Origin of the sequence: Yoonia maritima, from assembly GCF_003003285.1 — a bacterium.
GTDB lineage: Bacteria > Pseudomonadota > Alphaproteobacteria > Rhodobacterales > Rhodobacteraceae > Yoonia > Yoonia maritima.
The window spans coordinates 229,768-285,441 of sequence record NZ_PVTP01000001.1; the positions used below are offsets into that span (position 1 = coordinate 229,768).

The following is a 55,674-nucleotide window of genomic DNA, read 5'->3' on the forward strand; positions in this document are numbered from 1 at the left end:
CCTGTTCCGCCAAGCTTCCCTGCCATCATAATAAGGGCAAGGTTTGCTTTGACGCCGGGTGTTTCACCTTCGTAGTTTGCTAAAATGCGTTGGACGGCTTTCGTGGTTTTCATGACGTGGCATCCCTTTAATGCTGTTCGCTCATAGGGGCTTTAGCAGCCAGAAAATGCAGTACAATAACGGTTGCGCTAACACTTTGAATGTTTGCGTTAACACTATGGAAACGGGCGGAATTTAGCCGAATTTCAGCGCGGAAATCCAATCTAACACAACGCGCACACGTGGTGAAAGGTGACGGTCTTTCGGGTATAATGCCGCAAGTGGAGAGGGCGTTGGTTTGTTGTCGGGAAGCAACTCTAACATGCGTCCGCTATCCAGATCATCGGCCAACCGGTACCGTGGAATTTGGGCAATACCCAAGCCCGTTCGCGCCGCAGAGATCAGGGTTTCAGTACCCGTCACCGTTAAAGCGGTCGATAGCTTGCGGGTGACGACCTTGCCGTCACAGATGAAGTCGAGCGAAAGGACATCTTGTGTTCGGCTTGAGAAAAAGCCGATCATCTGATGCTGGTCTAAATCATCAATATCCCGAGGGACGCCATGCGCCGCAACATATGATGGCGCTGCAACCGTGACTTCCTTGAGCGCCCCTAAAGGACGACGGATCAGATCACTGTCATTCAGTGGGCCGGTACGCAAGGCAACGTCAACGCCTTCGCGGATCAGATCAACCAGCCGTTCTCCTTCGGACAAAACGAGCTCGAGTCTAGGGTAGCGAGCCAAGAATGCGGGTAGGGTTGGCAGCAACACCTCACGTGCAAGCGAACCAACCGCATCAAGTCGGACGCGCCCGGCGGGTTCCATCCCTTTGAATGCGGCTTCTGCATCTTCAACAGTTGCGGTGATGTCGCGGCAGCGATCATACCATGCTGTCCCATCGGGCGTTGGCGACACCACGCGTGTGGTTCGGTCCAAAAGTCGGGTCGTCAATCGGGCCTCTGTCCGTTTCACCGCATCAGTAACCGTCGATGGTGGTAATCCTAATGCGGCAGCCGCGCCGCGAAAGCTGCGTGCATCAACGACATGCATGAAAATGCGCATTTCATCGATCCGATCCATGTTAGCCCTTTTGTGCGAAAAATTCAAATAGTGAAATCGATATTGGAGATATTATCCGTGAATGACAAATCAACTATCTCAGTCCTATCAGAAACAGGAGACTGAAAATGCCAAATGATACGCAAAAATCGGCCATCGTTACTGGGGCATCGCGCGGTATCGGTGCCGCAATTGCACTGCGGCTTGCCACCGACGGATATGCTGTCGTCGTTAATTACGCCGGACGCAAAGAAAGCGCCGATGCAGTCGTCGGTCAAATAAAGCAGGCTGGTGGTACGGCAATCGCGATGCAGGCCGATGTCAGTGACCCCGCACAAGTCAAAATGCTCTTTGATACTACCGCACAGCGCTTTGGCGCACCGCATGTCCTGGTGAACAATGCTGGCGTTATGATGCTTGCTCCGCTGGTTGATACGACTGACGCTAACTTCGATGCAATGGTCGCAATTAATCTTAAGGGCGTGTTTAACTGTTTGCGTGAGGCCGGAAATCAGATGCCTGAAGGGGGGCGGATCGTTAATATTTCGACGTCGGCTCTGGCTGTTAACTTTCCCGGCTATGCGGGGTACTGCGCAGCAAAGGCGGGCGTTGAGGCAATGACACCAATCTTTGCCAAAGAACTGGGCGGGCGTAACATCACTGTAAACGCAATCGCACCGGGCCCCGTCGGCACAGAGCTATATCTAACCGGAAAAACCCAAGAGCAGATCGATTTTGTTGCCGGGTTGAATCCAATGGGGAGGATTGGTGAACCCAACGATATCGCGAATGCGGTCTCGGCAATGGTGAATGACGATACAAAGTGGACCAACGGCCAAACCATCCGCGTTAATGGTGGTATGGCCTAGGTCATTCGTTAGGGGGCGATGGTGGAGCAGGCGCGGTGGGAATCTTACGGTTCAGCCAGTTTTCAACGTACCTGCTTCGCCACATTCCGCCATTTTGTTGCACGATATTTTTAAACCGACGGGGCCTACCTGCCATCGCGGAGGCGATCAATGGGGTCAAAGAATCTTGTTGTTTTAGCCGCGCCGCTAAGGCGTGACCGTAGCCCCGTAGAATGAAATGTCTGTAGCCTTGTACCTCGGGGAACCGAAGTGCGTGAACTAATTCACCCCGAGACGAGCCATGGACTATATAAGTTTGTTGCTGCGTGTTTGGTAAAAGCTCCACGCTTTTATATTTGTATTCAGTGATATTTTTCCTGAAATTACTCCAGCGCGCTTCAGCGGGAACGACATCCGGGTGCACAGAATACTGAGGAGTAAGGGCAATAGTTGTGTTCGTCGGTAGCTGTGGGCTAAGAAGCAACGCCATAGTGGCACCCATTGAGTTTCCCAATAGGACTAAGTTATTGATAGAATGTTCCTCCATCAATAACTTGATAAGTCCTATGATTTCGGCATCGATCCCTGGGGAGTTGAGCCAGCTTCGGCTTTCGTCACTGATGAATAATACGTGGTTGCAGTTGTTTGTAGTGGCGGCTCCAAAGAACTCGATCTTCGGGGGCTTTCGGCGAGAGTGCCCCACGCCGCTAAAAACCACCATAAGCTGATCATTTACCCCCTCTACGTACTTTACTATCAGAGGGTATGAACTGGCGATGTCAATGAGTTCGACCAACGCTAAGCACCTTTCTCGTCTTGTAACGGATGGTAAGAGGCTAAGTCTTATCCTAATGCTGCAACGCCGGGCAGTTCCTTACCTTCCATCCATTCGAGGAATGCACCGCCAGCAGTCGAGATGTAGGTGAATTCATCGCCGTGGCCCGATGCGTTGATCGCTGCGACCGTGTCGCCGCCACCGCCGACCGATACCAACTTGCCGACTTTGGTTTGGCCTGCGATTTTGTTCAAGATTGCAAACGTACCAGCGTGGAATGGTTCAAGTTCAAACACGCCTAGCGGGCCGTTCATGATCAGTGTTTTGGCACCATCGACAACGCCGTTGATATAGGCAACGGTTTCGGGGCCAGCGTCAAAGATCATCGCGTCGTCAGGGCATTCGGTCGCGGGAACTGTTTCGTTTGCAGCATTGGCTTTAAATTCGCGTGCGATAACGATGTCACGTGGCAGAATGATTTCGCATCCGGCAGATTCGGCCTTTGACAAAATTTCGCGCGCGGTGTCGGCCAAATCATGTTCACACAGTGATTTGCCTACGTTGATGCCTTGCGCAGCGAGGAATGTGTTCGCCATGCCGCCGCCGATTACGAGGTGATCAACTTTACCAACCAGATTGCCTAGCAGGTCGAGCTTGGTTGAAACTTTTGCGCCGCCAACAACAGCAACAACCGGGCGTTCTGGGGAACCAAGTGCCTTTTCCAGCGCGCCTAATTCTTCGGCCATCAAACGACCGGCACAAGCGGGCAGGAGGCGCGCAATTGCTTCAGTACTGGCATGTGCGCGGTGCGCTGCAGAAAACGCGTCGTTCACGTAGATGTCAGCAAGGCTAGCAAGACGTTTTGCAAAACCTTCATCGTTCTTTTCTTCGCCCGGATTGAAACGTAGGTTTTCAAGCAACAACACGTCGCCTTCTTCCATCTCTGCGACGGCATCCGCATAGTCGCCGTTCACGAATGTCACGGGCAGGCCCAAAACATCTGAAACGGCAGGGGCAATGATCTCAAGCGACATTTCAGGGACGACTTGGCCCTTTGGGCGCCCAAAATGGGCCATTAGGATGACTTTGCCGCCTTTGGCTTGAATGTCATCGACCGTGGCGGCGATGCGTTCGATCCGGCTTGTATCCGTGACCACGCCGTTTTCGACAGGCACGTTGATATCCACACGCACCAATGCGCGCTTACCGGCAAAATCCATATCGTCCAGAGTTTTCCAAGTCATTTGCTGTTCCTTTAGGGCGGGGTTCAGCGCTTTGTTGCGGCAATCATGCGCCCGCGTCAACTAGACGTGCTTGGCATTTTGCGCTTAGGCACATATGTCTTTGGGCAATACAGAAAAGAGGAGCCCAAAATGGCCGATATTAAAGATCCAGAAAACACTATCATCATGACCCTTAAAAGTGGTGACGTTGTTATCGAATTGCTGCCTGATGTGGCTCCGGCCCATACAGCACGTATGAAAGAGCTGGCGCGCGCGGGCAAATACGACAACGTTGCATTCCACCGTGTGATTGACGGTTTCATGGCGCAGACAGGCGACGTGGCGAACGGCAACATGGAAGATAACTTTAACATTGGCCGTGCTGGTACAGGCGGTTCTGATTTGCCTGATTTGCCTGCTGAGTTCTCAAAAATCCCGCACGCACGTGGTTCTTTGGGCGCGGCACGTTCGCAAAACCCGAACTCTGCGAACAGCCAGTTCTTTATTAACTTTAAAGACAACGACTTCCTGAACGGTCAGTACACTGTTTACGGTCAGGTGACTTCTGGCATGGAACACGTTGATGCGATCGTGAAAGGCGAGCCGCCAATGAACCCAGATCGCATGATCAGCGTAAAAGTTGCTGCCGATGTATAAGGTAGCAGCCCTATTAGCCGTGATGGCCACGCCAGCGTTCAGCGCGGGTCTGGAGATTGATGTCGAAGGCGAAGCTAACGGTACAATCGTCATCGATCTATTCGAAGACATTGCGCCACTGCACACGGCCCAAATCACTGCGATTGCCGAAGCGGGTAGCTATGATGGTGTGGTTTTTCACCGCGTAATCGACGGTTTCATGGCGCAAACCGGCGACGTACAAAACGGTGTGCTGGGTGGTGATCTGTCGATGGCCGGTACCGGCGGTTCTGAATTCGCTGACATTCCTGCCGAATTCTCGGACCGTCCGTTTGAACGTGGTATCGTGGGTATGGCTCGCGCGCAGAACCCGAACTCTGCGAACAGCCAGTTCTTTATCATGTTCGAGCCAGGTTACTTCCTGAACGGTCAATATACCGTTGTTGGTGAAGTCACCGAAGGCATGGATATCGTCGACACGATCAAACGCGGGGCTGGGCAAAACGGGTCTGTTATCGGTAAACCTGATGTCATGACTGCGGTACGCGTGACCGAATAATCCATTAAAGTGCCCCCTTTAGATAAGGGGCACTTTAACCTTTCCGGAATATGGTCCATTTGCCGAGGCATATTATGCAAGTTTACGGGTAACTTGTCTGTTTTATTGTCAGATGTCTGATCCCAGCTAAGGCCTTGACTTAGCAGGGCTATCGGAATCAGTTGCATCTATGGAACGCAAATCACAAATCGATACGTTTGGCGCAGTTGCGTTGACAGGCTTTGCCCTTTTTTTGGCTTTCAATCAGGTGGTGATTAAGGTCACTAACGGTGGGTTGCAGCCCGTGTTTTTTGCCGGATTACGTTCGGCAGGCGCGGTCGTTTGCATTTGGATGTATCTGCGTTGGCGCGGCATCCCATTGCGATTTGAACCGGGAACGCGTTTGGCTGGGTTTGTCGCGGGCGTATTCTTCGGTTTCCAGTTTTTATGCCTATTCGTGGCGCTTGATCTCACAACAGTTGGGCGTTCAGCAGTCATCTTTTATTCGATGCCGGTGTGGCTTGCGATTATTGCACATTGGGTCATGCCAAATGACAAAATCACGCCCGTCAAAGCGGTCGGGCTCGCCTTTGCAATGTCAGGGGTTGCTTGGGCGATGCTCAGCAGGAATTCAGGCGCAGGAAGCATCTGGGGTGATCTGGCGGCCCTTGGTGGCGCTTTAGGCTGGGCAATTTGCGCCATGCTTGCAAAGGCGTCACCGCTGTCACGGGTTCGCCCCGAAATACAGTTGTTTTGGCAAGTAGCGGTGTCAGCCCCAATCCTTCTGATTGCGGCGTTCTTCTTTGGGCCGTTTGTCCGGGAATTGGGGCCCATTCATATTGCAGGGTTGGCTTTCCAGATTGTCGTCGTGGTCAGCGCCGGATTTATCCTTTGGCTCTGGCTTTTGTCGATTTATCCTGCCTCTGGTGTGGCATCGTTTAGCTTTCTTTCGCCAGTACTGAGCGTTGGACTGGGGTGGTTGCTGTTGGGTGAAACCGTGGGGCCAAACCTGATCGGCGCTTTGGTTTTGGTCGCAATCGGAATTGTCCTGATCAACCGACCCACTAGGTCCCGCAAAACGTCCGCGTCACCCGTTCATTCCGCGTAGGCGCGCGTGCGAATTTTTCGGTCGTATCAGTCAGCGCGGCGTAGGGCTGTGTCACTGCGGCCAACATCTCGTGAAACGGTGCAAAGTTACCCTCGCGTCCGGCTTGGATCACGGCCTCGACTTGATGGTTGCGCGGGATGATTTGCGGGTTCGCGGCCGCCATGATCTGAGCAGCGTTGGGCGATTTGCGGGCCTCCCAGCGTGTTTTCCATGCGTCAAAGGCATCTCTGTCTAAAAACTGATCGCGTGCGGTTTGCTCAGCTAAGTTAGCAAAGACATTGGTGAAATCAGCGCCATCAGTTGCCATCATGTTTAACAGGTCTTTGATAAGCACGGTGTCGTCTTCGTGCAGTTCATCAATGCCCAGCTTTGCTGCAAACACGCCCTTCCAAGCCTTGATATATATATCGGGAAAGCGGTTCACTGCTTCGCTGAATTGTTCAATCGCCTCGTCTTGATCTGGCATCAGCGGGATCAGTGCAGTAGCAAATTGCGCCATATTCCACGCGCCAATACCCGGCTGGTTTGAATAGGCATAGCGGCCCTGTTGGTCGATTGCGCTGAACACCTGATCAGGATGAAATCCGTCGATAAAGGCGCAAGGGCCATAATCAATCGTCTCACCCGCGATGGACACGTTGTCTGTGTTCATCACGCCGTGGATGAACCCCAGCCCCATCCATTTTGCAATCAGGTGCGCGTAGCGTTCGATGACCTGATCCAGCAGTTCAGCAGGTCCAGTCGCCGTAGGGTAATGGCCAGCGATAACGTGGTCTGTCAGAGCTTGCAGCGCTTGCATATCCTGACGTGCGGCAAAGTATTGAAACGTGCCGACGCGAATATGGCTTTGGGCGACACGTGTTAATACCGCGCCGGGAAGGACTTCTTCGCGGATTACGTCTTCGCCTGTCGTCACGGCGGCCAGCGCACGGGTCGTCGGAACACCCATCGCATGCATTGCCTCAGATACCAGGTACTCGCGCAAAACTGGCCCAAGCCAAGCACGCCCATCACCACGCCGCGAGAACGGCGTTTGGCCTGATCCCTTTAGCTGGATGTCGCGGCGTATGCCATCTTTGCCCACGACCTCACCCAATAGGACAGCGCGGCCATCGCCCAGCTGGGGGTTCCAGTTGCCAAACTGATGGCCCGAATAGGCCTGCGCGATAGGGGATGCGCCTTCGGGTATTTCATTGCCGGCAAAGACAGCGACGTCAGGATCCCCCGACAATCCCAACAGCTCGGCCAGAGGCTGGTTAAATGAGATCAATGTGGGGGATTGCACAGGCGTTGGACGCTGCGCCGCGTACATCTGCGCAGGTAGCTTTACATAACTATTGTCGAACGGGATTTTCACAGCCGCGCCAATCTGTCAGCCAGTAGGGTGTAGAACCTATCACTGTCCAAATCGCCGATGAACAGCGCATTTGGTTCGCGATCTGTCACGCCCCACCAATCGGCGACGGTCATGCCAAGTGTAAGTTCGGATTCTGTTTCGATTTCGACGTTGATTTTGCGGCCCGTAAAGAGTGTCGGATCAATAAGATAGGCGATCGTGCAGGGATCATGCAGGGGGGCGCCTTCGGAGCCGTATTTTTCCATATCAAACCGTTCAAAGAAATCAGTCCAAGCGGCAACCATATCGCCCACCTTTGTGCCCATCGTACGGAAAGCTTCGATATGAGCCTTTGTCGTGAGCGCCTTATGGGTCACATCTAGGGGCATCACGACCAATGGCACACCAGAATCAAAGACGATTTTGGCGGCTTCTGGATCGACGTAGATGTTGAATTCGGCCGCTGGGGTAATATTGCCCACTTCGAAATAAGCACCACCCATCAAGACGATCTCTTGAATCCGTGGAATGATGTCCGGCGCTTTTTCAAAGGCCGTCGCGATATTGGTAAGCGGACCAATCGGGCACAGTGTAACGGTGCCTTCGGGTTCAGCGCGCAGCGTTTCAATAATGAAGTCAACGCCATGCTGTGCTTGGAGCTGCATTTTGGGGTCGTCCAGCTGTGGACCATCCAGCCCGGTTTTGCCGTGGACATGTTCAGCAGTTACCAGTTTGCGGTGCATCGGTGCTGTGCAGCCAGCGAAAACCAACGTGTCAGGCTTGCCAGCCAGTTCACACACGATCCGTGTGTTCTTTTCAGTCAGTGGGAGAGGTACATTGCCTGCCACCGCGGTGATCCCCAAAACGTCTATTTCTTCAGGAGACGCGAGCGCCAAAAGGATCGCAACCGCGTCGTCTTGGCCGGGGTCAGTGTCGATGATGATTTTGCGCGGTGCCATGTCGGTTTTCCTGTCGTGTTTCCGCCCCAGAGTGTCCCTTGCACGGGGCAGGGGCAAGGGGGTAAACGTCAACTTTCTCAAGTGGTTTTTCGATCACAATCGCGGCATTGGGGTGGGTCGGCCAAGCATTGCCATCTATATCTGAATTAAGAGTGCTTTTCGGCTAAATTGTGCCTAATGTGGAAACATAAGCGCATTATTGCATTCTTTGTTTCCCGTTCTGGCGGGGCTTCGCCGTTTTCGCTTTGCTTTGCTAACGGGCATGGTAAGCGATGCAAAGGACGACCATGTGTTATGGCGAAGGCAACAAGACCTTCGTAATGTCCTTAATGGAGAACGAAAATGACCCATGTTAAAACACTTCTGGCACCAGCTGCTATCGTGATGACGCTTGCTGTTCCTGCATTCGCGCAGGACGCAGCAATCGATATCAATGGTGACGGAATGTACAGCTACCCAGAGCTGACAGCTGTTCTGCCCGACCTGACAGAAGCTGACTTTGAAGCAATGGATGTTTCTGCTGACGGCCTGCTGGACGCTGACGAAATTGCCACAGGGCAAGAAGCTGGCCTTCTGCCAAGCTAAAAGAAATTGCGCCGGATCAGGGGGCTGATCCGGCGCGTTCTATTTATACTGCCCCACGCGAAAGCGCGGCGACACCTGTCCGGGCGATTTCCTGCAAGCCCAAAGGCTGCATCAATTCCGCAAACGCATCGATCTTTTCGGGCGTGCCAGTGATTTCAAAGATAAATGATTCCAGCGTGCTATCGACCACGTTCGCGCGAAAGATGTCCGCAAGGCGAACGGCCTCGATCCGGTTTTCGCCTTTACCTGATACCTTGAATAGCGCCAACTCGCGTTCCACAGATGGGCCTTCGACGGTCAGGTCATTCACTTTGTGAACATCAACGATGCGACCCAACTGGGCTTTGATCTGTTCGATGATCTGTGGGGTGCCTGATGTAACAATCGTAATGCGTGACCGGTGACCCAAATGATCGACCTCGGCCACGGTCAAGCTGTCAATGTTGTAACCCCGTCCCGAAAACAACCCGATTACCCGTGCGAGAACACCGGGTTCGTTCTCAACGAGAACAGCCAACGTGTGTTGTTCAATCGTGTCAGAATAGTTGGGGCGTAGGTTATAAGCAGAGTGGCTTGTAGCGCCTTTTTTGATTTTTAGTGCGGACATGTGATGTGCCTTGTTTTGATCTTTGACGGTCAGGGTAAAGTGCAGCCCCTGACCCTGGGTGGGGGTGAAGCCCCCTCCCGCGGGGAGGGTCGGGGGCTGCCCGGCCTATTGGCCGGGCCAAAGAGTTTTAGACCAAAGCCTCGCCAGCGCCTTGAATGGCGCCCTCGGTCGAGTCATCCCCCAACAGCATTTCGTTATGTGCCTTGCCCGACGGGATCATCGGGAAGCAGTTTTCGTGTTTTTCGACCAGACAATCGAATAGGACAGGGCCGTCATACGTGATCATTTCCATGATCGCGTCATCCAACGCATCTGGATCGTGGCATTGAATGCCTTTCGCGCCAAATGCTTCGGCCAGTTTCACGAAATCGGGCAGGGACTCTGACCAGCTGGATGAATAGCGTTCACCATGCAGCAGCTCTTGCCATTGACGCACCATGCCCAGACGTTCGTTGTTCAAGATGAACTGTTTGACGGGCAGCTTGTATTGCATCGCGGTACCCAGTTCTTGCATGTTCATCAGCCATGATGCCTCACCCGCGACGTTGATGACCAAGGCATCTGGGTGCGCCATTTGCACGCCGATAGAGGCGGGGAAGCCGTAACCCATTGTGCCCAGACCACCCGAAGTCATCCAACGGTTGGGGTCCTCAAAGCGAAGGTATTGTGCGGCCCACATTTGGTGTTGACCCACTTCTGTCGTGATGTAGCGATCGTGCTTTTTGGTCAATTCTTCAAGGCGTTGCAGGGCGTACTGCGGCTTGATGATCTTGCCGTCTTGCTTGAAGTCCAAGCATTTCACGTTGCGCCATTCGTTGATCTGATTCCACCACTTGGACAGGCCTTCTTTGTTGGTTTTGCGACCGCGGGCTTTCCAGACGTTCAGCAGATCCTCAAGCACATGGGCAACGTCGCCCAGAATTGGGATATCAACGTGAATGACCTTGTTGATCGAAGACGCATCAATATCGATATGTGCCTTTTTTGAGTTGGGGCTGAATGCATCCAGACGCCCGGTAATCCGGTCATCAAAACGCGCGCCGATGTTAATCATCAGATCGCAATCATGCATGGCCATGTTGGCTTCGTACAGACCGTGCATGCCCAGCATACCGATCCAGCTGTCGCCGGATGCAGGATATGCCCCCAAACCCATCAGCGTGGATGTGATTGGGAAACCAGTCGCAGCAACCAGTTCACGCAGCAGCTGCGATGCAGCCGGACCAGAGTTGATAACGCCGCCACCTGTATAGAACACGGGACGTTTCGCTGTTTCCATGGCTTTCGCCAGTTCAGTAATCGCATCCAGATCGCCCTTAACCTGCGGGTTATAGTGGGTCTCGACCTGTTTGGCCTGCGTATAGGTGCCTGTTGCGAACTGAACATCCTTGGGAATGTCGATCAGAACCGGGCCGGGACGACCAGATGTGGCAACATGGAACGCCTCGTGCAGGGTCGCGGCCAGCTTGTCGGTCTCTTTTACCAGCCAGTTATGTTTGGTGCAGGGGCGGGTGATGCCAACGGTGTCGGCCTCTTGGAATGCATCGGACCCGATCATGAATGTCGGAACCTGACCCGTCAGAACGATCAATGGAATACTGTCCAGCAGCGCATCAGTCAGACCGGTCACCGCGTTCGTGGCGCCGGGACCAGATGTCACCAGTGCAACGCCGGGTTTGCCCGTCGAGCGTGCGTAACCTTCGGCTGCGTGAACCGCGCCTTGTTCGTGACGTACCAAAACATGCGTAATGCTGTTTTGCTGAAAAATCTCGTCATAGATCGGTAGGACGGCGCCACCGGGATATCCAAAGACGACTTCCACACCCTGATCGATCAGAGCCTGTACTACCATTTTTGCGCCCGTCATGGCTTTTGTCATTGTTCTCGCGTCCTATCCGCTATTTTATCATTGGTCACAAAAAAACCCCCGAGTTTGTCGGGGGCGCATGGGATCGTTATGGTCTTACCGTTACCGGCCCATGCGCGTGTATCTTAGAATGAGTACGACGTTGTTCATCGGGGTTCCTCTCGTGTGGGATGACAATAGTGTTGGCTCATCCAAGGGTCAACAGCCTGTTTGGAGAAAATGTCGTTTGCGCGGGTGTTTTTGGAATTTTCTTTCATATCGTATATTTTGCGCCCCAACTTAAGCGTGCGTTAGGTGAATCAAATCATACCTAAGACGTAGCAGTTGGGTTTTTGGTTGGTATGCAAAATTTTGTCGCATGGGTTGTTCCACGCCGTTGGTGGCATTGGGTATTTTCGATTTTTATGTGGGGTGCCGTCGTCGGGATTTTGGGTTTTTTGTCGGAACTCATTGTGCAAGACCACACAAATTACCATGCAGCTAGGCATTTTGGGATGGCCATCTTCACGTCTGCGCCGTTGGTTGTTTTTGCAATTGTGTTACTGCGATATTCAAACCGCTTGACGCAGGATGCGATTAAGATGGCGTCAAAGGACCCGTTGACAGGCTTACTGAATAGGCGGGCATTTCTTGATGCGCTTTCTAGGTAGCCGGCGGGGGTTTTGTTCATGCTGGACTTGGATCATTTTAAGGTCGTCAACGATAGTTACGGTCATCCGACTGGAGATCAGGTATTGTGTGAAATGGGCCACGCGATGACGGGTTTGGTGCGCAAAACCGATCTTGTTGGCCGATTGGGCGGCGAAGAATTTGCCGTGTTTGTTCCCGCCTTGACACAGAGTGAAGCACAAAGTCTTGGCGAACGAATGTCTCTAGGGGCGGTATATGTGGATCCGTTTACGCAAAAGCATATTTCAGTGACGGCTTCTGTTGGGGTAGTTGAAACTGGGTGCTGTGACAGTGTCGATAATATGCTGCGTCTCGCTGATAAGGCGCTGTATCACGCCAAAGCTGCGGGTAGGGCGCAGTTGGTATGGATCGACTGCGCTGGTAATGCACCCAGCGCAGTCGCCTGACGTTGGATGCATCCTCAACAAGGTTAGGTCTATTACCCGATTTTATCTTGCGTTTTTGTATCGAAATCGCTGGCATCATGACGTTCGTGCAGTTGACCTTCGGGCGCGCCGGATGTGCGATTGACCATGGCGCCACGGATAAATGCGGGACGTGACATGACCTCGTCTGCCCACCGGATCACGTTTTTGTAAATTCCTACATCGAGGAATTCGCCGGCATCATACCCTTCGCCTTTGACCAGACGGCCGTACCAAGGCGCAGTTGCCATATCGGCGATCGTATAATCTTTGCCAGATAGGTAGCGGTTGTCGGCAAGTTGACGATCAAGAACATCAAGTTGGCGCTTGGCCTCCATTGCAAAGCGATTAATCGGATATTCGAATTTTTCGGGTGCATAGGCGTAGAAGTGACCAAAGCCGCCGCCCAGATAAGGCGCAGACCCTTGTAGCCAGAACAGCCAATTCATCGCCTCAGTGCGTGCCGCTTGATCCGTTGGTAAAAACGCGCCAAACTTTTCAGCAAGATACAGCAGTATCGCACCGCTTTCGAAAACACGGCTTCCCGTCCCATGATCCATCAGGGCAGGGATTTTTGAGTTCGGGTTCACATCAACAAAACCGCTGCCAAACTGATCGCCATCGCCGATTTTGATGAGCCAAGCATCATATTCTGCACCATGCCCCGCCGCGAGCAGTTCTTCGAGCATGACAGTAACTTTTACGCCGTTTGGGGTCGCAAGAGAGTAAAGCTGTAGCGGATGCTTTCCAACTGGTAGATCTTTGTCGTGGGTAGGGCCCGCAATGGGGCGATTGATGCTGGCGAACTCGCCACCGTTCTTAGCGTCCCATGTCCAGACTTTTGGTGGGACATACTTTGATGTTTCGGTCATCTTTCGCTCCGATTTGTGATCCGTTTTCTGTGTGCAAATAGGCATTGCATGATGCCTAAGCGCAAGGCGGTTCTATAAATAATTGGTGCTGTTTTCGCGGTAATATCAAGTGTTTCTGGGTTATTGTCGATGTGGTTGCATTATTTTCAAGACATTTTGAATTTCTGTGAAATAGTAAACACACGATAAATGATAAGCGAAAGGGATGATGAATGTCGAATGTTAGAACCCAAGCCGGTAAAATAGTCCTGCCAAGAGTAACTTTGTTTTCTTCATCCGGTTTTGCCGCATTATGCGCCATGAGTTTTGGTATTGTTGCGGCGTCTGCCGGGCAAGTTCAGGCGCAAGAGCAGTGTACAAGCTATACGATTGTTCGTGGTGATACCCTTAGCCAGGTTGCAAAACGGGCAGAGGTCCCGGGCGGTTATCAGGTATTATTCAATGCAAATACCGATGTTTTAGAGAGTCCAAATTTGCTTGAGGTTGGACAAGTTTTAAAGATCCCTTGTGCAGATGGTGCGCTTCCCGTGACTGAAGCGACGGCACCAGTTCCGGCTGAAACGCCGACGTTACAGCCGGAAAGTCTTGATCGTCCGCTCAGATTTGTGACTTCAAGTGGCTATGCGCCATTCACAGAAGAAAGCCTGCCCGGTGGTGGACTGTTCACGCAGATGGTGCGTCGTTCGATGGAGCTTGGTAATGAAGACCAAGAATTCAACATCATGTTCGTCAATGACTGGAATTCGCATTTGCAAGATTTGCTGCCGTCGGGCGCGATCGATATGGCTTTTCCATGGTTCAAACCGGATTGCACAAAAGTTGATAATCTTTCTGCCCCGAACGCCTATCGATGCACCGATTTCAATCATTCAGAGCCGTTTTACGATGCGCTGGTTGGGTATTACACGCTTGCTGGCAGCGCCTATGCCTCTGCGGATAGCTACTCTGACCTGTTCGGCGCACGACTGTGTCGCCCAGATGCGTGGTTCACGTTTGATCTAGAGGGCGAGGCGCTTGTTTCCCCAAATATCGAACTTGTTCAACCGCCGACCCAAGCTACCTGTTGGGATTTACTGCGCGATGGCGAAGTGGATGTCGTGACCTATGACGCACTACCGGCTGAGGAAGATGCGACAAATGCCGGTATGAAAGACGTCGTTGTCGATCTGCCTACACTGACATCTAAGCAGACGCTTCATGTGTTCGTCTCCAAAAGCAACCCTAATGGCGAAGCCTATATGGAGATCATTAATGCAGGTTTGGAAGAACTCCGCCTGTCTGGGGAGTGGTTCGAGATTGTGCGCGAAGGTATCAAAACCACGGTCGAAAACTAAAGTCTTGCGCCGTGCCTAACTGTGTTGGGTACGGTTTCTTTAGATTCCAGTACCTTGAAGCACACCATGTTCCATTGCATATCGGGTTAGCCCAGCAGTAGAACTGATCCCAAGCTTGCCCTTGATATTATTGCGATGTGTTTCAACTGTACGAACAGAGATATTCAGCGTGTTTGCGACTTCTTTGTTGGATTTGCCTTGGGCCAGTTCAAGCAGGATCGTTTGTTCGCGGCTGGTCAGAGTTTCGCGCCCGTCGCTGATTTTGGGGCGTAATGACCCTTTGGCGCCAGTGCATAGATATTGTTCGCCAGCCATTACCGCATCAATTGCATGTCGGATCGATTCTGTTGGCACATCTTTCAAAATATATCCCCGCGCGCCGTGGCTGAGTGCGGTCGAGATATAGGCCGGACTATCATGCATCGAAAGGATCACGATCCGGGTATCTGGTCGTCTTTCCAAAATGATCTCGGTCGCATTTAACCCCGAAAGACCGGGCATGTTGAGATCAAGCAGTATCACATCGGGCGCAAGAGCAATCACCTGATCCACGGCGTCTTGGCCGTTATTAAGCGCGCCGACAACTTCGATGTCGTCATAGCTTTCTAAAATGGCTTGTATGCCTTCGGTGACCATGGGGTGATCGTCCACGATCAGAATGCGGATCGTCATGCGTTTTCCTTTGGCGTCTTTTGTGGACTTAACAGGTGGGTTAACGGGACCTGTGCTTCGATAATGGTTCCGGTGGGGGCGTTGTTGCGTGATGTTTCAATGCGCAAGGTCCCTCCGATTTGTTCGATACGTTCTTGCATATTTCGCAACCCGAGGCCATGCGTTCCGCGTCGTTCTGGTTGGGGCCAGACCATGCCCACGCCGTTGTCTGAGACGCGCAACATTGCACCAGATCGATGCCCCTTTAACGTCATGTGAACATGTGTCGCGCTCGCGTGGCGTTCAATATTCGTCAGCGCCTCTTGGGCGATGCGATAGAGCGCGATCCTTGCATCTTGGTCTAGGCGATTGCGAAAGACGACCGTCTCAAATTCGGTATGGATCCCGGTGCGTGTCCGAAACTCATCGGTCAATGCTTGCAGGGCAGGGCCTAACCCAAGATCGTCAAGCGCGCCGGGACGCAGGTCTCGGCTAATGCGCCTGACTTCTTGGATGGTTTGACCTAACCCGTCTATCCCTTTGTTCAGGCTATCGATGCTATTATCACCGAGCTTGCGCCGGGTCAGTTCAAGTGCATAGCGTACGCCTACTAGCATCTGGCTAATGCCATCGTGTAATTCCCGCGCCACGCGACCGCGTTCTTCCTCTTGGGTGTCGATGATGCGCTGGGTAAGTTCTTTTAGTTTTACGTCGGCTAGCCGCCGTTCGCGCAAGTTTAAAAACATACCAGTCATAAATACGCCAATCAGAGCAATGATCGCGATCACGACAATATAGAAGGAAGTCCGCGTAATGCGTGCTTGGACCTCGGCGCGCGACGCGGCCACGTTATCAAGCACGTCATCGATAAATATCCCGGTGCCAATGACCCAGCGCCAATCCTGAAAGCCGTTCACATAGGCGATCATACGCGCTTGTTCGCCTGTTGATGGTTTTGTCCAGATAAAGCTGTGATAACCGCCCCCCGTACGTGCGATCCGGATTAGTTCATTGGTGATCTGGGTTCCGTTCGGGTCAGTAAGCCCCAGCCAGTTTCGCCCGATGAGGTCGGTTTGGCGTGGTGCGACAAGGTTGTTTCCGTCGTAGTCAAACACAAAGAAATAGCCATCTTGCCCATAAAGCATCGAAGACAATTCTTGGGTGACTGCCAATTTTGCGATGTCGTCATCCGGGGCCGCACGGCCATAGGTATTCACCACAGCGGTGCGCGCAATGGATAAATAATTCTGAAGCTCTGCGCGTTTAGTCGCGATGAGCTGGGCCTCGAGAGCTTGGATTTCACGTTCAGCGAGCTGACGCGATTGCGTTGCGACGACCAGTGAAATCAGAAATACAGCTAACACAAGCGGCACCGTGGCCAAAAGAAAGACCTTTTGCCCGTAATCGATATTCAACATGTCGCAAAGCCGCGAAATTCGCCCATTCATGGTGTGATCGTTAGCGGGGAATCGTGACGAATCAAACCCATGCTGTCGGCTTCGTTGTTTGCGCACGGATGTGTTCGCTTAATAATAGTGCGATATTGGTCGGAAAATGTAACAAAAATGCGCTTTCTACGTAAAACTACGTATTTTAGCTTCGCTAATCACGCGATAACCTGCCTGGACGAAAAACGATCTGCTTTTGCCTGTGTTTGGGGTGGAAGAATAATATCTGGGAGGAAATTTCATGGATCGCCGTTCATTTCTAAAGAACTCTGCACTTGGCGGTACGGCCGCCGCTGCGACAGCGCTTGCTGCACCAGCATACGCGCAGGGCAACCGCACGCTGACGCTTGTGACGACGTGGGGACGTGGTCTGGCGGGTGTGCACGATGCTGCACAACGTGCTGCTGATACGATCACTGCGATGTCTGGCGGTTCGCTGACAATCGACCTTAAAGCCGCTGGCGAACTCGTTGGTGCGTTTGAAGTATTTGATGCTGTGACTTCTGGTCAGGCAGACATGTACCACGGTGCTGACTACTACTTTGTGAACCAACACCCTAGTTATGCATATTTCACATCCGTACCATTTGGCATGACCGCGCAGGAAATTTCTAACTGGTACTACCAAGGCGAAGGCCAAGGTTTCCACGACGAATTGGGTCAGATCTTTGGTCTGAAATCCTTCCTTGCAGGTAACACTGGTCCACAAGCAGGCGGATGGTTCTCAAAGGAGATCACTGGTCCAGAAGACTTCCAAGGTCTGAAGTTCCGCATGCCAGGTCTGGGTGGTCAGGCGCTGGGTAAAATGGGTGCATCTGTACAAAACCTGCCGGGCGCAGAAGTTTACCAAGCATTGGCGTCTGGTGCGATTGATGGTACCGAGTGGATCGGCCCATGGGCCGATGAAAAAGCTGGTTTCCAAGAAATCACTAAATTCTACTATACGGCTGGTATGCACGAGCCGGGCGCTGCCCTGTCACTTGCGACAAATCTAGATGTGTTCGAAAGCCTAAGCCCAGAGCACCAGAAAATCATCGAAATAGCATCTGCCGAAGCGCATCAGTGGAACCTTGCACAGTTCATGAACAACAACGGTGCAGCACTTCAGCGTCTACAAGCTGGCGGTGTTAAGGTTCTGGAATTCCCTGATACCGTTTGGGATGCAATGGGTGTTGCTGCGAAAGAAACACTGGACCAGTATGCTGGCGACGACATCTATGACCGTCTGCGTGCAAGCTACAACGCATCGATGGCTGCGTCTTCTGGCTGGATCCAGAAATCTGAAGGTGCTTACCGCGCCCAGCGTGACCGTGTAATGGGCTAAGGCCCATTCACTTAACGTGACTATCTAACGTGAGGGCCCGATGCGTATTGCATAGGGGCCCTCATGCATAAGGGTGCAAGGGAAGCACCTATCAAAAAATTATCGCGACAGGGGGATTGGGACATGGGCCTGGTCGAAGCATGGGGGGGTAACCCCATTGGTTGGTTCTTTGCCAACCTAATCGAAGCATTTTACAATTTTGGCTACGCAGTGACGCATCCCGGCCAGTGGTTGTCGTGGATTCCCTTTACCAATGCAGCAATGGACGACCTAGAGGTCAAACAAGCGCTCATGCGCTTTATCTACTACGGCGCCTCGGTCGAATTGTTCTTTGTGGTATTTGTCATTTTCATGATCGTCAGCATCGTTGGCTTTGTGAACAACCAGTTCATGTGGGGCTGCGTGCGTGTGCTTGAAGGCATCGCAAACAAGGTCGGTCGCTTTTTCGCTTGGGCAGGGCTGCTGATGGTCCTGCAGCAGATCGTGATCATCTTTATGCAGCGCATCTTTGCGGTGTCTGAAATCGGCATCGGCTTTGGCGTGAACTTTGCCAAAGACGTCAGCTGGTGGTCAGAAGAGCTCAAGCTATATAACGCGATGATCGTCTGCATGTGCGCGAGCTATACATTCGTCCAAGGCGGCCACGTCCGCGTTGATCTGGTCTATTCCGCCGTAAGCCACCGTACAAAGCGGATCATCGATATGGTCGGTTCGCTGTTGCTGATGGTGCCTGCCGCTATTCTAACATGGCTTTACGGCTGGTTCTTCTTGTGGCGCAACCTTGTGGTGCCGAACCCCTCGGCGTCAGATAGTCTTGACCGTCTGGTGAACAAGGCCCGTGCGCTGCGTTGGAACGTCGAAACTATCGGCTTTTCACCAAATGGGTTTAACGCCTACTTCCTGTTCAAAATCCTACTGGTGACCTTCACCATCATGGTGATGATGCAGGCTGTTGCGTTCTTTTATCGCTCGTACCTTGAGCTAAAAGAAGGCCCGGACAGTGATGGCAAGAACCTCGACCGTGATGTGATCGGCGATGCGACCGCTGAACTTGTCGCAGAAATTCACTAAGGTAGGGCGCGAGATATGCTTTTAGGTTTAGATGGCGTAGAAATCGGCATCATCATCGTCTTTTTGACGTTGTTTGCTGGGATTTTGTCGGGCTTTCCTGTCGCTTTTGCGATTAGTGGTTCTGCCGTTATTTCATTCGGAATTATCGCCGCTCTCGACAGCTCTGGTCTGTTGATCCATGCCGCGATTGATACAAACTCTGCGGAATACGCCGCTCTGATCGCCGAAGGTGTGCGGCCGGACGCGGTATCAGTGTTCCGATACCCCGAATTGCCGCGATATGAACATGTGTTGTTCCCCAACGGTTGGGAACAAGCGCTTGATCGTAACGTTGGTTTCCTTGTGAACCGTATGAACGAACGTGTTCTTGCTGGTCAGTCGATCGAAACACTGCTTGCTGTTGTGATGTTCGTCATGATGGGGATCGTGCTAGAGCGGTCGCGCATCGCAGACGAGCTGCTGACAACAATGGCCAAAGTATTCGGTCCATTGCCCGGCGGTTTGGCTGTATCCATCGTGATCGTTGGCGCATTCCTTGCTGCTTCCACCGGTATTGTGGGCGCAACAGTTGTAACCATGGGTTTGCTAGCGCTGCCGACGATGTTGAAGAACGGGTATTCGCCCGAACTATCGACAGGTGTGATTGCGGCGTCTGGTACGTTGGGGCAGATCATTCCACCGTCCATTGTTATCGTTCTGTTGGGCACGCTTGCTGGTGACCTTTATTCAGCCGCCCAAGAAGAACGCGCGCAGCTTGCGGGTTGTTCTGATGCTCTGACATATCTGGGCGAACCCGCTGTTGTGTCCGTCGGCACGTTGTTCCAAGCGGCGATGCTTCCGGGGATCATGCTGGCGGTGCTTTATGCAGGTTACGCATTTGTGTTTGCGTTGCTGAACCCATCCAAAGCGCCTGCTGTACAATTCGAAACTGGCGGCACAGGTGAAACTGTCACCCGTAATGAGGCCTTTACTTGGTTCCTCGCTGTGCCTGTCGGGATCATTGGTTTGACCATCGGGCTTGGCCAGACTGGTCTGCTGGGCAATCAGACGATCATCGTTGATAGCTTTACCGATGCAGGGCAAACAGCATCCTTGCGTACAAATGTCAGCGATGACTGTGCAGCAGCGATGCTTGATCTGCACGGTGCAGAGGCATGGGAAACTGCGCTATCTGAGCAAGCTGCAATTGACGAAGCTGGTGGCGTCGCCGAGGCGCGCGCACTGAGCGACGAAGAACGCGCAACGATTACAGCAGAGCGCGTTGCAAATGCTGCACCAATTGGCACAGGTATTGGGATCACCGCGATGTTCCTTGCGCTGACACTCGCCATTGCGCGTGGTGTCGCGCCAAGCAAGGACGCACGTCCATTGCTGATTGGCGTGGCAGGGGTCGTGCTGTTATTGCTTGCTGACCTTGCGTTCATTTCGCCGCTGACCTCACCTGGCGTCACGACGATGATTATCGCATTGCCGCTCTTGGTCGCCTTCTTTGGGATGCGTGTCGCGATCAAGTATCTATCGGCGAATGAAATCCTGCGCGTGGTCTTCCCGCCGCTGGTTCTGATCATTGCGGTGCTTGGCTCGATCCTTGGCGGGATTACAAACCCGACACCGGCTGCGGCCTTGGGGGCGGGCGGTGCGCTGTTGCTTGCTGCTTATCGCAAGCGTCAAGATCAGGGGCTGTCCGGTCGGATCGTTCTGCAGACCACGGCTGCAATTGTTGTGATGCTGCTGGTCGGTGTGAACTTTGACATGCGTATGGGGCAAGAGGTCGTGCTTTTCGAAAATCGCATTGCCTATCTCGTCGCGTTCGTTTCGTTCCTATACGCGATGTTTGGTCTGGGCTGGTCTTGCTGGGTTCTGCTTTCGGGCGGCGTTCTGTCACCCGTTGTCCGCGAAACTGCCAAAGTGACATCGATGGTGTTTACGATCTTGATCGGGTCGCAACTGTTGAACCTCGTACTGATCTCATTCGGTGGCGAACACTATATTCAGCAGTTCTTGCGGTCGTTTGACAACGAATGGCAGGTGTTCCTGCTGGTCATGTTCGTTCTGTTCATCTTGGGGTTCGTCTTGGACTTCCTCGAAATCATCTACATCGTGATCCCAATTGTTGGGCCAGTCATCTATGGCGGTACATTTGATCCAAAATGGGTCACGATCATGATTGCGGTGAACCTGCAGACATCGTTCCTCACGCCACCATTCGGGTTTGCACTGTTCTATCTGCGCGGGGTTGCACCGAAGTCGATTACGACAGGCCAAATCTACCGCGGTGTGATGCCATTCATCGCCATTCAGGTGGGCGCGTTGCTGTTGCTAGCATTGGTGCCAAGCGTCGTAACAATCGTGCCGAACCTGTTGAAGTAAGCGCAAATAAACAAAAGAAAGGCGCGTGCAGGGAACTGCGCGCGCCTTTTTCGTTGTCCATGATTTTTTAGATGCGACCGTCAGGTAGCTTAATCTGTGCAACCTGTTCCGCAATCGGATCGTTCGACAGCGGGTGCACATCTGAACTGTACTGGGATGGATCACCCAATGGTGTCCATTGGCCACCTTTGTAAATTTCTAAGCCTTCGAACTTAGCCTTGTAATCCATCTTTCGGCTGCCGGGCACCCAATAGCCGAGATAGATATAAGGCAGCCCAAGCTCGCGCGCGATATTGATATGATCAAGAATGATATACGTCCCAAGAGACAGCTTTTCTAACGCCGGGTCGAAAAACGAATAGACCATCGAAAGCCCATCATCGAGAATATCAGTCAGACAAACAGCGTGAAGTTTTCTGTTGTGCGCGTATTCGATCAAACGTGACCTGATAGGTGTTTCTTCGACCATAGCGGCGAATTCAAACATATCCATATCAGCCATGCCACCGGTTGCATGGCGCCCATCTAAGTATTCGCGAAACAGATCGTATTGTTCTTCCGTTGCCCAAGGCGATGTGGCGCGCCGATCCAGATATGCACCACGCTTGCTAACGCGGCGTTGACTGCGTGTTGGGGTAAATTTTGAAACATCAATGCGCGCTGACATACATGCTGAACATTCCGCGCAAGATGGCCTGTAAAGCACATTCTGGGAACGACGAAACCCTTGTTTAGAAAGGGAATCGTTTAGCTTTGTCGCGGTGTCGCCTTGCAATGCAGTGAACAGCTTCCTTTCCATCCGGCCCTCAAGGTAGGGGCAGGGCTGCGGTGCAGTGACATAGAACTGCGGTGCAATAGGAAGCGTGTGGCGCATGGGGTCATCCGGGTAATGTGTCTAAAAACCTTAACAATCCATTTTCATCAGGCCAAGCCCTGTTTCCTATCTGGCAACAACGCTTTCGTATATGTGTTACATCCGATGGTTGAGTTTTCTCACGCATAGCGGTTCATGGCATAAGTCCCAAGAAGATAATCAGTAAGACCTTTGGATTCGCGCGACACCAGCATCAATATCACCGAGATAAGCTGCAAAGGTGTAACACAGACGCTTATTGTGTATCCCAGCGTGTGAGCAAGCGCAGTTCCCGATGATAGCGGGCGACCGTATAGGTCCCTGAGTATGATACCGAACATGCGCATGCCCCATGTCGCAGATCCATTTGCGATTGTGAACCAGCGGTAGAAAAAGCCAACAGTCAGCATCAGCGCCGGAAAAAAGAATATCCCGGTGAATGCTGTAAACGGCAATACGAGCGTGCATATGACGCCGATGATGATGATGTCAAAGATCCACGCGAGGCCACGTTTTAATGTGACGCCCGAAAATGCGTCGGCGGTCGGGTAATAAGGCGTGTCAGTCATTGGAATGCTCTGGTTTTAAAATGAAGGGGGCAGGCGGCCCAAGGTGTTTGGGTCGCCTGTTCGCCTGTTTAGTTGGCAGGTTCAGGGAGTGCATCGTCGCTTGTTGCGTTGGCACGTTCGTTCATAAACTGATCGAATTCGGCCTTATCTTTTGCATCGCGCAGACGTTTTAAGAAGGCTTCGAAATTGTCCTGCTCTTCTTCGAGACGGCGCAGGGTTTCGTGCTTATACGCGTCAAATGCGTTGTTTCCGCTAGATTGGCGCATGTGACGACGGTGGGATTTGTGACTGCAAGATTTGTTAAACATGCGTTTGCTCCAGATCATATAGGCAAGAAGGGCAAGGCCGATTGGCCAGACAAAGATGAAGCCCATAACCATTGCGGCGATCCAAGCACCTTTTCCGCGCTCGTCTAGCCAAGACTCGGCTCGGGCGAAAAACCCAAGAGGATGGGTGGGGGCCATCTGGGATTGGGTGGCGGTGTTCATGGTGGGCTCCTTTATGTGGTTTGTTGCTATGTGAATACCTTTCACATTAATAGATATCGGAACCCGGCCCATGACCTTCAAGAGGTTATGTGAATGTTTTTTACATTAATCTATATTATGCCGTAAAATCAGCGATATATGCGCCAGAAATTTTTCGCAAAATATCTGGCTCTATCGGGAAAATATGCCGAGGTGTCCCTGCAGCACCCCAAATTTCACCAAATTCAAACAAACGAGAATCCATAAATGTCTGGATCGGATTTAGATGCCCTACAGGTGCGACACCCCCGATTGCGAACCCCGTTTGCGCACGGATCATCCCAGCATCTGCCTTTCCAAGTGCCTCTCCTACGATGGCGCTGGCCTTGGCGATATCGACCGTGTTTCCACCGGCAGTGATAAATAGGATTGCTTTCCCAGATGTCTCGCCCGCAAAGATCACGGATTTCGCAATTTGATCTACGTGGCAGTTGGCAGCATCGGCGGCTTGTTGTGCCGTGCGTGTTTCAGTAGCCATTTCGAGTGGTGAAATATCCAATCCTGCATCATGTAGCGCGCGAACGACCCTTTTTAGGCTTTTACTCATGATCTTCATGTCCTTTTTGATCCACCTTATCGCGCGGGTTCGGATTGACCAGACCGCTGTGGAAGGTAACTGTGGCGCATGTCTTTTACCGATCGCCTCACCCGTTGCCCGCGCCCCTATGACTTAGACAGGGGACAAGATGCGTTATCGCATCTCCCTGATTTACCGGTGGCGTTGGTTTCGCTAATCGAGGGCGCAGCCGGGTGCAGCCCCTATCTCGCAACTTTATTACAAGTTGAAGCAGCATGGATTGTTTCAGCAATGGAAGCCCCAGAGCAGGCAGTTGACGAAATCTTGCGCGGATTGCCCGAAATCTCGCTAGACGCACTGACTGGGCATTTGCGCCAATGCAAACGGCGGATCGCGCTGATTACCGCGTTGGCAGATTTAGGTGGCGTGTGGCAGTTAGAGACCGTCACTCAAGTTCTAACCGACTTCGCTGATGCCGCTGTTCAAGCTGCTTTGGTGCGATTGGTCGAGGCAGAAGTAACGCGCGGTAAGCTCCCTAGTGACGGTGATCCGGCGCAAGCTGGTGGGATGTTCGCATTGGCCATGGGAAAAATGGGCGCGGGCGAATTGAACTATTCGTCCGATATCGATCTGATTTGCCTGTTCGATGAAACCCGATTTGATCCCGACGACTATCACGAAATCCGTGCAAGCTTTATCCGGGTGACACGACGAATGGCTGCGATGCTGTCGGATGTTCGTGGGGGCGGGTATGTGTTTCGGACCGATCTGCGCTTGCGGCCCGATGCGTCAGCGACCCCGGTTTGTTTGTCGATGGAAGCCGCCGAACGTTACTATGAAAGTGTGGGCCGGACATGGGAGCGTGCCGCCTATATCAAGGCGCGCGCTTGCGTGGGCGATGTCGACGCCGGTGGTAGATTCCTAGATGCGTTGCGCCCATTTGTATGGCGCAAGCATTTGGATTTCGCCGCGATCCAAGACGCCCATGACATGCGTCTAAAGATCCGTGACCACAAAGGGCTGCACGGAAAACTTGTGCTTGAAGGGCACAATATGAAGTTAGGGCGCGGCGGTATCCGCGAGATCGAGTTCTTTACGCAAACGCGCCAATTGATTGCAGGTGGGCGTGACCCGTCACTGCGCGTGCGCGGAACACGGGACGGGCTGAATAGGCTGTCGGCAGCTAATTGGTTGCCTGAGGATGACGCTGTAACACTATACGATCATTATAAATATCATCGCGAAGTCGAGCATAGATTGCAGATGATCAATGACGCGCAGACCCATCACTTGCCGAATGATGCTGAAGGTTTCGAACGCCTTGCAGCATTCATGGGAACGGAAGTGGATGCGCTACGGTCCGAAATTTCAGATCGTATCGAAGAGGTGCACGCATTAACTGAAGGCTTCTTTGCACCCGATGCAGCGCCAAGCGAAACCAGCGATTGGGGCGCGGAAATTGTTGCGCGGTGGGCCAATTATCCAGCCTTCCGGTCATCTCGCGCAATCGAGATATTTGAACGGCTTAAGCCTGAAATTTTGGCCCGACTGCAAGAGGCCGCAAAGCCGGACGAGGCTTTGATCCAGTTTGATGGTTTCCTGTCCGGCCTTCCTGCTGGCGTGCAATTGTTTTCCTTGTTCGAGGCCAACCCGCAGCTGACCCAATTGATCGTGGATATCGCTGCGACCGCGCCAGAACTGTCGCAATACCTATCGCGTAACTCTGGCGTATTTGATGCCGTGATCGGCGGCGCTTTCTTTGACCCTTGGCCGGGCAAGGATGGTTTGCAGGCTGACCTGACCGCCACTTTGGGTTCCCTCGACGATTACGAAACCCAACTTATCGCTGCGCGCCGTTGGGCAAAGGAATGGCATTTCCGCGTTGGTGTGCATTTGCTGCGCGGTTTGATCAGCGCAGAGGTGGCGGGTAGCCAATATGCTGATCTGGCTGGTGCGGTTGTTGCGGGGCTATGGCCAGTCATCGTTGACGAATTTACCAAAAAACACGGGGCGATGCCGGGACGCGGAGGCGTGGTTCTTGGCATGGGGTCGCTTGGGGCCGGGCGGTTGAACGCGGAATCGGATCTCGACTTGATTATGGTTTATGATGCCCAAGGGATTGAGGCATCGGATGGGCGTCGTCCGCTTGCGACCCGTCCATATTACGCCCGATTGACCCAAGCATTGGTAACCGCGCTTTCTGCGCCCATGTCAGAGGGGCGTTTGTACGAGGTGGATATGCGGTTGCGCCCGTCTGGCAGGCAGGGGCCGGTCGCAACCTCGTTTGAGGCGTTTACAGATTATCAGCGCAACCAAGCCTGGACGTGGGAACATCTGGCGCTGACGCGCGCGCGCGTGATGGCTGGTAATCCAGAGCTGGCGGACGAGATAGAAAACGTCCGCATTGCCGTCTTGGCCGAAAAGGGCAAAGGTGAAACCGTACTTACCGATGTCGCAGACATGCGCCGCCGGATTGCGGCTGCAAAACCTTCGCAAGGTGATTGGGATGCCAAGATTGGCCCCGGTCGCTTGCAAGATATCGAACTGTTCGCACAAACGGCATGTTTGCGCGCAGGATCGTCGGCACGTGAATTGGACGCGCAATTAGAGGCCGGTGTCGCAGACGGCTGGGTTAGTGCCGCTGACGCGCAGGCGGTGAATGACGCGGCGCGGCTTATGTGGCGCTTGCAAGCGGTTGCTCGTTTGTTAACGGGTGGGCCACTGCGCCCTGATGAAGTTGGTGAAGGGGCCAAGCGTTTGATTTTGCGTGAAACAGATTGCAGTGATCTGGCAGAGCTGTCTGACCAGCTGCACGCGCAGGCCGCAGCGGCGGATGCGGTGATTAGCCGGATGTTGGGGGCAGCAGATGACGCGTGATCCAATCGACCCGACTGGCCTGATCCGTGAATCTTTCCGGATTGATGGCATTACCACCGAAGAGTGCAGGACAATCTTTTTAGAATGGGCGATGGGGATTGCGGCCGATGTCGATGCAAAGGCGGCGATCAGAACGCATCTCGTGACTTATAGCGATATGCCGCAGGACCATCCGATGATCGTTACACTATCTGCAGCATTGGCTGATGTGCGCCCGCCCAAACGCCGTGGCGGTAGGCGAGCGCGTGTTCCTGAATAATCAGCTGGCTTGTAGCTGTGATGCCTCGTGCGCAAGCGCTGTGATGCCAGCCCAATCGCCCGCTTGGACCATATCTTTGGGTGCAACCCAAGATCCACCAACACAAAGAGTGTTGCTTAGGCTAAGGTAATCATTTGCATTTTTCAGACTTACGCCGCCTGTCGGGCAGAACTTGACCTGCGGGATCGGTGCGCCGATCGCCTTAAGCGCTGGCGCGCCGCCGTTTGCTTCCGCGGGAAAGAATTTTTGCACGCTATAGCCGCGTTCCAGTAGGCGCATCGCCTCGGACGCTGTGGCGATACCGGGCAACAACGGCAGGTCATTGGCTTCGCACGCGTCTAGCAGTCGGTCGGTTGCGCCGGGTGATACGCCGAATGTTGCACCTGCTTCTTTGGCAGCTTCGACGTCTTTTGGCGTCAGCAATGTGCCAGCGCCAACAACACCGCCGGGCACTGACGCCATCTCGCGGATCGCGTCCAAAGCGGCGGGCGTGCGAAGTGTGACTTCAAGGGCAGGTAGGCCGCCAGCGACAAGCGCCCGCGCCAAATCAGCTGCTGTGCTGGCGTCATCAATTACCAAAACAGGGACAACAGGGGCAAGCAGGCAGACTTTGGCGGCGGCGGCAGAGGCTTCTTGTGGGGTCATGTTCCAGACTTTCATCGGTTATTTGGTGCAGAGCGGCGTCGTTGACGCCGCGTCGGGATGCTTATGGGAAATATGTGTCAGCTAGACAACCACTGCGGCGCCTTCAGAGGACAGGCCCACGTTGCGGCGGAAGACTTCGAATAATTCACGTCCAACACCGTTGCCGTTGCCAGTCAGGTCAGCAATTGCGGGGCTGCGCGTGGTTAGATCCACGCCCAAGACATCAATGGTGCCTTTTGTGGCATCTAGGCGCACGATGTCCCCGTCTTGGATCAGGCTGATTGGGCCGTTATCGGCGGCCTCGGGCGATAGGTGGATTGCTGACGGCACCTTGCCGGATGCGCCAGACATACGACCGTCAGTTACCAGCGCCACCTTCAATCCGCGATCTTGCAATACGGCGAGCGTTGGTGTCAGGCCATGCAATTCGGGCATGCCGTTCGATTTTGGCCCTTGGAACCGAACCACGATGATTGTGTCTTCGGTAAACTCGCCAGCTTTGAACGCGTCTTTAACGGCTTCTTGGGTGTGGAACACGCGGGCAGGGGCTTCGACGATGTGGCGCTCTTTTGCGACGGCAGAGGCTTTGATCACGCCGCGGCCTAGGTTGCCGACGAGTTGCTTCAATCCTCCTTCGGGCTGGAACGGGTTGCTTGCAGGGCGCAGAATCTTTTCGTTCAGCGATTTGCCGGCACCAGCGGAATAGGTGATCCGACCATCTGTCAGTTTAGGTTCCTGCGTATACAAATGTAGCCCGTCACCCGCGACTGTTTTCACGTCATCGTGTAGCAGGCCAGCGTTCAGCAATTCACCAATCATAAACCCAAGACCGCCAGCAGCATGGAAGTGGTTCACATCTGCAAGACCGTTTGGATAAACCTTCGCCATGAGCGGAGTTACATCTGACAGGTCGCTAAAGTCTTGCAGATCAAGGATGATACCAGCTGCACGTGCCATCGCTGGCAGGTGCAGCACAAGGTTCGTTGAACCACCGGTGGCCATAAGGCCGACAAGGCCGTTCACAAATGCCTTTTCATCCAAGACATCGCAAACAGGCGTGTACTGGTTGCCCAATGCCGTGATTTCCAGCGCGCGTTCTGTGCCTGCAGTTGTCAGCGCGTCGCGCATTGGCGTGTTCGGGTTCACAAAGGATGCGCCGGGTAGGTGCAGGCCCATGAATTCCATCAGCATCTGGTTGGTGTTGGCTGTGCCGTAGAACGTGCATGTACCCGGTCCATGGTAAGACGCCATTTCAGAGGCCATCAATTCGTCACGCCCAATTTCGCCGACAGCGAATTTCTGGCGGACTTTGGCTTTTTCGTCGTTCGGCAAACCGGATGTCATCGGACCAGCGGGTAGGAACACACTGGGGATATAGCCAAACGTTGCCGCGGCCATGACAAGACCGGGAACGATTTTATCACAGACACCAAGATAGATCGCAGCGTCAAAGACGTTATGCGAAAGACCAACACCTGCAGCCAGCGCAATCACGTCACGCGAAAATAGGGATAGCTCCATCCCGGTCTGGCCCTGCGTCACGCCGTCACACATAGCGGGAACGCCGCCTGCAACCTGCGCCGTGCCGCCGGCCGCACGCGCAGCTGCGCGGATCAGATTCGGATACAGTTCAAAGGGTTGGTGCGCCGACAACATGTCATTGTAGGCGGTGATGATTCCGATGTTTGGTGCGCGACCCTCTGCCAATGTGGCCTTGTCTTCACCCATCGCGGCATAGGCGTGGGCAAGGTTGCCACAGGCCATATGGGCGCGACGTGGCCCTTCAGATGCGGCGCGTGCCATATTTTCGAGGTAGGCTTGGCGCGTATCTTCCGAACGTGCGCGGATGCGATCTGTGACCGCGGCGATTTTGGGATGAAGTGGCATTGGCTTCCTCATGGCATTTCTTTGACCAAATCTTACCACAAGCCGTTAGCGCTAACAAGTATCATGGCGAAAGGAATGTGACTAAAAGTTAGTTAGCACTACCTAAACGGTTACAAATTATGATTAAGCGTGCTAGCGGGTTGCGCGTTGAGCTTCAAAAAAGATCAGGAGTTGTTTATGTTCAAAAGCTTACTTAGCCTAATGGTGCTACTCATCGGGATGGCAGCATGTTCGTTGCCGACGTCACAGTCTGATGTGCGCCCTGTGATGGATCGGTCATATACTTTAACTGGTCTAAACTTTGCCGTGGCTGAAGGGTTAACCGTTTCTGAAGAAAATCGGTATTACCCAACCTCTGATATCGTCTGGCGTGGCGATGCGCCGGGTCCGCGTGGCGATCAAATCGGTGCGATGTTTAAAACTGCTGCTGATCGGAATAAATCTGTCATTCGCGGTGATGTTCCGATTGTCGTTGATGTACAGCTTTTGCGCTTCCACGGTGTTACCGAACGTACACGTGGTTCCATTGGTGGCGTTTACAACATTATTTTCATGCTGACTGTTCGTGATGCACGCACTGGCGAAGTTATTGAACCTGCGCGCCGGGTTGTTGCTAATCTTCCTGCGCCCGGCGGTAGTGAAGCGATGGCGTTAGAGCACCAAGGCCGCACCGAAAAAGTCGAAGTGACCAACTTTTTAACGGCTACCTTGCGAAATCAGCTTATCTAAAGACATCTTCCCAAGCGGGGGTAAATAGGGGTAGGAGAACAGTATGAATACAACTGACACCTCCCCCGAATTGCCCGTCGTCCGCTTGATCCCCAAGGCCGAAGCCCGTGCCATCCGTCACGGCTTCCCTTGGGTCTATGCCAATGAATTGGTAACAGACCGACGCACCCGTAACCTAACGCCCGGCACGATTGCGCGGCTCGAAGATGCCAACCGCACGCCCATGGGTATTGTCGCGGTGACGCCTGCGTCAAAAATCATTTGCCGCATGTTGGACCAAGATCCAGATGCAGTTATCGATCAGGCTTGGTTCGCAACCCGCCTGACACGCGCGCTTGCGCATCGCGAACGCTTGTATGATGCGCCGTTTTATCGACTTGTCCACGCAGAATCTGATGGCTTGCCAGGTGTCATCATCGACCGTTTCGGTGACGTCGCCGTTGTTCAGCCAAATGCGGCATGGGCTGATGTTCTGATAGCAACTCTTGTCGCTGCGTTGCAGGATGTTACCGGCGTAACCACCGTGATTATGAACGGTACAGGCCGCGCTCGCACGTTGGAAGGTCTCGAAGAAAAGACCGAAGTTCTGGTTGGTGATGCGCCAGCAGGGCCGATCCCCGTGCCGATGAATGGTGCAACCTATATGGCCGACGTTATGGGCGGGCAGAAAACGGGGTTGTTCTTTGACCAGCGTCCGAACCATGCCTTTGCAGCAGGTCTGGCCAAGGATGCGCGCGTGCTTGATGTCTTCTCGCATGTTGGTGGGTTCGGTTTGGCTGCTTTGGCTGGCGGTGCGAAATCAGCATTGTCTGTCGACGGTTCAGCCCCCGCACTTGAACTAGCAGAGCAGGGCGCTGCCGCTATGGGCGCATCTGATCGGTTTGAAACACGTAAGGGCGATGCCTTCGATGTGCTGACTGCCTTGGCCGAAGAAAGCGCAGAGTTCGACGTTGTCATCTGTGACCCGCCCGCATTTGCGCCAACCCGCAATGCCGCCGAAGCAGGGCTACGGGCCTATGAACGTGTCGCGCGTTTGGCCGCGCCATTGGTCGCGGACGGCGGATATCTGGTGCTGTGCTCGTGTTCACACGCGGCTGACATCACCAAATTCCGCAATTCATGTTCGCGCGGGATTGGCCGTGCTGGTCGGCGCGGGCAGATCATCTACACAGGCTTTGCTGGCCCAGATCACCCGCAATTGCCACATTTGGCCGAAAGCGGCTACCTAAAGGTGGTTGTCTACCGCCTATGAGGGTCATGATCGACGCCTGCGTTCTTTATCCAACAGTCATGCGCGAGGTCGTGCTTGGCTGTGCTGCGCAGGGCCTTTTCGAGCCGCGTTGGAGCCCGCGCATCCTAGAAGAATGGGCGCGGGCGACGATCAAACTGGGGCCGGAACAAGAAGTCTGGGCGCGCGGTGAAATTGCGACACTCAATGCGAAGTTCTCAAAGGCGAGTGTCAGCTATGACACCGCAATTGAGGCGCGGTTTTGGCTTCCAGACCCTGCCGATATTCACGTGCTTACAGCGGCAGTTGTTGGATCATGTGATGCGATTTTAACGATGAATGCCAAGGACTTCCCTGGTAATATCCTAGCAGAAGAAGACCTGACGCGTCGCGACCCAGATGGGTTCATGCGCCAGATGTTCGACATAGCCCCGGATAAGGTGCGTAACGTTGCCGATGGCGTTTTAGCCGAAGCAAACCGACTGTCAGATCGACCATGGGAGATGCGCGCGCTGATGAAAAAAGCGCGGCTTCCACGCTTTGGCAAGGCATTAGTGGCCTAGCGCCACTTTGCCTCGTTTGCTTCAATTGCGGCAATGCGAAGCGGCGTTTTTGGGTGGCTCATCAACCATGCAGGCGTTGCTGCTCCACGTGCGCCAGTCAGCCCTTCAAGTTTAGCAAAGAGTGATTTTTGCGGTGCCGTGCCGATGCCAGATTTTGTTAGCAGCGCCGATGCATAGGCGTCTGCCTCAAACTCATCTGAACGCGACATTCCCGCAGCGACCAGCCGCATCGCCATCGTCGCCAGCCATGGGCCGATACCCGGAATAAACCGACTAAGGACCATCGCAAGCGCCGTGCGCATCGCATTTTGACCGGTAAAGTCGATCATACGACGCTTGGCGTGCCCCAAGGCCACATGGCCCAATTCATGGGCAATAACGGACGCCATTTCTTCGGCGCTGACTTTACCTTCGCGGTATTTGTCAAAAAAACCACGCGTGATGAAAATCCGTCCATCTGCGACAGCCAAACCGTTCACGGGTTCTATCTCGTAGATGTGCACGCGGATGCGTTCGATATCCAAGGCTTTGGCCATGCGTGCGGTCAATTGGTTGAGAACCGGATCGTCCATTTCGATCGACTTTGCGTCCAGTTCACGCGCGGTGCGCCAGACGGAGAACCGATACATCGCGAGCCCGTAAAGGACCGCCAGCAGAATAGGGGTAAATCTGATCATATCTTAGATATTGGGGGCGGGTTGCAGAATAGCAATGGGGATCAGCGCCCCAATGACTTCATACCTGCTTCGATACCTGACAATGTCATCGGCACCATGCGGTCTGCGCCAAAGATATCTTGGATCATTTGAACGGATTGGGTGTAGCCCCAATAGCGTTCATCCAGCGGGTTGATCCAAAGATGGCTTGGCCATTGGTCGCGTGCGCGGGTCAGCCAAGTTTCCCCGGTTTCAGCGTTCCAATGTTCATTTGCGCCACCTTTGAATGCGATTTCATAGGGGGACATGCTCGCGTCGCCGACAAATATGCATTTGTAGTCAGGGCCATAGGTGCGTAGCACGTCCCACGTTGGGGTTTGTGCATCCCAGCGGCGGGCGTTGTCGCGCCACACACCTTCGTACAGGCAGTTGTGAAAGTAGAAGTGCTCGAAATGCTTGAATTCAGATTTGGCCGCGCTGAACAGTTCTTCGACCAGCTTAATATGTGGGTCCATTGAGCCGCCGATATCAAGGAACAGCAGGACTTTTACGGCATTCCGGCGTTCCGGTTGCGTCTGCACATCTAGATAGCCGTGTTCAGCAGTGGCGCGGATCGTCCCGTTAAGGTCCAGCTCATCATGTGCGCCATCACGCGCCCACCGACGCAGCCGTTTTAGCGCGACCTTGATATTGCGGGTGCCCAGTTCAACAGTGTCGTCCAAATTGCGAAATTCACGTTTATCCCAGACCTTAACGGCACGTTGATGGCGGCTCTCTTTTTGGCCGATACGCACGCCTTCGGGATTATAGCCATACGCACCAAACGGCGAGGTGCCGGCTGTGCCGACCCATTTGTTGCCGCCCTGATGACGTTCCTTTTGTTCCTCAAGCCGCTTTTTGAGCGTCTCCATCAGCTTGTCAAAGCCACCCATCGCGTCGATTTCAGCCTTCTCAGCCTCGGTCAGGTGCTTTTCGGCCAGTTTTTCCAGCCAATCGGCAGGAATGTCGACGGCGTTCATCACGGCCTCTGGTGGGATCGCGTCCAAGCCTTGAAAGGTCGCAGCAAAGGCGCGGTCGAATTTATCAAGGTTGCGTTCGTCTTTGACCATGATGGTCCGCGCGAGGAAATAGAACGCCTCGATATCGTAGGTCGCAAGGCCTGCTTTCATACCCTCAAGAAACGACAGGAATTCGCGCAAGGATACTGGGACCCCTTGATTGCGCAAATTGTCGAAGAAAGGCAAAAACATCGGTTAAACGTAGCTGCGTTCGATAAAGATCAGGATAAACAGCCCGATAAGACCAAAGATGATCGCAAAGACAATTGACCATTGCGCAATGTCTTTGCCAGCGCCGCCGCGCAACTTGGCACGTAAGGCCCCCAAAACAGCCCCGAATAGAATTCCGATCAGCGGGTAAATCATGGGTTAGCCCTTTGTTAGCTTGGTGGTTCTTGTGGTCGCAGTGATGCGATTTCGTTAAGCCGATCAATCACCTCGTCACGGCTTCCGAACCCGTAACGCCCCCATGCCAGACTGTCCAGCCGCAGGGCCATGCCTGCGTCAGTGTTACCCTGCATGTCGAGTGCTTCGGCCTTAAACATCATCAATAGCGCCATGAGTGCTGGATTTTCGTGGCGACGGGCGACGGGGATCGCCTGATCGGTGATGCGTATGGTGGTTTCGGCGTCGCCTGATATCAGCGTGAACGCGGCCATTTGGACAGCTACATGGGCCGCATGAATTTCGGTTGTTCGGCTTTGGGTGTAGGCGCGGTTTGCTGTGTTGAATGAATTCAGCGCTTGTGACGCGTCATTGCCGATTTGTAACCGTCCATAGGCGTAATAGGCAAACCCTTCACGCGGGCCACGCCAGCCTATCTGGTTGCCAATGTCGATCGCACGCGCAGCGGCTGCACGACGGTACGCTTCAGTGCCTTGTCCGCTAAGCGCAGTTTCCATTGCGTTGATCCATGATCGCGGCGTCAATTTCGCGATCTCGCCACCGCCGCGTTGTCCGCGCGGGTTTAGGCGGGCCAATATGCCGGGTACGCGGGCCGCGACAGCAGATCGTGACATGCCGCTGCGCAACTCGCGGTCATAAAATACACGCAAAATGAGCATGTCGAAGCCAGTCAGGACCGCATGGATATTATCGTCATTGTAAACGGAATCTGGCAGGCGATACAGATCATTAAGTGGCCCAAGCCCTTGGGCTAATTCTTCGTGCAGGCAATCGCGCGCTTCTTGCGGGGGGATGCCTGTCGGGATGAAGATTGCCGCATGTTCGCGTTTGGTCAGCGTTCCCCAATTTAGCGCGCCATTGCGACCAGAGCGTTGAAGCTCTGACCAGCTTTGTACGCGCGGAACCACAAAACATGCTGCGTTCGGTGCAGCGCGCTGCATTTGACGCTGTGATACCGTTTCGATGACAATGCTTGCGTTCGGATCGTCTGTGCGACGAATGTCGATCCGCGCCTCTAACCGTAGCCGTGCAAGCAATAGGTCCAAATCGCGTGACATCTGTGTGGGGAACTGCCCGACGGTTCGCACGGTTATAGGCTCTTCAAAGCGGGTGAGCGCAGGAAGCGGCTGACCGCTTTCCATCCGAAACGCCAGATCAAGGAAATCCTGTGCAATTTCTGAATTTGGACGTTGTGGTGGGGTGGGTGTGGCCGTGGCAAAGCTGCGCATCGCCGGAAACTCAAGCAGGGTCGGCGGCGGTCCCTCGGGGACTTGAGTACAAGCTGACACCAAGGCCAGTGCAAAAGCGGCAAAACGTTTCATGCAGGCCTTTGGTATTTGATGAAATTGGTGAGCGTTCCAACCCGGTCATAAAGCTGGCGACCCGTCTGATTGTCGTCTTGGGTCAGCCAATAGACATTCGGAGCACCAGCATCATCAGCGGCTGCATAGACAGCCTCGATCAATTTGCGCCCCACGCCGGTGCCACGCACAGATGGGGCCGCGAACAGATCCTGCAAATAGCATACGTTTTCGACGCGCCAGCAGTGGCGGTGAAACAGGTAATGCACCAATCCGACGGGTTCATTGTTTTGCTCGGCGATCAGGCAATTGAAATCATGGCTGTCGTTGCTCAACAGTCGCGCGAATGTCGTGTCATAAACATCTGTTGGTAAAGAGGTTTTGTAGAACGCTAGGTAGCTTTCCCATAGATTGTCCCAAGCGGGTCGATCCGTTGCGCGGAGCGGTCTGATTACCGTTTCTGTCATCTTTACCTGCTTATAACCTAAATGCGACCATAGCTGTGTTTATGGGCGGTACCAGTAAAATAGCCGTGCGCGACTAACGTCCAGAGCGGGCCATAAACGCAAGCCGTTCAAACAAATGCACGTCTTGTTCATTCTTCAAAAGCGCACCGTGCAGTTTAGGAAGTGCATTTGCACCGTCACGCTTTAGGTCATCAGATGTTAAATCTTCGGCCAATAACAGTTTGAGCCAATCCAGCACTTCTGACGTCGATGGCTTTTTCTTGAGGCCAGCTGTCTCGCGGATTTCGTAAAACTGAGTCAGCGCAGTTGTAAGAAGTGCCTCTTTGATGCCGGGGTGGTGGACCTCGACGATTTGGCGCAGCGTATTCATGTCTGGAAAACGGATGTAGTGGAAAAAGCAGCGGCGCAAAAACGCGTCCGGCAGTTCCTTTTCGTTGTTGGATGTAATGATGATAATCGGCCGGTGATTTGCCCGGATGGTTTCGCCGGTTTCGTAGACGTGGAATTCCATCCGATCGAGTTCCTGCAAAAGGTCGTTCGGGAATTCGATGTCGGCTTTGTCGATCTCATCAATCAGTAGAACGGTCCGTTCTGGGGCCGCGAGGGCCTGCCAAAGTTTTCCTTTTTTGATATAATTTGCGACATCATTCACACGCTCGTCGCCCAATTGGCTGTCACGCAAACGGCTGACGGCGTCATATTCGTACAGGCCTTGTTGCGCCTTAGTTGTGGACTTAATATTCCACTCAATCATAGGCATGTTTAGCGCAGCGCTGACTTGCCGGGCCAGTTCTGTTTTACCTGTGCCGGGTTCGCCCTTAACTAAAAGGGGTCTTTGCAATGTCATGGCAGCATTTACCGCCATATTTAGGTCATCTGTGGCAACGTAAGTGTCGGTACCGGTAAACTGCATCTTCGCGAACCCTTTGATTTGTGTAGTCAACCTAGCAGGTCGCCAGCGATCATCAACATCCCGCCAAAGGATAATTTCAGGGGGTGACAGTGGGCGTCCAAGAGAGTAAACCCCGCATAAAATAGGGCAGAGGGAATGCAATTACGGCCCCAATCCTCTGCCACGCCGGAGAATTGATAGGGTATGACGATGAAAGCCGAAACGTTTCTGCCAGAAGACTATATTCCAGCCGATAATGAACCGTTCATGAACGAACGCCAGACGGAATACTTCCGCCGCAAGCTACTAAACTGGAAAGCTGAACTTCTCGAAGACACCCGCGACACTGTCGCAGGGATGAAAGATCAGACACGCAATATTCCCGATGTTGCAGACCGCGCATCCGAAGAAACCGACCGTTCGCTAGAGCTACGCACACGCGACCGCCAGCGCAAACTGGTCACCAAGATTGACGCTGCGCTGCGCCGCATCGACGAAGGTGAATACGGTTACTGCGAAATGACAGGTGAGCCGATTTCGCTTAAGCGCTTGGATGCACGTCCAATCGCCACAATGAGCCTTGAAGCACAAGAACGTCACGAGCGCCGCGAGAAGGTGCACCGCGACGACTAAGGTGCAACATAACGCACAACGCAATGTCGCCATCATCGGTGGCGGCATCGGTGGCCTTACTGCAGCCTTGGCGTTTGCGCGGCAGGGCGCTACGGTCACCGTTTACGAACAAGCGCCCGAGCTAACCGAGGTTGGCGCAGGGCTGCAAATTACGCCAAATGGAATGCGGGCGCTTTATGCGCTTGGTCTTGAAGCCGCGCTTGATATGAGCGGGGTCAAAGCCAAGGCTGTGATTCCGACGGATGCTTTGTCAGGGCGTGAAATTGCGCGTTTTGATCTGACTTCTCAATCTCCTCCATATCGTTTCTTTCACCGCGCGGCGCTCATTGATCTACTTGCACGGGGGTGCGCCGCGAATGGCGTGACCGTGCAGCTTAACGCGCGGATCACGGACGTACGGCCCGATGGATCGTTTGAAGTCGATGGTATTCGCGTAACGCCAGACCTGACGATTGGTGCTGACGGTGTACGGTCGAACATACGCGGTTTGATCAACAAACCGACAGAGCCGTTCTTTACAGGGCAGGTGGCATGGCGCGCATTGGTCAAGGTCGAAGAGGCTGACCCGGTTGCTCGCATCTGGATGGCGCCGGGCCGGCATATGGTGACTTATCCGTTGTCTGGCGGGCGGCTGAACATCGTCGCAGTTCAGCAACGCAGCCAGTGGGCCGAAGAAGGCTGGCATCACCAAGATGACCCGGGCAATCTGCGCCAAGTTTTTGCAGACTGTCACTGGAGCCTGAAATCCATTCTGAGCGATGTTGAAAAGGTGAACCTGTGGGGGCTGTTCCGCCATCCGGTTGCCCAACGCTGGCATGCAAGTTCGGTGGCGATCCTAGGGGATGCGGCTCATCCGACACTGCCATTCCTTGCGCAGGGTGCGAACCTTGCGATTGAAGATGCATATGTTTTGGCCCGTTGCTGCGATGAAAACGCCGATCTGTCACAGGGGTTGCAAGCCTACCAAGCCACGCGGCGCAACCGTGTGGTAAAAGCCGTAAAAGGCGCGAACGCGAACGCGCGCAACTATCATCTAAGTGGGTTACAGCGTCGTGTTGCGCATTTAGGGCTGCGGACTATCGGAACCGTAGCGCCGGATGCATTCTTAAATCGCATGGGTTGGTTGTATGACCACGATGTGACCGCTGGGGATGTCTAACGGGCCGATGCATACGTACTGGGTTACGCGTTCGGGATCTGAACGAAGTACCGGTGCTGCCGAGGCTACGTTTCCGTATTGGAGCTTTACGAAAACAGTTCTGGCTATCGCGGCGTTGCAGTTGGTCGAGCGTGGGCAGCTTGATCTGGATGCAAACATTGACGGCCAATCATTTTCGTTGCGCCAACTGTTAATGCACACGGCGGGATTGCCAGATTACGGCAGTGTGCCAGCGTATCAGCAGGCCGTTGCAAAATCTGAGAAGCCTTGGCCGCGTGAAGTCATGCTTCGTCACGCGTTGAAAAATGGGGCGTTGTTTGCGCCGGGCGATGGCTGGTCCTATTCAAACATCGGCTACATGTACGTCCTTGAGGAAATGGAGAAGGCTGCGAATGCGCCAGTGGTCGAGGTGCTATCGACCCTCATTTTCGAACCGCTAGGTGCACAGAGTGTAAAGCTGGCGCAAGAGCAGTCAGAATTTGCGGAAACACATTGGGACGCGGCAAAGCGCTACCACCCGCGCTGGGTCTATCATGGTTGTTTGATCGGAACTGCATCCGATGCGGTTAAGATATTGCACGGGTTGTTCTGCGGGCAATTGCTTGGGACGCAAATTTTGGCTCAGATGCTGGTGACATACCCGCTTGGTGGCCCCATCCCCGGCAGGCCTTGGGCGACATGCGGATATGGTCTTGGCTTAATGAGCGGTGAAATCACGGGGCTTGGTCGCGTTTTTGGGCATTCGGGTGTCGGGCCGTTCTGCGTCAACACCGTGATGCATTTCTATGACCGGGATGATTCAATGACAGTTGCGGCCTTTACGGATGGAACTGATGAGGGCGTAACAGAATATGCGGCTGCAAAGATCGCCTTAGATCGCTGACGCTTAGCGCCAGTGATTGTTGGTCATGTATGTGACCCGCTCAAGCACTTCGTAACTGCCAAAATCAACGCGGAATACGTCCTTTTCGACACGTATATAGACCCAACCGTTACTGACTGGCGGCAGTCCGTAATAGCGTGCGTTCATTAGGACCGAATGTTCGCCACGTTCTAAGTAACTACCGACTTCAACCGGACTAGGGCGTGGCGCTGTGGACGCTGGAACTGCGACACAATTGGTCCCGGCGACAGCAATACGGCACTGTGCAATGGACATAGTTGGGATGAGGCAGGCCATGAACACGGCCGCAAACAAATATTTTCCGAGCATTTTCAACGCGCTCCTTACAGCTAACCAAATCTACTCGATTATTGTTTTTGTCTATTTAGTCGCTTAAGCGGCTAGGTCAACCCATACGGGTACGTGGTCTGATGGCTTTTCTTTGCCGCGCACCTCGGATTCGATCCAACAGTTGTTCAGTAAATCCGCACATTGTGGGGTCAGTAAAAAATGGTCGATGCGGATGCCGTTGTTCTTTTCCCAAGCGCCAGCTTGGTAATCCCAGAACGAATAATGGCCTGCACCAGATTCGCGGGCGCGGAAGGCTTCGGTAAAGCCAAGGTTCATGATTTTGCGAAATGCCGCGCGGCTTTCTGGGCGGAACAATGCGTCCTCACGCCACACATCTGGGCGCGCGGCGTCTTCGGCCTGAGGGATGATGTTGTAGTCGCCAGCCATAAGGGCAGGGGTTTCTGCTGCTATCAGCTCTTGGGCGCGATTGTATAGTCGGTCCATCCAGCGCAATTTGTAGTCGTATTTCGGGCCGGGGGCAGAGTTGCCGTTCGGTAGATAAAGCCCGCAAATGCGGATCGCGACATCGCCCACGACGGTTGCTTCGATATAGCGGGCTTCTTCGTCATCGACACCTTCACGTCCAGCGCCAGCGGCGCCCGGCAAGCCGCGTGTCACGTCTTCTAGCGGGATCTTGGACAGGATCGCGACGCCGTTAAATCCCTTTTGACCATGGGTTTCGACGTTGTACCCTTTGTCTTCTAGGATTTCGCGGGGGAAGTTTTCGTCGATTGACTTGATTTCTTGTAAGATCGCGACATCGGGGTTGGCATCGTCCAACCAGTCGGTCAACGCATTGATGCGTGCTTTCACGCCGTTGATGTTGAATGTCGCAATTTTCATGGCTGCCCCTCGTTTGGGGCAGTTTTGCCGCAGTAGGCGGCAATGCACAAGCGTTTAGCTTTTGGGTTTGTCGTCAGTACGTACGGGGATACGAGCAAGCGAAGTCATCAGGCCCGGAAAACGTACAGTTTTCCCTTTGGCGGCTGCGCTATTCACATGGGCACGAAAAACCGCAAGCTGCACAAGCATCGCAACAGCGAAAATCGCCAAGGCGATCTCTGTCGGGGTGATCTTCATCAGTTGGTCGAGCATTGTGAGACTCCTCTGTCACCAGACGCTTAGCATATTATGGGTCGCTGCGCAAAAGATTGCGGAAAGCGTCATAATTTGTTCGGCGTCCTTTCAGTGTTGATATAATGGCGAACGCACGCTTTCGGTATGCCTGCACGCCGAAAAAAGCGGTGACCATCGCAATTGTAATACTGGCAGCGGTCAAAACATCGGCAGATCCATAGACCACCGCCCCAAAAGCACCCAGCATCAGGCCAATAATCGTTCCCATGACCAAACGGCTTGGGATTAGGTCATTTTCGAGCTTGGCGATGTCGCTATCCAAATCCCGGATTTGATCGGTTAGGGATTCGGAAATCGCCTCGGCCAAGTCACGGTAGATCATCGAATTCGTGGCACGTGTGCCGGTAACAAGCCTGTTGCGCAGATCGATACGAGATTGGCCAGTCGTGACCGCCTGATCCAACAGATCTGCGATCTCGATCTCGCGACCGCTCCAATCATCATCTCGTTCATCGCGTTGCGCCTGATCCAAGATCAGCCGCGCCAGCCTTGGATTGTTTTGCATTACATCGAAAACGAAGTGCCACAGCCACAAGACGAAGCAGCATTCGGGTTTTCGATGACAAAGCGTGCGCCGATCAGTTCTTCAGAAAAATCGATGACGGCGTCAGCTAAAAAGGGCAGGGACACCGCATCAATCACAACGGTTTCGCCGTTGTCAGACAGAACCAGATCATCTTCTTTTGGTTCGTCTAAGTCGATTTCATACTGAAAGCCCGAGCATCCGCCGCCTTCAACAGCGATGCGAAGCGCCTTTCCTTGGGACGCGGCCCCGATTTCTGCAAGCCTTTCAAAGGCGCGTGGGGTCACTTTGGGGGGAATCGTCAGCATTTTGCGACCTATTCGTTTGTGTTCAATTGCAATATAGGGATCACAGGCAAGACGGACAAGGCAGGCAAATATCATGACAGCGTCATATGCGACCGACCCGGAAAATGCGCGCGGGCGACTTTACCCCGAAGAAGAAAGCTATTTTCGTTCACCTTTTCAACGGGATCGCGACCGGATTATCCACGCATCGGCCTTTCGGCGGCTCAAACATAAGACGCAGGTGTTTATTGAACATGAAGGCGATTATTTCCGCACTCGACTGACACATTCGATCGAGGTCGCACAGGTTGCCCGTACGATCGCTGGCACGCTTGGTTTGAACGTGGAATTGACCGAAGCTGTCGCGCTGGCCCATGATCTGGGTCACACCCCCTTTGGTCATACCGGGGAAGAGGCGCTTGATGAATTGATGCAGCCCTACGGTGGTTTCGATCACAATGCGCAGGCGCTGCGGATCGTGACCAGCCTTGAACGACACTATGCTGAATGGGACGGCTTGAACCTGACGTGGGAGACGCTGGAAGGCATTGCCAAACACAATGGCCCGGTGACGGGCGACATTCCTTATGCATTGGCTGCGTATAACGCGCGGCATGATCTTGAATTGCATACGCACGCAAGTGCAGAGGCACAGGTTGCGGCATTGGCTGATGATATTGCCTATAATAACCATGACTTACATGACGGACTTCGTGCAGAACTTTTCAGCACGGATGATCTGGCAGAGCTGCCGATCTTGTCTGATTGCTTTGCTCGGGTCGACGCAAAATACCCCGGGTTGAACTATTACCGCCGCCGCCACGAAGCGCTGCGCCGGTTCTTTGGGGTGTTGGTCGAAGACGTGATCACGGTCACGCAACGTAATTTGTCGGACCTAAATCCGGCGACAGTGCATGACATTCGCCATGCCGGACGCATGATGGTTCAGTTTTCGCCAGAGCTCTGGACGGACCTAAAAGTCATACGAAAATTCCTGTTTGATCGTATGTATCGCGCCCCGGCGGTTGTGGAAATGCGCGTGGTTGTGACACAAATGATCAACGACCTGTTTCCATTCTTTATGGAAAATTCGGACGAGTTGCCAAAGCAATGGCGCAAGGATGTGGCCGATGCACCTGATCAAATAACATTGGCACGCATCGTTGCTGACTATATTGCAGGCATGACGGATCGGTTCGCGATCCAAGAACATAAACGGTTAATCGGCGGTGAAGTCATTCCGGCGGGGGTAATTGATGGCAATTGAAGTTGAAGCAGGCGCAATGGCGCCAGTAATGGCGTTCGCGCTGGTTGGCGCACTTGGCGTTGGATCACAGTGGCTTGCGTGGCGGTTGCGCATGCCAGCAATCGTGCTGATGTTGGTGGCAGGCGTTCTGGTTGGTCCAGTGGCGGGGGTGTTTGACCCGGCGCGTGATATTGGGCCGCTGATGGGGCCGATTATCTCGATTGCTGTTGCGATCATCCTGTTCGAGGGGGGGCTGACGTTAAACTTTCATTCGCTAAGTGACGCTGCCAAAGGCGTGCGGCGATTGGTGTTTGTTGGTGCCCCATTGGGATGGCTGACATCGACATTGGCGTTGCGCTACGGGGCAGGGCTGTCATGGGAAAGCGCTGCTGTCTTTGGCGGTATCATGATCGTCACAGGCCCCACAGTAATCGCACCTTTGTTACGTACTGCACGACTATCCAAACGCCCTGCGGCGCTTTTGCAGTGGGAAGCAATCATCAACGACCCAATCGGTGCGTTGGCGGCTGTTTTCGCGTATGAAGTCGTCTTGGTTTTGAACACCGCTACGACCGTCCAAGCGGCCGTTATGGATTTGGTAATCGGGATCGGCTTTGCAACAATCCTTGGTGTGGCGGCGGGCTATGGCCTTGCGCGTTCATTCAAGCGTGGCTGGGTCCCTGAGTATATGAAGGTGCCAGTGTTGTTTGCGCTGTTGCTGGCAATTTTTGGCGTGTCCGACTACGTGCTTCATGAAAGTGGCCTTTTGGCTGTGACGATCATGGGCATCGTAATCGCGAACGCGAACCTGCCCAGCTATGAGGAACTACGCCGCTTTAAGGAACACGCGACCGTTCTGCTGGTTTCGGGCGTGTTTATCTTGCTCGCCGCTAGCCTTGATTTCGGCGCGTTGCGGCAGCTTGATATGCGGGCAATCGCGTTTGTTTTGGCGGTCGTCTTGGTTGCGCGTCCGCTTACGGTGATGTTGTCCTTGATGGGATCAGGTGTGCCGTTCAAAGAACAAATCCTTGTCGCGTTTACAGGGCCACGTGGCGTTGTTTTGGTTGCTGTTGCCGGGCTGTTCGGTGATCGATTGATCGGTCTGGGTTTCGAGGATGCCACCCTGATCGGGCCGCTCGCATTCGTTCTTGTGGCATTTACCGTTGTGCTGCACGGCTTCACGCTCGCGCCGTTTGCGCGTTGGCTTGGGCTGACTGGGGCCGACGTGCCGGGTGTTGTTGTGATTGGTGGCTCATCTTGGACAACCGCATTTGCCGAAGCCTTGAAAAAGGCCGAGGTCCCAGTGCTGATGACGGATCCCAACTTTGGTAATCTGCGCGGCGCACGGGCTGCGGGAATTCCGACTTTCTCGGGTGATATTCTGTCCGAGGCGGCCGAGCAGCGATTGGAACTGATCAGCTACGCGACACTGGTCGCGGCCACTGATAACGATGCTTATAACACGCTGGTGGCGACCGACCTTGCACCCGAATTTGGTCGCGATTCCGTGTTCCAAGTGATGCGTGCAAAAAGCGATAGCGCACGCCACCAACTGCCGCGCACCTTGGGCGGGCGTAACTTTGGACCAGAGGAAACGCATGCTGGCCTAAACCGGATGATAGCAGAAGGCTGGACCTTCCGGATTACTCGCCTAACCGAAGAATATACGCTCGAAGACTGGCGGACAAAGCGCCCGGGTGCACATCTATTCGCGCGTATTGGTCCAAGCGGTGCGATCCGTTTGGTGCGCAAAGACGAAGAGGTCAAAGGTGCGCCGGGCGTGCGTATCATCGCGCTGCGTCCGCCGGGCGAAGAAGAAGGCGAGCAACCGCCCGCTGACGCATGACCGTGCAGGTTACACTGGCCGAGTGCGAAGCTGCACTTAGCCATGTGCTTGCTGCGCCAAAAGATGGTGCCATCATAAATGAACTATGCCTGCGTCCCGATGTTGGGGCGCGCGCATTTCCAGACAGCCTGGAGCTAACGGTCGAAAACGGAATCATCGGTGATCGTTGGAAAACGTCACCGTGGCTTCGGCTGCCCGACGGATCACCCGACCCGAAAATTCAGGTCTCGGTTCTGTCAAAGCGGGTCATGGATTTATGTTGGCGCAATCAAGACAACAAAGATCGACACCCCGGTGATCCACTGGTTGTAGATATGGACCTCGGCATGGAAAACCTGCCGGTGGGGACACGCCTAAACGTTGGTAGTGCGGTGATCGAAGTCAGCGTCCAGTTCAACACAGGCTGTGTGAAATGGCGCAACAATTACGGTGCTGAGAGCGTCCGATGGATCAATCGACGCGCCAACCGCCCGTATCGTTTACGTGGTATCTTATGTTCGATCGTGCAGGACGGTGTTGTTCGTGTCGGTGACCGACTTTTAAAGGCATAGGCCACTATTTTGTAAGCTAGCCAGCCCGTGACAGGTTTTGCTTGCATTGACGCTGCCGGTTACGATGTTAAACCCGCAGAAACTCTGTTTCCGTCCCAAATGGGACCAAAGGACTGCTATGAACCTTTTTGCTGATATTCGTACCCGTGTGATTGCTTGCCTTGATCAGATGGTGACCGAGGGCACATTGCCCGAAGGTCTGTCCACTGCTGCTGTCGCGGTCGAGCCTCCTCGCGATCCGGCACATGGTGATATGGCAACCAATGCGGCGATGGTTTTGGCAAAGCCAGCAAAGATGAACCCGCGCGCAATCGCGGATGCGCTGGCAGCGAAATTGCTGACTGATCCGATGATCACAGTGGCCGAGGTCGCAGGCCCGGGTTTCTTGAACATGCGTCTGGACCCGAGCGTTTGGCAGGGTGTTGTGAAAACAGCGCTGACCGATCCAACTTATGGTCAATCGTCTTTGGGGCAGGGCCAAAAGATGATGGTCGAATACGTATCCGCCAACCCAACAGGTCCACTGCACGTTGGTCACACACGGGGCGCTGTATTTGGCGATGCGCTGGCGCGGTTGCTGGATTATGCGGGCTATGACGTTACCAAAGAATACTACATCAACGATGGCGGCGCGCAGGTCGACGTTCTCGCACGGTCTGTGTACCTGCGGTATTTGCAAGCCCACGGTCAGGATGTTGAATTCCCCGATGGCACATACCCCGGCGATTATCTGATTCCAGTGGGTGAGGCGTTGAAAGAAAAAGTCGGTGACAAGTTCATCGACAAAGGCGAGCAGTTCTGGCTTGAGGAAATCCGTGAATTTGCGACCGCAGCGATGATGGACCTGATCCGCGAAGATCTGGCGCAGCTGAACGTCACAATGGATAACTTCTTTTCCGAAAAGTCGCTTTATGGCACTGGCTTGATTGAAAAGGCGATTGCTGAATTGGACGCAAAGGGGCTGATCTATCGCGGTGTGCTTGAGCCACCAAAGGGCAAAATGCCCGAAGATTGGGAACCACGCGAACAGACACTGTTCAAATCGACAGAGCATGGCGATGACGTGGATCGGCCCGTACAAAAATCTGATGGTTCATGGACCTATTTTGCGCCTGATATTGCCTACCACTATGACAAGGTGCAGCGCGGCTTTGATCAGCTGATCGATGTCTTTGGTGCCGACCACGGTGGTTACGTCAAACGGATGAAGGCCGCAGTTTCCGCGCTGTCCGACGGTAAAGTGCCGCTTGATATTAAGCTGACCCAATTGGTGAAGCTGTATAAAAATGGCGAGCCGTTCAAAATGTCAAAGCGGGCAGGGACCTTTGTGACCCTGCGCGATGTTGTTGATCAGGTTGGTCCAGACGTGACCCGGTTCCACATGCTGACGCGGAAAAACGACGCGCCGCTTGATTTCGATTTCGACAAAGTTCTTGAGCAATCCAAAGATAACCCAGTGTTCTATGTGAACTATGCATATGCGCGGGTGAATTCTGCAGTGACCAAGGCAAGCGCATTTGCGAAGGTCGATGATGCAACATTGGCAGGCGTGGACCTGTCCGGGCTGACCCACGATGCAGAATTGAACGTGATCAAGAAGCTTGCTGAATGGCCGCGTTTGGTTGAAATCGCGGCCAAAGGACATGAGCCGCACCGGATCGCGTTTTACCTCTATGACTTGGCGTCTGATTTTCACGCCTTGTACAATCGTGGCAACGACGAAACTGCGCTACGCTTTGTGCAAGAGAGTGACTCAGACACAACACAGGCGAAAATCGCCCTTATCAGGTCCGTAGCGATTGTTATTTCGCACGGATTGGGTATTCTTGGGGTCACTCCGGCGGAAGAGATGCGCTAACGCACAGGCTGCCGGATTGAGCTGATTTAACGGACCCATAAGCCAAAAAGGCGCGGGCAGTGAGGCAGAGATGGCAGTTTATAACGAGGGGTTCGCTCCATCGGGTGACGTATCGCGCACCAATAACATGATGAATTTTGCAGGCGCTGGCCTGTCCTTGGCGCTGATCCTTGGGGTCAGTTTTTGGGGCTATAAGCTGATTATGCGCGACGTCAGCGGGATCCCCGTTGTGCGCGCCATGGAAGGTGAAATGCGCGTGCTGCCTGACAATCCGGGGGGCGCTGTTGCGTCGCACACTGGTCTTTCAGTGAACGAAGTTGCCGCATTGGGCGAAGTAGGCGGCCCAGAAGACCGTCTGGTTCTTGCCCCAACGACATCTGGCCTAGCCCAAGAGGATTTGGACGCGCAGCCCGTGGCCGAAGCAGGCGAAATGCGTGCAACTGCAGCTGTTGCCGATCCATCCGCTACATTGGCGAGCGCCGACGTACCTGAACTGGCGACAATGGAAGTCGACGAAATTCTTGCGCTGGCTGATCAAATCGCAGCTGGTGCCGACCCGATTATCGATGAAGAAACAACAACAGCGGATACGATTTCCGCCGCTGTTCCTGGTGTATCTCGTTCTTTGCGTCCAATCATTCGTCCAGCAAGCCTGCGCGTGGTGGCAGCATCGGCACCGGTTCCCGCTGCGCCAGCCGCGACGAATTCGGACGAGGTGGCTGTTAGCACAACAAACTTTGCAGCAGGCACGAACCTTGTGCAGCTTGGTGCTTTCCCGTCGCCTGAACTGGCTGCGACCCAGTGGGCGTTGATCGAGGGGCGCTTTGACACGCTGATCGACGGCAAAGACCGCGTTATCCAAGTAAGCGATCAATCCAGTGGCACATGGTACCGCCTTCGCGCTAGCGGTTTCGCAGATCGTGCAGAAGCACGTCGTTTTTGTGCGGCTCTAGAAGCTGAAGGCGCTGACTGCATCGCGGTCGTGGTTAACTAAGTGGTCATGAATGCTTCGATTTTTGGGCCAGAAGGGCCCAAAATCACCGCCTTTGAATGCGACTTTTTCCGTGATGTTCAGCCGCTTGGCTTTATTCTATTCGCGCGAAACATCGAAAATCCAGAACAGCTGCGTCGTTTGACATGTGATCTGCGTGACGCAGTGGGCCGCGAGGCACCGATCTTGATCGACCAAGAAGGGGGACGCGTTCAACGAATGCGCCGCCCGCATTGGCGCGAGTTTCTACCAGCGCTGGATCAGATGGAACGCGCAAGTGATCCGCTGCGTGCCCACTGGATACGGAATCGCCTGATTGCAGATGATCTACATCGTGTTGGGATAGACGTGAGCTGCGCGCCCTTGGCTGACATTGCCGAAGACAGCACGCATCCGTTTCTGCAAAATCGCCTGTATGGGCGTGACGTTGAAACTGTAGTGGCTGCCGCACGCGTTTGTGCTGATGCGCATATTCATGGTGGCGTTTTGCCCGTTTTGAAACACATTCCGGGGCACGGGCGGGCGGCGGTGGATAGCCATCTCAACCTACCGACTGTCACCGCGACGCGAGAAGAGCTGAACGTCAAAGATTTTGCACCATTCAAAGCGCTGAATGATCTACCAATGGGGATGAGCGCACATATTGTCTTTACCGCGATTGATTCAAATGGCCCGGCAACCACGTCACCCGCTATGATCAAGGTCATTCGTAACGACATCGGATTCGATGGGCTTTTGATGACAGATGATTTGTCGATGGAGGCATTGTCGGGAACGGTTGCTGACCGTGCCTCTGCGTCGATTGCAGCGGGCTGTGACGTTGTTTTGCACTGCAATGGCGACGCTGCAGAGATGCAGTTGGTGGCCGCAGCCGCTGGCAACATGACAAAGGCCGCACAAAAACGCGCGGATTTCGCCCTTTCGTTACGCAAGCCGCCCGAAATTGTTGACATCGCGGCGCTGGAGGCCGAACTTGAAGCGCTTTTAGCGTGAGTAGAGATGCAGCAAGATTTAGACCTTCAAGACGATAAGCTGAGCGTTAGCGAACGGGTCGCCGCTGAGGCGTTGATCGTTGACGTTGGCGCGTTTGAAGGCCCGCTTGATTTGCTGCTGACGCTGTCACGCACCCAAAAGGTCGACTTAAGGCAGATTTCCATTCTTGCACTGGCGCGGCAATATTTGGCCTTTGTTGAAAAGGCTAAGCAGTTGCGGTTGGAATTAGCTGCCGATTATCTGGTGATGGCGGCTTGGCTTGCGTTTCTAAAATCGCGCCTGCTGTTGCCGCCTGACCCCAAAGAAGAGGGGCCGTCAGGTGAAGAGCTTGCTGCGCACCTCGCGTTCCAGCTCGAGCGATTGCAGGCCATGCGGGAATCCGCGGCCAAGCTAATGGCGCGTGACCAGCTGGGTCGCGACTTTTTTGCGCGCGGGATTACAGAAGACGTCCAGCGCGTGCGGCGCGTGAGCTATACCGCGACGTTGTTGGATCTGATGCAGGGCTATGCGCGTATCCGGACACGCGATGATTTCCGACCATTTGTGATGGACCGTCAGCACGTTATGACGATGGAACAAGCGTTGGAACGTATGCGCCATCTCATTGGCTTTGCAGGTGATTGGACCGAAATATCTAGCTACTTGCCGGATGGCTGGGATGCTGACCCACAACGCCGCCGATCGACGACCGCCGCGACATTTGCCGCCAGCCTTGAGCTTGCCAAAGAAGGTAAGATCGAAATTCGGCAAGGCGATACCTTTGCCCCAATTCAAATTCGTAAAAAGGCCCCACGTGATGAGTAAGCCCGAGAACGACAGCCTGTTTGAGGCGCCGCCAATGGGCGAACAAGAACGTATGGTAGAGGCGATCATGTTTGCGACGGCTGATCCTGTGACTGTGCAGGAATTGATCGGGCGGATGCCACACGGCTGTGACCCGGCAGAGGCGATTGCGCATCTTCGAAAGCGTTACGAGGGCCGTGGTGTCAATCTGGTAAAGATCGACAATGCTTGGGCAATTCGGACCGCGCCGGACCTTGGGTTTCTAATGCAAAAGGAAACGGTTGAGACACGCAAACTATCGCGTGCTGCCATCGAAACACTGGCGATCGTTGCCTATCACCAGCCCGTCACCCGCGCCGAGATCGAAGAAATTCGCGGTGTCGGTGTCAGTAGAGGTACAATTGATCAGCTGATCGAGATGGAATGGATTCGGTTTGGACGCCGTCGCATGACGCCGGGGCGGCCTGTTACATTTGTTGTAACACCAATGTTTCTTGATCATTTCGGTTTGGAAACTGCACGTGATCTGCCAGGGCTAAAAGACTTGCGCGCGGCTGGCTTGCTAGAAAACCGCCCGCCGCCGGGTAGTGTGGGGCTGACGGATACTGATGAAGTCGATCCAGATAGCGACGAAGAAGATCAAACCGAACTGTTTTGATCAGTCTTTAAATGTTGGTTCATCAATGTGCTGAATACTTGTTTGCGTGGAACGAAGGTGACTCGCGTGAACAGAACAGATTCAACACATCTTACAAGCCGTGCGCGTTTTGCGTTTGTGCGGCAGGCGCATATGCTGCGCACCCCATTAGCCGCAGTGTCGATGGCTGCTGGGGTGAGCGGATTACTCCTCAATTTGTTTAACGTACGTCTGTCGTTGGGTAGTGTCGGCGCGACCTTAGGAACGCATCCGGTCACAGCCTTGATGATTATTTTGCTGTCTTTCGAGATATTATTGTTTCGTCTCGGGAAGAAACGCCCTCTATGGCGGTTGTTGCTGCTTATTTCAGGGATCGTAATACTTGGGTGGAACCTGTTTCTACCGGATCAATTACATGCGCTGTTCTCCAACTGGTCAGCAGTGGCAGACAGTCGAATGGGTACGGACACCACGCTGCTGCTCGGGGCGCTGGTGCTTTCAATGTTGTTGGCAGGAAAGAATAATGGGTTAGGGGGCGCCTTTGCAGCTTTTGCGGTGTTTGCGCTCCTATTCAGTTTTATGGAGCATAGTTTCAACGTGTATTTTCTTGAAACGCACCTCGCGTTGTCGACGCTTGTTGCACTGATCCCCGCGTGTTTCGCAGTCCTCACGATATATGCGCACCATCCCGTAATGAGGCTGTTTTTGATAGGCGATGCTATTGGTGCGCGCACGCGATTTCTATTTGGTGCGAGCTGCTTTCTTCCTTGGTTTGGTGGCTTAGTGATTTACCGTATCGTGGATGCACCAGTGCGTGCGTTTCCGGTCGAGGCGGCTGTTCTAAGCCTTATCATCTGTGCGATGACAGCCATTGTTCTTTACTCTGGTCGGATGCAAGAAAAAGGCGATAGCCATAGGCGTATGCTTGAAAGGCACATGGCTCATGTCGCGCATCATGATGCGCTAACCGGTGTACTTAATCGCGAAGGCACGCAATCTCATCTGAATTTTCTGTGGCGTCGGTTTGTGATCGAACAGCGTAGTGTTGGGGTGATTCTACTTGATATAGACTACTTTAAAAAGATTAATGACAGCTACGGTCACGACGTAGGTGACAAAGTTCTAGTCTCACTATGTCAACAAATTCGCCCGTTCATTCGCAGTGATGATGCGTTGGGGCGTTGGGGGGGCGAAGAGTTTCTTATTTTGGTCGATGGGGCGCAAATCGCGGGTGCGACGGCAGTGTGTCAACGGATAAGAGAGGCGATTTTAGAGATGCACGCGCCTGACGGTCGTCCATTTCCGTGCGGTGTAACCGCGTCATTCGGCGTTAGCGTTTTATTGGAAACAGACACCGGTGTCGCAGCCTCGTTAAAACGTGCCGATCTTGCGCTTTACCGCGCAAAAGATTGTGGTCGCGATCAAGTACAGTTTTACGAAAATGACGACCAAGGGATTGTCGCAGCGTGATGACGCGCCTTTGAATTACTATCAAAGAGAGCTATATTAAGGCTGTAGAACATAGTGGGTTTTAAAAATGAACATGAATCGCTTGATCAATATGGGGATGCGGATGCTCATGAATGGTGGCATAAAAATGGCTGCGAACCGTGGGAAACGCACCGAAAACATGAGCGCCGACGAACGTAAATCCGCACAATCTGCAAACCAAAGTATACAAAAAGCACGCAAAGGTATGCGGATCATGCGCCGCTTTATGCGTTAGATTTAAAGTGCTTAGATAGCTTTAAGCCTTGGCCCTGATAATTTGACTTAATTTCGCGACCGTACAGCGCATCGGGCATTGCTGCCATATGTTCGTACACCAACCGACCTACAACCTGTCCATGTTCCAACACAAATGGTGCCTCATGGCATCTGACCTCTAGAACACCGCGTGATCCTTCGCCTCCCGCGTCGGCATAACCAAAGCCAGGGTCAAAGAAGCCTGCGTAATGGACACGGAATTCGCCGACCATCGCTAAATACGGGGCCATTTCGGCGGCCTGCATCGGCGGAATCACAATCGATTCGCGGCTCACAAGGATATAGAACGCGCCCGGGTCCAAGATGATCCAGCCGTCGTCTGTATACACTGGCTCCCAAAAGTCAGCGGGGTCGTAGTGATCAAGTTTTGACAAATCGACAACGCCTGTGTGTGGCTTTGCGCGATATCCGACAAGATTACCTTGCTCTGGCTTAAGATCTACAGAAAAACCTAAACCATCGGAAATTACGGGATCACCTGACACGATGGGCGTTTGCGCATGCAGTCGGCGCAGATCGTCATCGGACATCAGTGTTTTGCCTAGACGAAAGATGATTTGATTCAGCATCTGTCCGGGTTGAGCGACAACCGAAAACGAACGTGGGCAAATTTCGACGTAAAGTGGGCCATTGTAGCCATCAGGAACACGGTCAAATTCGACCCCATGATCGGTGATAATCCGAGTAAGCAAATCGAGACGGCCAATAGAGGATTTCGCACTGGCTGCAGCTGTCATCCCTTGAGGCAAGGATAAGTTTTCCATCAAGGGCACAACGTAGACGCACCCTTTTTCTAGAACAGCGCCGCCAGTTAGGTCGATTTCATGCATTTGGAAATCAGCAAGGCGATCTTTCACAGTCCGCGTGCGTCCGGCTAAAAATGACGCACGCACGCGGTACGCTGTCGTCCCTAGACGCAAGTCCAGTGATGCCGGTTGAATTTGAGCATCAGTAATAGGGGCCGTTGCGCCGATATTGTCAGTCGCGATTAACGCGCGGATTTGGTGATCAGCAAGAACGCCGGGTGTTTTCATTTTAGCCCCCAGAAGGATAACAAAACGCCCGCTGCGCCAAAACGCAAGCGGGCGGTTATGATTGGTCGGGCTAGCAGGACTCGAACCTGCGACCTTCCGTCCCCCAGACGGACGCGCTACCAGGCTGCGCTATAGCCCGACTAGGCGCTTTCATACCCGAAATGTTTGTGGGGGCAAGCCCGAAAAGCGACGACATGACTACTGTTTGTGCATCTGCTCGCGCAGTTGTTCAAGGCGGGCAAGAAGCGGCACAATTTGTGCTGCACGGTCTTGAAGCGTGGCTGGATCGACAAGTCGCGCCCCCACTAAACGCGCATTAACCAAAGGCAGTTCTTCGGCCAGTGGTGGACTGTCGATCGTCAGCTGCGAAGCAGGAGGTGGTGATGCGGTATCCAAAAGCAGGGAATCTTGTACGACGTCAGAAGCGGAATCCACACCTTGGGTCTGCGCCGGGGTAGGGTCCGGAGCTTGAACAAGCGTTTTACCAAGGGTCGCGACGTGCTTAATTCCCTTTTCACGCAGCAATTTCTGAGCACCTTTGATGGTCATCCCATCTTCGTGCAGCAATTGCTTGATACCCCCTAATAACTCCATGTCGGACGGTCGGTAATATCTCCGGCTACCAGCCCCTTTTACGGGCTTGATCTGAGAGAACTTACTCTCCCAGAAACGTAGCACATGCGTCGGGGTATCAAGCCAATCAGCGACTTCGCTGATCGTACGAAAGGCGTCTTTGGCTTTGGCCATAACGTTAAGACTTGTTTCCTGCTGCGACACGGTCCTTCATCAGATGCGATGGACGGAATGTCAGAACGCGGCGAGGGTGAATTGGAACTTCCTCGCCCGTTTTGGGGTTGCGGCCGACGCGTGCAGCTTTTTCGCGCACGGAAAACGTACCGAATGAAGAAATTTTTACGGTTTCGCCTGAAACGAGCGAGTCCGACACATGCGTCAGGACGCTTTCAACGAGATCTGCACTGTCATTGCGCGACAGTCCAACCTGTGAATGCACAGCATCAGCAAGGTCCATACGAGTTAGTGTTTTGTCTACCATTACGCTTCCCCTAAAATATTTATTGAGCATAAGCGTGCGTTAATTTCAGAGTCAATAACAAGGGCTTGGCAATGAGGCTTAATCCCACATTTGTAAGTTACCAGCGCAATACAACCGATCCCCAGGCCAATCCACCGCCGATTGCCTCAGTTACAACAAGGTCGCCGGGCTTAATCTGGCCGTTTGACACACCAACAGAGAGCGCCAAGGGAATCGATGCCGCGGACGTGTTTCCGTGATCTTGCACCGTTACGATCACCCTATCCATCCCAACGCCAAGCTTTCGCGCCGTTGCTTGAATGATACGAATGTTTGCTTGATGGGGTACAACCCAATCAACATCATCGGCTGTCAGACCAACTTTATCGAGCGCGCTATCAGCGGTTTGCGCGAGCTTTTCGACAGCGTGTCGGAACAGTTCCGGGCCTTCCATGCGTACGACACCAGTGTTCTGCGTGGATACGCCACCGTCGACGTAAAGCAAATCTTTGTAACGGCCGTCTGAATTCAAATCGACAGACAACACGCCGCGGTCTTTGTTGGTTCCGTCGCCGGTTTCCGCCTCAAGGATAAGGGCACCTGCGCCGTCACCAAAGAGCACGCAGGTCGAACGGTCAGTCCAATCCATAATCCGGCTAAATGTTTCTGCGCCGATGACCAAGACGCGGTCGGCTTGGCCGGAGGCAATCAGCGCGTTTGCATTGCTCAGCGCATAGATAAATCCTGCGCAAACGGCCTGAACGTCAAACGCATAGCCTGATGTG

The 55,674-nt window shown here is 53.6% G+C and carries 60 protein-coding genes and 1 tRNA gene (2 of these 61 cut by a window edge); 28 read left to right on the forward strand and 33 right to left on the reverse strand.

The genetic code is table 11. The features are described 5' to 3' along the window. Both CLV80_RS01140 and CLV80_RS01145 read right to left on the reverse strand, forming a co-directional pair. Positions 1-113 carry the 5' end (the start) of a class I fructose-bisphosphate aldolase gene (locus CLV80_RS01140; RefSeq protein ID WP_106353880.1) on the reverse strand. The gene continues 817 nt to the left of window position 1, outside the view, so only the first 113 of its 930 coding nucleotides appear in the window; its start codon is at positions 111-113; the stop codon falls past the left edge of the window. Between the two features lie 121 nt (positions 114-234). Further along, positions 235-1,119 carry a LysR family transcriptional regulator gene (locus CLV80_RS01145; protein WP_106353883.1) on the reverse strand — a complete coding sequence of 295 codons (885 nt, stop codon included), beginning with the start codon at positions 1,117-1,119 and terminating at the stop codon, positions 235-237. Between the two features lie 107 nt (positions 1,120-1,226). On the opposite strand from CLV80_RS01145, the gene CLV80_RS01150 reads away from it, so the two are divergent. After that, positions 1,227-1,967 carry an SDR family oxidoreductase gene (locus CLV80_RS01150; RefSeq protein ID WP_106353885.1) on the forward strand — a complete coding sequence of 247 codons (741 nt, stop codon included), beginning with the start codon at positions 1,227-1,229 and terminating at the stop codon, positions 1,965-1,967. 1 nt (position 1,968) lies between these two features. Here the strand turns inward: CLV80_RS01150 and CLV80_RS01155 are convergent, their stop codons facing one another. After that, complete coding sequence (locus CLV80_RS01155; RefSeq protein WP_106353888.1) at positions 1,969-2,742, reverse strand: hypothetical protein; 774 nt, start codon at positions 2,740-2,742, stop codon at positions 1,969-1,971. 47 nt (positions 2,743-2,789) lie between these two features. Next, entirely contained in the window at positions 2,790-3,965 is a 1,176-nt protein-coding gene (locus tag CLV80_RS01160) for a phosphoglycerate kinase (RefSeq protein WP_106353890.1), read from the reverse strand. Positions 3,966-4,094: 129 nt separating this feature from the next. Between CLV80_RS01160 and CLV80_RS01165 the strand changes: the two genes are divergently transcribed. The 3 genes from CLV80_RS01165 to CLV80_RS01175 all read left to right on the forward strand — a co-directional run bounded on the left by CLV80_RS01165 (position 4,095) and on the right by CLV80_RS01175 (position 6,226). Further along, positions 4,095-4,601, forward strand: coding sequence for a peptidylprolyl isomerase (locus CLV80_RS01165; RefSeq protein ID WP_106354416.1), 507 nt, complete (start codon positions 4,095-4,097; stop codon positions 4,599-4,601). Then, on the forward strand, positions 4,594-5,139 hold the full coding sequence (locus CLV80_RS01170) for a peptidylprolyl isomerase (protein WP_106353892.1): 546 nt from the start codon (positions 4,594-4,596) through the stop codon (positions 5,137-5,139). Before CLV80_RS01165 ends, CLV80_RS01170 begins: the two co-directional genes overlap by 8 nt. A gap of 169 nt (positions 5,140-5,308) precedes the next feature. Further along, positions 5,309-6,226 (forward strand): DMT family transporter, encoded by a 918-nt coding sequence (locus CLV80_RS01175; RefSeq protein WP_106353894.1) that lies wholly within the window; start codon positions 5,309-5,311, stop codon positions 6,224-6,226. Here the strand turns inward: CLV80_RS01175 and CLV80_RS01180 are convergent. Next, entirely contained in the window at positions 6,183-7,583 is a 1,401-nt protein-coding gene (locus CLV80_RS01180; protein WP_106353896.1) for a protein adenylyltransferase SelO, read from the reverse strand. The genes CLV80_RS01175 and CLV80_RS01180 overlap by 44 nt on opposite strands. Next, a complete protein-coding gene (locus tag CLV80_RS01185) occupies positions 7,580-8,521 on the reverse strand; it encodes a nucleoside hydrolase (RefSeq protein ID WP_106353898.1) in 942 nt (313 codons plus the stop codon). Before CLV80_RS01185 ends, CLV80_RS01180 begins: the two co-directional genes overlap by 4 nt. Before the next feature lie 342 nt (positions 8,522-8,863). Between CLV80_RS01185 and CLV80_RS01190 the strand changes: the two genes are divergently transcribed. After that, complete coding sequence (locus CLV80_RS01190; RefSeq protein WP_106353900.1) at positions 8,864-9,106, forward strand: EF-hand domain-containing protein; 243 nt, start codon at positions 8,864-8,866, stop codon at positions 9,104-9,106. 43 nt (positions 9,107-9,149) lie between these two features. Here the strand turns inward: CLV80_RS01190 and ilvN are convergent, their stop codons facing one another. After that, entirely contained in the window at positions 9,150-9,713 is a 564-nt protein-coding gene (gene ilvN, locus CLV80_RS01195) for an acetolactate synthase small subunit (RefSeq protein ID WP_106353902.1), read from the reverse strand. Positions 9,714-9,840: 127 nt separating this feature from the next. Continuing rightward, a complete protein-coding gene (locus tag CLV80_RS01200) occupies positions 9,841-11,592 on the reverse strand; it encodes an acetolactate synthase 3 large subunit (protein WP_106353904.1) in 1,752 nt (583 codons plus the stop codon). 656 nt (positions 11,593-12,248) lie between these two features. On the opposite strand from CLV80_RS01200, the gene CLV80_RS01210 reads away from it, so the two are divergent. After that, complete coding sequence (locus CLV80_RS01210; protein ID WP_106353909.1) at positions 12,249-12,656, forward strand: GGDEF domain-containing protein; 408 nt, start codon at positions 12,249-12,251, stop codon at positions 12,654-12,656. Between the two features lie 32 nt (positions 12,657-12,688). Here CLV80_RS01210 and yghU read toward each other — a convergent pair whose 3' ends face one another. Beyond that, the gene (gene yghU, locus CLV80_RS01215; protein WP_106353911.1) at positions 12,689-13,546 is read right to left on the reverse strand and encodes a glutathione-dependent disulfide-bond oxidoreductase; all 858 of its coding nucleotides are present in this window, start codon (positions 13,544-13,546) and stop codon (positions 12,689-12,691) included. A 212-nt stretch (positions 13,547-13,758) separates the two neighbouring features. Between yghU and CLV80_RS01220 the strand changes: the two genes are divergently transcribed. Further along, positions 13,759-14,880 carry a LysM peptidoglycan-binding domain-containing protein gene (locus CLV80_RS01220; protein WP_106353913.1) on the forward strand — a complete coding sequence of 374 codons (1,122 nt, stop codon included), beginning with the start codon at positions 13,759-13,761 and terminating at the stop codon, positions 14,878-14,880. Between the two features lie 39 nt (positions 14,881-14,919). On the opposite strand, the gene CLV80_RS01225 is transcribed toward CLV80_RS01220, so the two are convergent. Both CLV80_RS01225 and CLV80_RS01230 read right to left on the reverse strand, forming a co-directional pair. Further along, positions 14,920-15,552 (reverse strand): response regulator transcription factor, encoded by a 633-nt coding sequence (locus tag CLV80_RS01225; protein ID WP_106353915.1) that lies wholly within the window; start codon positions 15,550-15,552, stop codon positions 14,920-14,922. Beyond that, positions 15,549-16,949, reverse strand: a complete 1,401-nt coding sequence (locus CLV80_RS01230) for a cache domain-containing protein (RefSeq protein ID WP_243394341.1) — start codon at positions 16,947-16,949, stop codon at positions 15,549-15,551. Before CLV80_RS01230 ends, CLV80_RS01225 begins: the two co-directional genes overlap by 4 nt. A gap of 271 nt (positions 16,950-17,220) precedes the next feature. Between CLV80_RS01230 and CLV80_RS01235 the strand changes: the two genes are divergently transcribed. The 3 genes from CLV80_RS01235 to CLV80_RS01245 all read left to right on the forward strand — a co-directional run bounded on the left by CLV80_RS01235 (position 17,221) and on the right by CLV80_RS01245 (position 21,744). Beyond that, a complete protein-coding gene (locus CLV80_RS01235; protein ID WP_106353919.1) occupies positions 17,221-18,303 on the forward strand; it encodes a TRAP transporter substrate-binding protein in 1,083 nt (360 codons plus the stop codon). 123 nt (positions 18,304-18,426) lie between these two features. Continuing rightward, complete coding sequence (locus CLV80_RS01240) at positions 18,427-19,374, forward strand: TRAP transporter small permease subunit (protein WP_106354418.1); 948 nt, start codon at positions 18,427-18,429, stop codon at positions 19,372-19,374. Positions 19,375-19,389: 15 nt separating this feature from the next. Then, a complete protein-coding gene (locus CLV80_RS01245; protein ID WP_106353921.1) occupies positions 19,390-21,744 on the forward strand; it encodes a TRAP transporter large permease in 2,355 nt (784 codons plus the stop codon). Positions 21,745-21,811: 67 nt separating this feature from the next. Here the strand turns inward: CLV80_RS01245 and CLV80_RS01250 are convergent, their stop codons facing one another. The 4 genes from CLV80_RS01250 to CLV80_RS01265 all read right to left on the reverse strand — a co-directional run bounded on the left by CLV80_RS01250 (position 21,812) and on the right by CLV80_RS01265 (position 24,240). Next, positions 21,812-22,618: an arginyltransferase gene (locus CLV80_RS01250; protein ID WP_106353924.1), complete on the reverse strand. Its 807-nt coding sequence runs from the start codon at positions 22,616-22,618 to the stop codon at positions 21,812-21,814. A 119-nt stretch (positions 22,619-22,737) separates the two neighbouring features. Further along, a complete protein-coding gene (locus CLV80_RS01255; RefSeq protein WP_106353926.1) occupies positions 22,738-23,166 on the reverse strand; it encodes an RDD family protein in 429 nt (142 codons plus the stop codon). A 68-nt stretch (positions 23,167-23,234) separates the two neighbouring features. Continuing rightward, positions 23,235-23,654, reverse strand: a complete 420-nt coding sequence (locus CLV80_RS01260; RefSeq protein WP_106353928.1) for a DUF2852 domain-containing protein — start codon at positions 23,652-23,654, stop codon at positions 23,235-23,237. 115 nt (positions 23,655-23,769) lie between these two features. Then, a complete protein-coding gene (locus CLV80_RS01265; RefSeq protein WP_106353930.1) occupies positions 23,770-24,240 on the reverse strand; it encodes a YbaK/EbsC family protein in 471 nt (156 codons plus the stop codon). 78 nt (positions 24,241-24,318) lie between these two features. On the opposite strand from CLV80_RS01265, the gene CLV80_RS01270 reads away from it, so the two are divergent. Together CLV80_RS01270 and CLV80_RS01275 are read left to right on the forward strand one after the other, a co-directional pair. Continuing rightward, on the forward strand, positions 24,319-27,087 hold the full coding sequence (locus CLV80_RS01270) for a [protein-PII] uridylyltransferase family protein (protein WP_106353932.1): 2,769 nt from the start codon (positions 24,319-24,321) through the stop codon (positions 27,085-27,087). After that, a complete protein-coding gene (locus CLV80_RS01275) occupies positions 27,077-27,346 on the forward strand; it encodes a hypothetical protein (RefSeq protein WP_106353934.1) in 270 nt (89 codons plus the stop codon). The genes CLV80_RS01270 and CLV80_RS01275 overlap by 11 nt, the downstream gene beginning before the upstream one ends. On the opposite strand, the gene eda is transcribed toward CLV80_RS01275, so the two are convergent. Further along, positions 27,347-27,991 carry a bifunctional 4-hydroxy-2-oxoglutarate aldolase/2-dehydro-3-deoxy-phosphogluconate aldolase gene (eda, locus tag CLV80_RS01280; RefSeq protein WP_106354419.1) on the reverse strand — a complete coding sequence of 215 codons (645 nt, stop codon included), beginning with the start codon at positions 27,989-27,991 and terminating at the stop codon, positions 27,347-27,349. It lies immediately after the preceding gene. A gap of 81 nt (positions 27,992-28,072) precedes the next feature. After that, the gene (edd, locus tag CLV80_RS01285; protein WP_106353936.1) at positions 28,073-29,878 is read right to left on the reverse strand and encodes a phosphogluconate dehydratase; all 1,806 of its coding nucleotides are present in this window, start codon (positions 29,876-29,878) and stop codon (positions 28,073-28,075) included. A gap of 177 nt (positions 29,879-30,055) precedes the next feature. On the opposite strand from edd, the gene CLV80_RS01290 reads away from it, so the two are divergent. Genes CLV80_RS01290 through CLV80_RS01300 form a run of 3 tightly spaced genes read left to right on the forward strand, consistent with a single transcriptional unit; the run spans position 30,056 to position 32,398 of the window. Further along, positions 30,056-30,607: a DUF6778 family protein gene (locus CLV80_RS01290; RefSeq protein WP_106353938.1), complete on the forward strand. Its 552-nt coding sequence runs from the start codon at positions 30,056-30,058 to the stop codon at positions 30,605-30,607. A gap of 43 nt (positions 30,608-30,650) precedes the next feature. Then, complete coding sequence (locus tag CLV80_RS01295) at positions 30,651-31,859, forward strand: RSP_2647 family RNA methyltransferase (protein ID WP_106353940.1); 1,209 nt, start codon at positions 30,651-30,653, stop codon at positions 31,857-31,859. After that, positions 31,856-32,398 (forward strand): RSP_2648 family PIN domain-containing protein, encoded by a 543-nt coding sequence (locus CLV80_RS01300; RefSeq protein ID WP_106353942.1) that lies wholly within the window; start codon positions 31,856-31,858, stop codon positions 32,396-32,398. Before CLV80_RS01295 ends, CLV80_RS01300 begins: the two co-directional genes overlap by 4 nt. On the opposite strand, the gene CLV80_RS01305 is transcribed toward CLV80_RS01300, so the two are convergent. The 6 genes from CLV80_RS01305 to CLV80_RS01325 all read right to left on the reverse strand — a co-directional run bounded on the left by CLV80_RS01305 (position 32,395) and on the right by CLV80_RS01325 (position 37,198). Further along, the gene (locus tag CLV80_RS01305; protein ID WP_106353944.1) at positions 32,395-33,075 is read right to left on the reverse strand and encodes a M48 family metallopeptidase; all 681 of its coding nucleotides are present in this window, start codon (positions 33,073-33,075) and stop codon (positions 32,395-32,397) included. The two genes, CLV80_RS01300 and CLV80_RS01305, sit on opposite strands and share 4 nt — an antisense overlap. Before the next feature lie 41 nt (positions 33,076-33,116). Further along, entirely contained in the window at positions 33,117-34,304 is a 1,188-nt protein-coding gene (locus tag CLV80_RS01310) for a vWA domain-containing protein (protein ID WP_106353947.1), read from the reverse strand. A 3-nt stretch (positions 34,305-34,307) separates the two neighbouring features. After that, positions 34,308-34,478, reverse strand: coding sequence for a hypothetical protein (locus CLV80_RS18350; RefSeq protein WP_165793286.1), 171 nt, complete (start codon positions 34,476-34,478; stop codon positions 34,308-34,310). Between the two features lie 14 nt (positions 34,479-34,492). Then, entirely contained in the window at positions 34,493-35,839 is a 1,347-nt protein-coding gene (locus CLV80_RS01315; RefSeq protein ID WP_106353950.1) for a DUF2927 domain-containing protein, read from the reverse strand. Then, positions 35,836-36,285, reverse strand: a complete 450-nt coding sequence (locus CLV80_RS01320) for a GNAT family N-acetyltransferase (RefSeq protein WP_106353952.1) — start codon at positions 36,283-36,285, stop codon at positions 35,836-35,838. Before CLV80_RS01320 ends, CLV80_RS01315 begins: the two co-directional genes overlap by 4 nt. A gap of 73 nt (positions 36,286-36,358) precedes the next feature. After that, positions 36,359-37,198 carry an AAA family ATPase gene (locus CLV80_RS01325; protein ID WP_106353954.1) on the reverse strand — a complete coding sequence of 280 codons (840 nt, stop codon included), beginning with the start codon at positions 37,196-37,198 and terminating at the stop codon, positions 36,359-36,361. A gap of 189 nt (positions 37,199-37,387) precedes the next feature. On the opposite strand from CLV80_RS01325, the gene dksA reads away from it, so the two are divergent. The 3 genes from dksA to CLV80_RS01340 are packed head-to-tail and all read left to right on the forward strand — an operon-like array spanning position 37,388 to position 39,852. Further along, positions 37,388-37,810: an RNA polymerase-binding protein DksA gene (gene dksA / locus CLV80_RS01330; protein ID WP_106353957.1), complete on the forward strand. Its 423-nt coding sequence runs from the start codon at positions 37,388-37,390 to the stop codon at positions 37,808-37,810. A 1-nt stretch (position 37,811) separates the two neighbouring features. Continuing rightward, a complete protein-coding gene (locus CLV80_RS01335; protein WP_106353959.1) occupies positions 37,812-38,969 on the forward strand; it encodes an FAD-dependent monooxygenase in 1,158 nt (385 codons plus the stop codon). Continuing rightward, positions 38,962-39,852 carry a serine hydrolase domain-containing protein gene (locus CLV80_RS01340; RefSeq protein WP_106353961.1) on the forward strand — a complete coding sequence of 297 codons (891 nt, stop codon included), beginning with the start codon at positions 38,962-38,964 and terminating at the stop codon, positions 39,850-39,852. The genes CLV80_RS01335 and CLV80_RS01340 overlap by 8 nt, the downstream gene beginning before the upstream one ends. Before the next feature lie 3 nt (positions 39,853-39,855). Here the strand turns inward: CLV80_RS01340 and CLV80_RS01345 are convergent, their stop codons facing one another. The 5 genes from CLV80_RS01345 to CLV80_RS01365 form a co-directional block, all read right to left on the reverse strand. Then, on the reverse strand, positions 39,856-40,182 hold the full coding sequence (locus tag CLV80_RS01345; protein ID WP_106353964.1) for a hypothetical protein: 327 nt from the start codon (positions 40,180-40,182) through the stop codon (positions 39,856-39,858). 63 nt (positions 40,183-40,245) lie between these two features. Further along, positions 40,246-41,046: an exodeoxyribonuclease III gene (gene xth, locus CLV80_RS01350; RefSeq protein WP_106353967.1), complete on the reverse strand. Its 801-nt coding sequence runs from the start codon at positions 41,044-41,046 to the stop codon at positions 40,246-40,248. Between the two features lie 54 nt (positions 41,047-41,100). Further along, a complete protein-coding gene (locus CLV80_RS01355; protein ID WP_106353969.1) occupies positions 41,101-41,298 on the reverse strand; it encodes a hypothetical protein in 198 nt (65 codons plus the stop codon). Positions 41,299-41,332: 34 nt separating this feature from the next. Then, a complete protein-coding gene (locus tag CLV80_RS01360) occupies positions 41,333-41,845 on the reverse strand; it encodes a hypothetical protein (protein ID WP_106353971.1) in 513 nt (170 codons plus the stop codon). Beyond that, positions 41,845-42,168: a HesB/IscA family protein gene (locus CLV80_RS01365; protein ID WP_106354421.1), complete on the reverse strand. Its 324-nt coding sequence runs from the start codon at positions 42,166-42,168 to the stop codon at positions 41,845-41,847. The genes CLV80_RS01360 and CLV80_RS01365 overlap by 1 nt, the downstream gene beginning before the upstream one ends. A gap of 76 nt (positions 42,169-42,244) precedes the next feature. Here CLV80_RS01365 and CLV80_RS01370 point away from each other — a divergent pair, with 76 nt between their 5' ends. From CLV80_RS01370 to CLV80_RS01415, 10 genes are all read left to right on the forward strand, one after another. Continuing rightward, a complete protein-coding gene (locus CLV80_RS01370) occupies positions 42,245-43,417 on the forward strand; it encodes a deoxyguanosinetriphosphate triphosphohydrolase (RefSeq protein ID WP_106353974.1) in 1,173 nt (390 codons plus the stop codon). Further along, the gene (locus CLV80_RS01375; protein ID WP_106353976.1) at positions 43,407-45,242 is read left to right on the forward strand and encodes a cation:proton antiporter; all 1,836 of its coding nucleotides are present in this window, start codon (positions 43,407-43,409) and stop codon (positions 45,240-45,242) included. The genes CLV80_RS01370 and CLV80_RS01375 overlap by 11 nt, the downstream gene beginning before the upstream one ends. After that, positions 45,239-45,793, forward strand: coding sequence for an MOSC domain-containing protein (locus CLV80_RS01380; protein ID WP_106353978.1), 555 nt, complete (start codon positions 45,239-45,241; stop codon positions 45,791-45,793). Before CLV80_RS01375 ends, CLV80_RS01380 begins: the two co-directional genes overlap by 4 nt. A 118-nt stretch (positions 45,794-45,911) precedes the next feature. Beyond that, positions 45,912-47,651, forward strand: a complete 1,740-nt coding sequence (gene argS, locus CLV80_RS01385) for an arginine--tRNA ligase (RefSeq protein ID WP_106353979.1) — start codon at positions 45,912-45,914, stop codon at positions 47,649-47,651. Between the two features lie 70 nt (positions 47,652-47,721). After that, the gene (locus CLV80_RS01390; protein ID WP_106353981.1) at positions 47,722-48,645 is read left to right on the forward strand and encodes an SPOR domain-containing protein; all 924 of its coding nucleotides are present in this window, start codon (positions 47,722-47,724) and stop codon (positions 48,643-48,645) included. Between the two features lie 6 nt (positions 48,646-48,651). After that, the gene (locus CLV80_RS01395; protein WP_106354423.1) at positions 48,652-49,635 is read left to right on the forward strand and encodes a glycoside hydrolase family 3 N-terminal domain-containing protein; all 984 of its coding nucleotides are present in this window, start codon (positions 48,652-48,654) and stop codon (positions 49,633-49,635) included. A gap of 6 nt (positions 49,636-49,641) precedes the next feature. Then, on the forward strand, positions 49,642-50,439 hold the full coding sequence (locus tag CLV80_RS01400) for a segregation and condensation protein A (protein ID WP_106353983.1): 798 nt from the start codon (positions 49,642-49,644) through the stop codon (positions 50,437-50,439). Further along, positions 50,432-51,076: an SMC-Scp complex subunit ScpB gene (gene scpB, locus CLV80_RS01405; RefSeq protein WP_106353985.1), complete on the forward strand. Its 645-nt coding sequence runs from the start codon at positions 50,432-50,434 to the stop codon at positions 51,074-51,076. Before CLV80_RS01400 ends, scpB begins: the two co-directional genes overlap by 8 nt. Positions 51,077-51,142: 66 nt before the next feature. Beyond that, on the forward strand, positions 51,143-52,525 hold the full coding sequence (locus CLV80_RS01410) for a GGDEF domain-containing protein (protein WP_106353987.1): 1,383 nt from the start codon (positions 51,143-51,145) through the stop codon (positions 52,523-52,525). Between the two features lie 67 nt (positions 52,526-52,592). Further along, positions 52,593-52,781: a hypothetical protein gene (locus tag CLV80_RS01415; protein WP_106353989.1), complete on the forward strand. Its 189-nt coding sequence runs from the start codon at positions 52,593-52,595 to the stop codon at positions 52,779-52,781. Here the strand turns inward: CLV80_RS01415 and CLV80_RS01420 are convergent. The 5 genes from CLV80_RS01420 to CLV80_RS01440 all read right to left on the reverse strand — a co-directional run. Beyond that, the gene (locus CLV80_RS01420; protein WP_106353991.1) at positions 52,771-53,856 is read right to left on the reverse strand and encodes a 2'-deoxycytidine 5'-triphosphate deaminase; all 1,086 of its coding nucleotides are present in this window, start codon (positions 53,854-53,856) and stop codon (positions 52,771-52,773) included. The genes CLV80_RS01415 and CLV80_RS01420 overlap by 11 nt on opposite strands. A gap of 62 nt (positions 53,857-53,918) precedes the next feature. Next, positions 53,919-53,995: transfer RNA gene (locus CLV80_RS01425), tRNA-Pro, on the reverse strand. 59 nt (positions 53,996-54,054) lie between these two features. Further along, positions 54,055-54,603: a MerR family transcriptional regulator gene (locus CLV80_RS01430; RefSeq protein WP_106353993.1), complete on the reverse strand. Its 549-nt coding sequence runs from the start codon at positions 54,601-54,603 to the stop codon at positions 54,055-54,057. 4 nt (positions 54,604-54,607) lie between these two features. Next, the gene (ihfA, locus tag CLV80_RS01435) at positions 54,608-54,910 is read right to left on the reverse strand and encodes an integration host factor subunit alpha (RefSeq protein WP_106353995.1); all 303 of its coding nucleotides are present in this window, start codon (positions 54,908-54,910) and stop codon (positions 54,608-54,610) included. Between the two features lie 97 nt (positions 54,911-55,007). Next, positions 55,008-55,674 carry the 3' portion of a beta-ketoacyl-ACP synthase III gene (locus tag CLV80_RS01440; protein WP_106353997.1) on the reverse strand. The gene runs 305 nt beyond the window's last position, so 667 of the gene's 972 nt are visible here — the last part of the coding sequence; its start codon lies beyond the right edge, outside the window; it ends in the stop codon at positions 55,008-55,010.

Excerpts from the sequence above, each read along its gene's own strand:
- CLV80_RS01145 (WP_106353883.1), bottom strand. The coding sequence starts at position 1,119 with ATGGATCGGATCGATGAAATGCGCATTTTCATGCATGTCGTTGATGCA.
- CLV80_RS01150 (WP_106353885.1), top strand. The coding sequence starts at position 1,227 with ATGCCAAATGATACGCAAAAATCGGCCATCGTTACTGGGGCATCGCGC.
- CLV80_RS01160 (WP_106353890.1), bottom strand. The coding sequence starts at position 3,965 with ATGACTTGGAAAACTCTGGACGATATGGATTTTGCCGGTAAGCGCGCA.
- CLV80_RS01165 (WP_106354416.1), top strand. The coding sequence starts at position 4,095 with ATGGCCGATATTAAAGATCCAGAAAACACTATCATCATGACCCTTAAA.
- CLV80_RS01170 (WP_106353892.1), top strand. The coding sequence starts at position 4,594 with ATGTATAAGGTAGCAGCCCTATTAGCCGTGATGGCCACGCCAGCGTTC.
- CLV80_RS01175 (WP_106353894.1), top strand. The coding sequence starts at position 5,309 with ATGGAACGCAAATCACAAATCGATACGTTTGGCGCAGTTGCGTTGACA.
- CLV80_RS01185 (WP_106353898.1), bottom strand. The coding sequence starts at position 8,521 with ATGGCACCGCGCAAAATCATCATCGACACTGACCCCGGCCAAGACGAC.
- CLV80_RS01190 (WP_106353900.1), top strand. The coding sequence starts at position 8,864 with ATGACCCATGTTAAAACACTTCTGGCACCAGCTGCTATCGTGATGACG.
- ilvN (WP_106353902.1), bottom strand. The coding sequence starts at position 9,713 with ATGTCCGCACTAAAAATCAAAAAAGGCGCTACAAGCCACTCTGCTTAT.
- CLV80_RS01200 (WP_106353904.1), bottom strand. The coding sequence starts at position 11,592 with ATGACAAAAGCCATGACGGGCGCAAAAATGGTAGTACAGGCTCTGATC.
- CLV80_RS01210 (WP_106353909.1), top strand. The coding sequence starts at position 12,249 with ATGCTGGACTTGGATCATTTTAAGGTCGTCAACGATAGTTACGGTCAT.
- yghU (WP_106353911.1), bottom strand. The coding sequence starts at position 13,546 with ATGACCGAAACATCAAAGTATGTCCCACCAAAAGTCTGGACATGGGAC.
- CLV80_RS01220 (WP_106353913.1), top strand. The coding sequence starts at position 13,759 with ATGTCGAATGTTAGAACCCAAGCCGGTAAAATAGTCCTGCCAAGAGTA.
- CLV80_RS01225 (WP_106353915.1), bottom strand. The coding sequence starts at position 15,552 with ATGACGATCCGCATTCTGATCGTGGACGATCACCCCATGGTCACCGAA.
- CLV80_RS01230 (WP_243394341.1), bottom strand. The coding sequence starts at position 16,949 with ATGTTGAATATCGATTACGGGCAAAAGGTCTTTCTTTTGGCCACGGTG.
- CLV80_RS01235 (WP_106353919.1), top strand. The coding sequence starts at position 17,221 with ATGGATCGCCGTTCATTTCTAAAGAACTCTGCACTTGGCGGTACGGCC.
- CLV80_RS01240 (WP_106354418.1), top strand. The coding sequence starts at position 18,427 with ATGGGCCTGGTCGAAGCATGGGGGGGTAACCCCATTGGTTGGTTCTTT.
- CLV80_RS01245 (WP_106353921.1), top strand. The coding sequence starts at position 19,390 with ATGCTTTTAGGTTTAGATGGCGTAGAAATCGGCATCATCATCGTCTTT.
- CLV80_RS01250 (WP_106353924.1), bottom strand. The coding sequence starts at position 22,618 with ATGCGCCACACGCTTCCTATTGCACCGCAGTTCTATGTCACTGCACCG.
- CLV80_RS01255 (WP_106353926.1), bottom strand. The coding sequence starts at position 23,166 with ATGACTGACACGCCTTATTACCCGACCGCCGACGCATTTTCGGGCGTC.
- CLV80_RS01260 (WP_106353928.1), bottom strand. The coding sequence starts at position 23,654 with ATGAACACCGCCACCCAATCCCAGATGGCCCCCACCCATCCTCTTGGG.
- CLV80_RS01265 (WP_106353930.1), bottom strand. The coding sequence starts at position 24,240 with ATGAGTAAAAGCCTAAAAAGGGTCGTTCGCGCGCTACATGATGCAGGA.
- CLV80_RS01270 (WP_106353932.1), top strand. The coding sequence starts at position 24,319 with ATGTCTTTTACCGATCGCCTCACCCGTTGCCCGCGCCCCTATGACTTA.
- CLV80_RS01275 (WP_106353934.1), top strand. The coding sequence starts at position 27,077 with ATGACGCGTGATCCAATCGACCCGACTGGCCTGATCCGTGAATCTTTC.
- eda (WP_106354419.1), bottom strand. The coding sequence starts at position 27,991 with ATGACCCCACAAGAAGCCTCTGCCGCCGCCGCCAAAGTCTGCCTGCTT.
- edd (WP_106353936.1), bottom strand. The coding sequence starts at position 29,878 with ATGCCACTTCATCCCAAAATCGCCGCGGTCACAGATCGCATCCGCGCA.
- CLV80_RS01290 (WP_106353938.1), top strand. The coding sequence starts at position 30,056 with ATGTTCAAAAGCTTACTTAGCCTAATGGTGCTACTCATCGGGATGGCA.
- CLV80_RS01295 (WP_106353940.1), top strand. The coding sequence starts at position 30,651 with ATGAATACAACTGACACCTCCCCCGAATTGCCCGTCGTCCGCTTGATC.
- CLV80_RS01300 (WP_106353942.1), top strand. The coding sequence starts at position 31,856 with ATGAGGGTCATGATCGACGCCTGCGTTCTTTATCCAACAGTCATGCGC.
- CLV80_RS01305 (WP_106353944.1), bottom strand. The coding sequence starts at position 33,075 with ATGATCAGATTTACCCCTATTCTGCTGGCGGTCCTTTACGGGCTCGCG.
- CLV80_RS01310 (WP_106353947.1), bottom strand. The coding sequence starts at position 34,304 with ATGTTTTTGCCTTTCTTCGACAATTTGCGCAATCAAGGGGTCCCAGTA.
- CLV80_RS18350 (WP_165793286.1), bottom strand. The coding sequence starts at position 34,478 with ATGATTTACCCGCTGATCGGAATTCTATTCGGGGCTGTTTTGGGGGCC.
- CLV80_RS01315 (WP_106353950.1), bottom strand. The coding sequence starts at position 35,839 with ATGAAACGTTTTGCCGCTTTTGCACTGGCCTTGGTGTCAGCTTGTACT.
- CLV80_RS01320 (WP_106353952.1), bottom strand. The coding sequence starts at position 36,285 with ATGACAGAAACGGTAATCAGACCGCTCCGCGCAACGGATCGACCCGCT.
- CLV80_RS01325 (WP_106353954.1), bottom strand. The coding sequence starts at position 37,198 with ATGCAGTTTACCGGTACCGACACTTACGTTGCCACAGATGACCTAAAT.
- dksA (WP_106353957.1), top strand. The coding sequence starts at position 37,388 with ATGAAAGCCGAAACGTTTCTGCCAGAAGACTATATTCCAGCCGATAAT.
- CLV80_RS01340 (WP_106353961.1), top strand. The coding sequence starts at position 38,962 with ATGTCTAACGGGCCGATGCATACGTACTGGGTTACGCGTTCGGGATCT.
- CLV80_RS01345 (WP_106353964.1), bottom strand. The coding sequence starts at position 40,182 with ATGCTCGGAAAATATTTGTTTGCGGCCGTGTTCATGGCCTGCCTCATC.
- xth (WP_106353967.1), bottom strand. The coding sequence starts at position 41,046 with ATGAAAATTGCGACATTCAACATCAACGGCGTGAAAGCACGCATCAAT.
- CLV80_RS01355 (WP_106353969.1), bottom strand. The coding sequence starts at position 41,298 with ATGCTCGACCAACTGATGAAGATCACCCCGACAGAGATCGCCTTGGCG.
- CLV80_RS01360 (WP_106353971.1), bottom strand. The coding sequence starts at position 41,845 with ATGCAAAACAATCCAAGGCTGGCGCGGCTGATCTTGGATCAGGCGCAA.
- CLV80_RS01370 (WP_106353974.1), top strand. The coding sequence starts at position 42,245 with ATGACAGCGTCATATGCGACCGACCCGGAAAATGCGCGCGGGCGACTT.
- CLV80_RS01375 (WP_106353976.1), top strand. The coding sequence starts at position 43,407 with ATGGCAATTGAAGTTGAAGCAGGCGCAATGGCGCCAGTAATGGCGTTC.
- CLV80_RS01380 (WP_106353978.1), top strand. The coding sequence starts at position 45,239 with ATGACCGTGCAGGTTACACTGGCCGAGTGCGAAGCTGCACTTAGCCAT.
- argS (WP_106353979.1), top strand. The coding sequence starts at position 45,912 with ATGAACCTTTTTGCTGATATTCGTACCCGTGTGATTGCTTGCCTTGAT.
- CLV80_RS01390 (WP_106353981.1), top strand. The coding sequence starts at position 47,722 with ATGGCAGTTTATAACGAGGGGTTCGCTCCATCGGGTGACGTATCGCGC.
- CLV80_RS01395 (WP_106354423.1), top strand. The coding sequence starts at position 48,652 with ATGAATGCTTCGATTTTTGGGCCAGAAGGGCCCAAAATCACCGCCTTT.
- CLV80_RS01400 (WP_106353983.1), top strand. The coding sequence starts at position 49,642 with ATGCAGCAAGATTTAGACCTTCAAGACGATAAGCTGAGCGTTAGCGAA.
- scpB (WP_106353985.1), top strand. The coding sequence starts at position 50,432 with ATGAGTAAGCCCGAGAACGACAGCCTGTTTGAGGCGCCGCCAATGGGC.
- CLV80_RS01415 (WP_106353989.1), top strand. The coding sequence starts at position 52,593 with ATGAACATGAATCGCTTGATCAATATGGGGATGCGGATGCTCATGAAT.
- CLV80_RS01420 (WP_106353991.1), bottom strand. The coding sequence starts at position 53,856 with ATGAAAACACCCGGCGTTCTTGCTGATCACCAAATCCGCGCGTTAATC.
- CLV80_RS01430 (WP_106353993.1), bottom strand. The coding sequence starts at position 54,603 with ATGGCCAAAGCCAAAGACGCCTTTCGTACGATCAGCGAAGTCGCTGAT.
- ihfA (WP_106353995.1), bottom strand. The coding sequence starts at position 54,910 with ATGGTAGACAAAACACTAACTCGTATGGACCTTGCTGATGCTGTGCAT.